The sequence below is a fragment of the Candidatus Dormiibacter sp. genome, from assembly GCF_050999135.1.
GTDB classification, from domain to species: domain Bacteria; phylum Chloroflexota; class Dormibacteria; order Dormibacterales; family Dormibacteraceae; genus Dormiibacter; species Dormiibacter spiritus.
This window is the reverse complement of sequence record NZ_JBPCPN010000025.1, coordinates 1-56,243: the sequence shown is the minus strand read 5'-3', so window position 1 is coordinate 56,243 and position 56,243 is coordinate 1. Positions and strand designations below refer to the sequence as shown.

56 protein-coding genes (1 of these 56 running past the window's edge) are annotated in these 56,243 nt (G+C 65.4%); 40 read left to right on the top strand and 16 right to left on the bottom strand.

What is annotated here, in order from left to right:
- The 7 genes in view from ACR2MZ_RS06245 to ACR2MZ_RS06215 are tightly spaced (at most 24 nt apart) and all read left to right on the top strand, a layout consistent with a single transcriptional unit that may run on beyond the window.
- A protein-coding gene (locus ACR2MZ_RS06245) for an SDR family NAD(P)-dependent oxidoreductase (protein WP_434004207.1) crosses the window boundary here: on the top strand, positions 1–173 show its final stretch. The gene continues 616 nt to the left of window position 1, outside the view; only the last 173 of its 789 coding nucleotides appear in the window; its start codon lies off the left edge, out of view; the stop codon is at positions 171–173.
- Positions 170–1,168 carry an alcohol dehydrogenase catalytic domain-containing protein gene (locus ACR2MZ_RS06240; RefSeq protein ID WP_434004206.1) on the top strand — a complete coding sequence of 333 codons (999 nt, stop codon included), beginning with the start codon at positions 170–172 and terminating at the stop codon, positions 1,166–1,168. The genes ACR2MZ_RS06245 and ACR2MZ_RS06240 overlap by 4 nt, the downstream gene beginning before the upstream one ends.
- Positions 1,169–1,185: 17 nt before the next feature.
- Complete coding sequence (locus ACR2MZ_RS06235; RefSeq protein WP_434004205.1) at positions 1,186–2,415, top strand: acyl-CoA dehydrogenase family protein; 1,230 nt, start codon at positions 1,186–1,188, stop codon at positions 2,413–2,415.
- On the top strand, positions 2,412–3,377 hold the full coding sequence (locus ACR2MZ_RS06230; RefSeq protein ID WP_434004204.1) for an amidohydrolase family protein: 966 nt from the start codon (positions 2,412–2,414) through the stop codon (positions 3,375–3,377). Before ACR2MZ_RS06235 ends, ACR2MZ_RS06230 begins: the two co-directional genes overlap by 4 nt.
- Positions 3,370–4,164, top strand: coding sequence for an SDR family NAD(P)-dependent oxidoreductase (locus tag ACR2MZ_RS06225; protein ID WP_434004203.1), 795 nt, complete (start codon positions 3,370–3,372; stop codon positions 4,162–4,164). The genes ACR2MZ_RS06230 and ACR2MZ_RS06225 overlap by 8 nt, the downstream gene beginning before the upstream one ends.
- A 24-nt stretch (positions 4,165–4,188) precedes the next feature.
- Positions 4,189–4,953, top strand: a complete 765-nt coding sequence (locus tag ACR2MZ_RS06220; protein ID WP_434004202.1) for a cyclase family protein — start codon at positions 4,189–4,191, stop codon at positions 4,951–4,953.
- 1 nt (position 4,954) lies between these two features.
- Entirely contained in the window at positions 4,955–5,626 is a 672-nt protein-coding gene (locus tag ACR2MZ_RS06215; protein ID WP_434004201.1) for a cyclase family protein, read from the top strand.
- A 24-nt stretch (positions 5,627–5,650) separates the two neighbouring features.
- Here ACR2MZ_RS06215 and ACR2MZ_RS06210 read toward each other — a convergent pair whose 3' ends face one another.
- Both ACR2MZ_RS06210 and ACR2MZ_RS06205 read right to left on the bottom strand, forming a co-directional pair.
- Entirely contained in the window at positions 5,651–7,309 is a 1,659-nt protein-coding gene (locus ACR2MZ_RS06210) for a thiamine pyrophosphate-binding protein (protein ID WP_434004200.1), read from the bottom strand.
- 59 nt (positions 7,310–7,368) lie between these two features.
- Positions 7,369–8,628 (bottom strand): ABC transporter substrate-binding protein, encoded by a 1,260-nt coding sequence (locus ACR2MZ_RS06205; RefSeq protein ID WP_434004199.1) that lies wholly within the window; start codon positions 8,626–8,628, stop codon positions 7,369–7,371.
- Between the two features lie 226 nt (positions 8,629–8,854).
- Here ACR2MZ_RS06205 and ACR2MZ_RS06200 point away from each other — a divergent pair, with 226 nt between their 5' ends.
- Entirely contained in the window at positions 8,855–9,253 is a 399-nt protein-coding gene (locus ACR2MZ_RS06200) for a cupin domain-containing protein (protein ID WP_434004198.1), read from the top strand.
- 88 nt (positions 9,254–9,341) lie between these two features.
- Here the strand turns inward: ACR2MZ_RS06200 and atzD are convergent, their stop codons facing one another.
- Both atzD and ACR2MZ_RS06190 read right to left on the bottom strand, forming a co-directional pair.
- On the bottom strand, positions 9,342–10,442 hold the full coding sequence (gene atzD, locus ACR2MZ_RS06195) for a cyanuric acid amidohydrolase (protein ID WP_434004197.1): 1,101 nt from the start codon (positions 10,440–10,442) through the stop codon (positions 9,342–9,344).
- Between the two features lie 43 nt (positions 10,443–10,485).
- Positions 10,486–12,789 (bottom strand): xanthine dehydrogenase family protein molybdopterin-binding subunit, encoded by a 2,304-nt coding sequence (locus ACR2MZ_RS06190; RefSeq protein ID WP_434004196.1) that lies wholly within the window; start codon positions 12,787–12,789, stop codon positions 10,486–10,488.
- A gap of 757 nt (positions 12,790–13,546) precedes the next feature.
- Between ACR2MZ_RS06190 and ACR2MZ_RS06185 the strand changes: the two genes are divergently transcribed.
- The 6 genes from ACR2MZ_RS06185 (at position 13,547) to ACR2MZ_RS06160 (ending at position 17,907) form a co-directional block, all read left to right on the top strand.
- Positions 13,547–13,801, top strand: coding sequence for a hypothetical protein (locus ACR2MZ_RS06185; protein WP_434004195.1), 255 nt, complete (start codon positions 13,547–13,549; stop codon positions 13,799–13,801).
- Positions 13,802–13,831: 30 nt separating this feature from the next.
- Complete coding sequence (locus ACR2MZ_RS06180; protein ID WP_434004194.1) at positions 13,832–14,110, top strand: OsmC family protein; 279 nt, start codon at positions 13,832–13,834, stop codon at positions 14,108–14,110.
- 208 nt (positions 14,111–14,318) lie between these two features.
- The gene (locus ACR2MZ_RS06175; RefSeq protein ID WP_434004193.1) at positions 14,319–15,488 is read left to right on the top strand and encodes an FAD binding domain-containing protein; all 1,170 of its coding nucleotides are present in this window, start codon (positions 14,319–14,321) and stop codon (positions 15,486–15,488) included.
- Between the two features lie 257 nt (positions 15,489–15,745).
- Positions 15,746–16,192, top strand: a complete 447-nt coding sequence (locus ACR2MZ_RS06170) for a cyclic nucleotide-binding domain-containing protein (protein WP_434004192.1) — start codon at positions 15,746–15,748, stop codon at positions 16,190–16,192.
- Positions 16,193–16,287: 95 nt separating this feature from the next.
- Positions 16,288–17,532: an ABC transporter substrate-binding protein gene (locus ACR2MZ_RS06165; protein WP_434004191.1), complete on the top strand. Its 1,245-nt coding sequence runs from the start codon at positions 16,288–16,290 to the stop codon at positions 17,530–17,532.
- 60 nt (positions 17,533–17,592) lie between these two features.
- Positions 17,593–17,907 carry a cupin domain-containing protein gene (locus ACR2MZ_RS06160; RefSeq protein ID WP_434004190.1) on the top strand — a complete coding sequence of 105 codons (315 nt, stop codon included), beginning with the start codon at positions 17,593–17,595 and terminating at the stop codon, positions 17,905–17,907.
- Positions 17,908–18,127: 220 nt separating this feature from the next.
- Here ACR2MZ_RS06160 and ACR2MZ_RS06155 read toward each other — a convergent pair whose 3' ends face one another.
- Genes ACR2MZ_RS06155 through ACR2MZ_RS06135 form a run of 5 tightly spaced genes read right to left on the bottom strand, consistent with a single transcriptional unit; the run spans position 18,128 to position 22,629 of the window.
- Positions 18,128–18,832 (bottom strand): ABC transporter ATP-binding protein, encoded by a 705-nt coding sequence (locus tag ACR2MZ_RS06155; RefSeq protein ID WP_434004238.1) that lies wholly within the window; start codon positions 18,830–18,832, stop codon positions 18,128–18,130.
- Entirely contained in the window at positions 18,819–19,550 is a 732-nt protein-coding gene (locus ACR2MZ_RS06150; protein WP_434004189.1) for an ABC transporter ATP-binding protein, read from the bottom strand. Before ACR2MZ_RS06150 ends, ACR2MZ_RS06155 begins: the two co-directional genes overlap by 14 nt.
- The gene (locus ACR2MZ_RS06145) at positions 19,547–20,539 is read right to left on the bottom strand and encodes a branched-chain amino acid ABC transporter permease (RefSeq protein WP_434004188.1); all 993 of its coding nucleotides are present in this window, start codon (positions 20,537–20,539) and stop codon (positions 19,547–19,549) included. Before ACR2MZ_RS06145 ends, ACR2MZ_RS06150 begins: the two co-directional genes overlap by 4 nt.
- On the bottom strand, positions 20,526–21,386 hold the full coding sequence (locus ACR2MZ_RS06140; protein WP_434004187.1) for a branched-chain amino acid ABC transporter permease: 861 nt from the start codon (positions 21,384–21,386) through the stop codon (positions 20,526–20,528). Before ACR2MZ_RS06140 ends, ACR2MZ_RS06145 begins: the two co-directional genes overlap by 14 nt.
- Before the next feature lie 4 nt (positions 21,387–21,390).
- A complete protein-coding gene (locus ACR2MZ_RS06135; protein ID WP_434004186.1) occupies positions 21,391–22,629 on the bottom strand; it encodes an ABC transporter substrate-binding protein in 1,239 nt (412 codons plus the stop codon).
- 78 nt (positions 22,630–22,707) lie between these two features.
- Between ACR2MZ_RS06135 and ACR2MZ_RS06130 the strand changes: the two genes are divergently transcribed.
- The 3 genes from ACR2MZ_RS06130 to ACR2MZ_RS06120 are packed head-to-tail and all read left to right on the top strand — an operon-like array spanning position 22,708 to position 25,480.
- Positions 22,708–23,451 (top strand): 5-oxoprolinase subunit PxpA, encoded by a 744-nt coding sequence (locus ACR2MZ_RS06130; RefSeq protein WP_434004185.1) that lies wholly within the window; start codon positions 22,708–22,710, stop codon positions 23,449–23,451.
- Positions 23,448–25,169, top strand: coding sequence for an FAD-dependent oxidoreductase (locus tag ACR2MZ_RS06125; RefSeq protein WP_434004184.1), 1,722 nt, complete (start codon positions 23,448–23,450; stop codon positions 25,167–25,169). The genes ACR2MZ_RS06130 and ACR2MZ_RS06125 overlap by 4 nt, the downstream gene beginning before the upstream one ends.
- Positions 25,166–25,480: a 2Fe-2S iron-sulfur cluster-binding protein gene (locus tag ACR2MZ_RS06120; protein ID WP_434004183.1), complete on the top strand. Its 315-nt coding sequence runs from the start codon at positions 25,166–25,168 to the stop codon at positions 25,478–25,480. The genes ACR2MZ_RS06125 and ACR2MZ_RS06120 overlap by 4 nt, the downstream gene beginning before the upstream one ends.
- 107 nt (positions 25,481–25,587) lie before the next feature.
- On the opposite strand, the gene ACR2MZ_RS06115 is transcribed toward ACR2MZ_RS06120, so the two are convergent.
- Positions 25,588–25,839: a cupin domain-containing protein gene (locus tag ACR2MZ_RS06115; RefSeq protein WP_434004182.1), complete on the bottom strand. Its 252-nt coding sequence runs from the start codon at positions 25,837–25,839 to the stop codon at positions 25,588–25,590.
- A 268-nt stretch (positions 25,840–26,107) separates the two neighbouring features.
- Here ACR2MZ_RS06115 and ACR2MZ_RS06110 point away from each other — a divergent pair, with 268 nt between their 5' ends.
- Complete coding sequence (locus tag ACR2MZ_RS06110) at positions 26,108–26,767, top strand: DUF2848 family protein (RefSeq protein WP_434004181.1); 660 nt, start codon at positions 26,108–26,110, stop codon at positions 26,765–26,767.
- Between the two features lie 675 nt (positions 26,768–27,442).
- Here ACR2MZ_RS06110 and ACR2MZ_RS06105 read toward each other — a convergent pair.
- Positions 27,443–28,144: a GntR family transcriptional regulator gene (locus ACR2MZ_RS06105; RefSeq protein WP_434004180.1), complete on the bottom strand. Its 702-nt coding sequence runs from the start codon at positions 28,142–28,144 to the stop codon at positions 27,443–27,445.
- Between the two features lie 73 nt (positions 28,145–28,217).
- On the opposite strand from ACR2MZ_RS06105, the gene ACR2MZ_RS06100 reads away from it, so the two are divergent.
- Genes ACR2MZ_RS06100 through ACR2MZ_RS06075 form a run of 6 tightly spaced genes read left to right on the top strand, consistent with a single transcriptional unit; the run spans position 28,218 to position 33,827 of the window.
- Complete coding sequence (locus ACR2MZ_RS06100; RefSeq protein ID WP_434004179.1) at positions 28,218–29,549, top strand: ABC transporter substrate-binding protein; 1,332 nt, start codon at positions 28,218–28,220, stop codon at positions 29,547–29,549.
- Positions 29,550–29,571: 22 nt separating this feature from the next.
- Entirely contained in the window at positions 29,572–30,456 is an 885-nt protein-coding gene (locus ACR2MZ_RS06095) for a branched-chain amino acid ABC transporter permease (RefSeq protein ID WP_434004178.1), read from the top strand.
- Positions 30,453–31,409 carry a branched-chain amino acid ABC transporter permease gene (locus ACR2MZ_RS06090; RefSeq protein ID WP_434004177.1) on the top strand — a complete coding sequence of 319 codons (957 nt, stop codon included), beginning with the start codon at positions 30,453–30,455 and terminating at the stop codon, positions 31,407–31,409. Before ACR2MZ_RS06095 ends, ACR2MZ_RS06090 begins: the two co-directional genes overlap by 4 nt.
- 3 nt (positions 31,410–31,412) lie before the next feature.
- Positions 31,413–32,180, top strand: coding sequence for an ABC transporter ATP-binding protein (locus ACR2MZ_RS06085; protein ID WP_434004176.1), 768 nt, complete (start codon positions 31,413–31,415; stop codon positions 32,178–32,180).
- Positions 32,173–32,925: an ABC transporter ATP-binding protein gene (locus ACR2MZ_RS06080; protein ID WP_434004175.1), complete on the top strand. Its 753-nt coding sequence runs from the start codon at positions 32,173–32,175 to the stop codon at positions 32,923–32,925. Before ACR2MZ_RS06085 ends, ACR2MZ_RS06080 begins: the two co-directional genes overlap by 8 nt.
- Positions 32,922–33,827 (top strand): fumarylacetoacetate hydrolase family protein, encoded by a 906-nt coding sequence (locus tag ACR2MZ_RS06075; RefSeq protein WP_434004174.1) that lies wholly within the window; start codon positions 32,922–32,924, stop codon positions 33,825–33,827. The genes ACR2MZ_RS06080 and ACR2MZ_RS06075 overlap by 4 nt, the downstream gene beginning before the upstream one ends.
- Before the next feature lie 177 nt (positions 33,828–34,004).
- Here the strand turns inward: ACR2MZ_RS06075 and ACR2MZ_RS06070 are convergent, their stop codons facing one another.
- Positions 34,005–34,406 (bottom strand): integrase core domain-containing protein, encoded by a 402-nt coding sequence (locus ACR2MZ_RS06070; protein ID WP_434004237.1) that lies wholly within the window; start codon positions 34,404–34,406, stop codon positions 34,005–34,007.
- Between the two features lie 60 nt (positions 34,407–34,466).
- Here ACR2MZ_RS06070 and ACR2MZ_RS06065 point away from each other — a divergent pair, with 60 nt between their 5' ends.
- Genes ACR2MZ_RS06065 through ACR2MZ_RS06055 form a run of 3 tightly spaced genes read left to right on the top strand, consistent with a single transcriptional unit; the run spans position 34,467 to position 36,767 of the window.
- Complete coding sequence (locus ACR2MZ_RS06065; protein ID WP_434004173.1) at positions 34,467–35,375, top strand: alpha/beta hydrolase; 909 nt, start codon at positions 34,467–34,469, stop codon at positions 35,373–35,375.
- 33 nt (positions 35,376–35,408) lie between these two features.
- Positions 35,409–36,302: an NmrA family NAD(P)-binding protein gene (locus tag ACR2MZ_RS06060; protein ID WP_434004172.1), complete on the top strand. Its 894-nt coding sequence runs from the start codon at positions 35,409–35,411 to the stop codon at positions 36,300–36,302.
- Between the two features lie 24 nt (positions 36,303–36,326).
- Complete coding sequence (locus ACR2MZ_RS06055; RefSeq protein ID WP_434004171.1) at positions 36,327–36,767, top strand: hypothetical protein; 441 nt, start codon at positions 36,327–36,329, stop codon at positions 36,765–36,767.
- A gap of 12 nt (positions 36,768–36,779) precedes the next feature.
- Here ACR2MZ_RS06055 and ACR2MZ_RS06050 read toward each other — a convergent pair whose 3' ends face one another.
- The gene (locus ACR2MZ_RS06050; protein WP_434004170.1) at positions 36,780–37,865 is read right to left on the bottom strand and encodes an amidohydrolase family protein; all 1,086 of its coding nucleotides are present in this window, start codon (positions 37,863–37,865) and stop codon (positions 36,780–36,782) included.
- Between the two features lie 50 nt (positions 37,866–37,915).
- Here ACR2MZ_RS06050 and ACR2MZ_RS06045 point away from each other — a divergent pair, with 50 nt between their 5' ends.
- Positions 37,916–39,589: an FAD-dependent monooxygenase gene (locus ACR2MZ_RS06045; RefSeq protein WP_434004169.1), complete on the top strand. Its 1,674-nt coding sequence runs from the start codon at positions 37,916–37,918 to the stop codon at positions 39,587–39,589.
- Positions 39,590–39,652: 63 nt separating this feature from the next.
- Here the strand turns inward: ACR2MZ_RS06045 and ACR2MZ_RS06040 are convergent, their stop codons facing one another.
- Positions 39,653–40,282 (bottom strand): VOC family protein, encoded by a 630-nt coding sequence (locus ACR2MZ_RS06040; RefSeq protein ID WP_434004168.1) that lies wholly within the window; start codon positions 40,280–40,282, stop codon positions 39,653–39,655.
- Between the two features lie 345 nt (positions 40,283–40,627).
- Here ACR2MZ_RS06040 and ACR2MZ_RS06035 point away from each other — a divergent pair, with 345 nt between their 5' ends.
- The 4 genes from ACR2MZ_RS06035 (at position 40,628) to ACR2MZ_RS06020 (ending at position 45,861) form a co-directional block, all read left to right on the top strand.
- Positions 40,628–42,046, top strand: coding sequence for an L-fucose/L-arabinose isomerase family protein (locus tag ACR2MZ_RS06035; RefSeq protein ID WP_434004167.1), 1,419 nt, complete (start codon positions 40,628–40,630; stop codon positions 42,044–42,046).
- A gap of 115 nt (positions 42,047–42,161) precedes the next feature.
- On the top strand, positions 42,162–43,712 hold the full coding sequence (locus tag ACR2MZ_RS06030) for a sugar ABC transporter ATP-binding protein (RefSeq protein WP_434004166.1): 1,551 nt from the start codon (positions 42,162–42,164) through the stop codon (positions 43,710–43,712).
- Entirely contained in the window at positions 43,709–44,878 is a 1,170-nt protein-coding gene (locus ACR2MZ_RS06025) for an ABC transporter permease (protein WP_434004165.1), read from the top strand. Before ACR2MZ_RS06030 ends, ACR2MZ_RS06025 begins: the two co-directional genes overlap by 4 nt.
- A complete protein-coding gene (locus ACR2MZ_RS06020) occupies positions 44,875–45,861 on the top strand; it encodes a substrate-binding domain-containing protein (protein WP_434004164.1) in 987 nt (328 codons plus the stop codon). Before ACR2MZ_RS06025 ends, ACR2MZ_RS06020 begins: the two co-directional genes overlap by 4 nt.
- A 146-nt stretch (positions 45,862–46,007) precedes the next feature.
- Here the strand turns inward: ACR2MZ_RS06020 and ACR2MZ_RS06015 are convergent, their stop codons facing one another.
- Positions 46,008–47,015 carry a LacI family DNA-binding transcriptional regulator gene (locus tag ACR2MZ_RS06015; RefSeq protein WP_434004163.1) on the bottom strand — a complete coding sequence of 336 codons (1,008 nt, stop codon included), beginning with the start codon at positions 47,013–47,015 and terminating at the stop codon, positions 46,008–46,010.
- Between the two features lie 110 nt (positions 47,016–47,125).
- Here ACR2MZ_RS06015 and ACR2MZ_RS06010 point away from each other — a divergent pair, with 110 nt between their 5' ends.
- The 8 genes from ACR2MZ_RS06010 to ACR2MZ_RS05975 all read left to right on the top strand — a co-directional run bounded on the left by ACR2MZ_RS06010 (position 47,126) and on the right by ACR2MZ_RS05975 (position 56,013).
- Positions 47,126–48,658, top strand: a complete 1,533-nt coding sequence (locus ACR2MZ_RS06010) for an FGGY-family carbohydrate kinase (protein ID WP_434004162.1) — start codon at positions 47,126–47,128, stop codon at positions 48,656–48,658.
- 56 nt (positions 48,659–48,714) lie between these two features.
- Entirely contained in the window at positions 48,715–49,713 is a 999-nt protein-coding gene (locus tag ACR2MZ_RS06005; RefSeq protein WP_434004161.1) for an aldo/keto reductase, read from the top strand.
- The gene (locus ACR2MZ_RS06000) at positions 49,710–50,576 is read left to right on the top strand and encodes an amidohydrolase family protein (RefSeq protein ID WP_434004160.1); all 867 of its coding nucleotides are present in this window, start codon (positions 49,710–49,712) and stop codon (positions 50,574–50,576) included. The genes ACR2MZ_RS06005 and ACR2MZ_RS06000 overlap by 4 nt, the downstream gene beginning before the upstream one ends.
- 225 nt (positions 50,577–50,801) lie before the next feature.
- Complete coding sequence (locus ACR2MZ_RS05995; RefSeq protein ID WP_434004159.1) at positions 50,802–51,251, top strand: RbsD/FucU family protein; 450 nt, start codon at positions 50,802–50,804, stop codon at positions 51,249–51,251.
- Positions 51,248–52,837, top strand: a complete 1,590-nt coding sequence (locus ACR2MZ_RS05990) for a sugar ABC transporter ATP-binding protein (RefSeq protein WP_434004158.1) — start codon at positions 51,248–51,250, stop codon at positions 52,835–52,837. The genes ACR2MZ_RS05995 and ACR2MZ_RS05990 overlap by 4 nt, the downstream gene beginning before the upstream one ends.
- Positions 52,834–53,838 (top strand): ABC transporter permease, encoded by a 1,005-nt coding sequence (locus tag ACR2MZ_RS05985; protein WP_434004157.1) that lies wholly within the window; start codon positions 52,834–52,836, stop codon positions 53,836–53,838. Before ACR2MZ_RS05990 ends, ACR2MZ_RS05985 begins: the two co-directional genes overlap by 4 nt.
- A gap of 110 nt (positions 53,839–53,948) precedes the next feature.
- Positions 53,949–54,914 carry an ABC transporter substrate-binding protein gene (locus ACR2MZ_RS05980; RefSeq protein ID WP_434004236.1) on the top strand — a complete coding sequence of 322 codons (966 nt, stop codon included), beginning with the start codon at positions 53,949–53,951 and terminating at the stop codon, positions 54,912–54,914.
- Between the two features lie 436 nt (positions 54,915–55,350).
- Positions 55,351–56,013, top strand: a complete 663-nt coding sequence (locus ACR2MZ_RS05975) for a LysE family translocator (RefSeq protein WP_434004156.1) — start codon at positions 55,351–55,353, stop codon at positions 56,011–56,013.
- Between the two features lie 114 nt (positions 56,014–56,127).
- On the opposite strand, the gene ACR2MZ_RS05970 is transcribed toward ACR2MZ_RS05975, so the two are convergent.
- Positions 56,128–56,243 (bottom strand): hypothetical protein (locus tag ACR2MZ_RS05970; RefSeq protein ID WP_434003604.1); only part of this gene is annotated, 116 nt, incomplete at its 5' end.

Genomic DNA, 56,243 nt, shown 5'->3' with positions numbered 1-56,243 from the left:
TCGAACGCCTACTCACTACGGAAAGGATCCAGGAGCTCACTGAGCTCGCCCCGCTGAAGCGGTTTGGTCAGCCTCAGGACACAGCTCTCGCCACTCTCTTTCTGGCCTCGGAGGCGTCGTCGTGGATCACCGGGATCACGATCGACGTGGCGGGGGGGCGGGTCATGCTTTGAGGGCCGCGGTACTTCGTGCCTTCAGGCAGCCCCTGGAACTGGCCGAGGTGCCGGCCCCCGAGCTCCGCAATGGCGATGTGCTGGTCGAGGTGCGCGCGGTCGGGCTCTGCGGCACCGATCTCAAGATCACGGGCGGCCTATTTGCGGACACCCCCCTTCCGCTCATCCCCGGCCACGAGGTGGCCGGCGTGGTCGTCGCGGGAACCGAACAGGTTGCGGAAGGCACCCGGGTGGCCTGCTACATCTACGACCCATGTGGGAAGTGCGCACGCTGCCTGGGCGGCCAGCCCACCCTGTGCCCGAGCTCCCGGCGCATCGGCTTTGATCACGCCGGCGGGCTAGCCCGCTTCCTGCGTATGCGCGCGTGCAACGTGCTGCCGATGGCGGAGGGCGTCCCTTTCGAGCACGCGGCCGTGGCCATGGACGCCGTCATGTCGCCCTGGCGGGCTCTGGTGGTGCGGGCGCAACTGCAGGCAGGCGAGCGCCTGGTGATCGCCGGCGCTGGCGGGCTGGGGCTCAACGGGCTGCAGATCGCTCGGGGGCTAGGGGCGGCGGTGGCGGTCATCGACCCCCATCACGACCACCGTGGCGCCGCCATCGAGCTGGGCGCTGAGCTGGCGGTGACCGGAGAGGAGACCGCAAGGGTGATCGACTGGTCGAGGGGCGGCGCCGATGTCGCCTTCGAGGCGTCGGGGACGCGCAGCGGGTTCGACGCCCTGCTGGCCAGTGTAAGGCCCGGAGCGCGCCTGATCACCAATGGGTACCGGCCGGGCGTGGAGTACGGTGTCGACTCCTCGGTGCTTGCGCTGCAGGAGCTCACGATAATGGGCTCGCGGGCTGGGAGCCGGGAGGATGCCCGGCACGCGCTCTTGGCGGTTGAGGAGGGAATGGTCAAGCCACTGATCTCCCAAATCCTGCCGCTGGCGGAAGTGAATTGGGCACTCGACCAAGTACGCGCGGGCGAGGCCCTCGGACGCGTAGTCGTCAACCCCTAAGAGAGGAGAAGAGCGGGATGGCCGTCACCAATGACACCCGGCTCGGCACCCCGAGCCCCCACTTCGGACTCACACCAGAGATCGCGGAACTGCGCGCTCATGCGAGGAGCTTTGCGATCGACAAGCTCAGGCCGAGGGCCGCCGATTTCGAGTGGAAGGGCGGAATTCGGGACCGCGTCGACTGGGACCTCGTCGAGGAGGTCTCCAGCTTCGGCTGGCGGACGTACGGCCTCTCTCGTGAGGACGGAGGAGCTGGCGGGAGCGTGCTGGGGATCTGCGTCCTGATCGAGGAACTCGCCTTTGGCGACATGGGGTTTGCGGTGATCATCGACCAGACCCTGAAGGTCCAGCGCATCATCGCCCGCAGCGCTCAGGGACAGGTGCGCAGCCACTTCCTGAAGCGCTTTCTGGCGGAACCGCGGAACGTTCTGGCCATTTGCTTCACGGAGCCCGACACCTCCTCCGACTACGTCGTCCCACGCTCCGACTTCCGTTTCCAGTCCAGCGCTGTCCTGCGTGAGGACGGCAACTGGATCCTGAACGGCTATAAGCAGTACATCTCGAACGGCGCCGACGCCGGCTTCTACCTGGTCTGGGCGTGCACCGACCCAGACCAGCCGGCCAACCTCGGCACCAGCGGTTTCCTGCTTGAACCCGGCATGCCGGGTTTTGAGGTCGAGAAGGTGCATGAAAAGATCGCGCAGAGGACGATCAATAACGCGGCCATGCGCTTTACGGACGTGGTCATCGAGCCGTGGCGGCTGGTCGGTCCACCGCACATGGGTTACGGCAGCGTGAAGGAAGTTCTCAAGGAGAGCGCCATCGAGGCGGGCGCGACCACCCTCGGCACCGCACGCGCCGCTTACGAGATGGCGTTCGCCCATGCCCAGCAGCGGGTGCAGGGTGGCAAGCCGCTCATCGAGCATGCCAACATCGCCTGCCGGCTAGCCGAGATGTACTCGGAGTTGGAGGCTGCGCGCAGCCTGATCTGGCGAGCCGCCTGGGCAGTGGAGCACGATCCGGACTACGACTACGCGATGGGCAGCGCGGCCAAGACGGTGGCCGCTGAAGTCGCCGTGCGCACCTGCCTCTCGGCGATGGAGATCCACGGCGGCCTGTCGATCATGTACCAGGATTGCCAGGTCGAGAAGTGCCTTCGCGATTGCGTGTCCTTCCTACACTCGGACGGTGCCCAGGACTCGCACCGCCTCCGCATCACTAGCATCCTGAGAGAGGCCCAGCCATGAAGATCGATGTACACAACCACGCCATCCCTGATGCCGCCCTGGAGCTGCTGCGGTCGGATCCCGCCTACCGCACCCAGATCGACGGCGACAGGATCAGCGGTGGCAACCACGTCAACTTCACGCTCATGGCGTCCTTCCGGGATCCCGACGCAAAGCTGGCCGAGCTTGAGTCGAAGCGCCTCGAGGCGGCCGTCGTCTCGGTTGCCCCACCGCTCTTCTTCTACGAGGTTGGCCCCGAAGCGGGGGAGGCAATCGCCAAGGCCACGAATCAGGGACTCCGGGAGTTCGCGGTGGCGCACCCCGACCGCTATCGCTGGATGGCGCACGTCCCCATGGCAGACCCCGCTCGCGCCGCTGCCGTGCTTGAGGAGGCGATCGGCGCCGGGGCGGTCGGGGTCGAAATCGGCACCTCGGTCGCAGGCCGGCGGCTGGACGAGCCCGAGTTCGAGCCCTTCTGGGCGGCGGCCGAGCGGCTGCAGACTCCGGTCATGCTGCACCCCGCCTACAACGAGCCCCACCGTGGGCTCGACCAGTTCTACCTGCAGAACGTCATCGGAAACCAGCTCGAGACAACCACCGCAATCGAACGCCTGATCGCCTCTGGGCTCCTCGGCAGGCACCCCCGCCTCAAGGTCGTCCTGGTCCACGCCGGCGGCTACTACCCCTTCCAAGCGGGCCGGCTGCGCCACGCGACCACGGTCCGGCCGGAGCTGGAGTCGGCGCCAGCCGACCCCTGGAGCTTCCGCGGCCAGATCGTCGTGGACACCATCACCCACGACCGGGACGCCCTCGCCTACCTCGTCTCCCGGATGGGCGCGGAGAACGTCGTGTTGGGGACCGACCTGCCGTTCGACATGGCGCCCCCGCAGCCGGTCAACGAGCTCGATCAAGCGCTCGACGCCGCTACTGCCCGCACCATCGCCGAAGACAATCCTGCCCGCCTCTACCGTTTCGTTGACTGACGCAGGCCGGGCGCTGGCAGGCCGGGTGGCAGTCGTCACTGGCGGGAACCGCGGCATCGGCCGGGGAATCGCCCTGGCCATGGCCAAGGCGGGCGCCGCGGTCGCCATCTCGGCGCGAAATATGGAAAGCCTGGAGGGGGTGGCGCGTGAGGTCCGTGCGCTCGGCGCTGAATGCATCGCCACCGCCTGCGACGTCGCTGACGAGGCGTCCGTGGCCGCCATGGGGACCACTGTGATGAAGCGCTTCGGGCGGGTGGACGTGATGGTCGCCAACGCAGGGGTGGCGGGACCCACCCGGCCGATGCAGGACCTAAGCCTGGCGGAGTGGCGGGAGTGCATCGCCATCGACCTTGACGGGGTGTTCCTTACCTTCCGCTGCTTCATTCCAACCATGATCGAGGCGGGCACTGGCAGCCTGATCGCAATCTCCTCCATCACCGGCAAGCGCCCGCTGGCGGGGCGGGCCCCCTACGCCGCCGCCAAGATGGCCGTCATCGGCCTCTGTCGCACGCTCGCAGCCGACCTTGGCCCGCAGGGCGTTCGTGTCAACGCGGTCTGCCCAGGTGCGGTCGCGGGCCCCCGCATCGAGGACGTCGTGCGCAACCAGGCGCGGATAAGGGGTATCTCCGAGGGCGAGGCCCTGCGGCAGTTCACCGATCCGACGCCGCTGCGCCGGCTGGTGGAGCCCGACGAGGTCGGACGCACCTGCGTCTTCCTCGCCTCCGACGCCGCATCCGGCATCACCGGCGAGGACATAAACGTCTCGGCCGGACTGGTGATGTACTGAATCAGTGAAGGAGCCAAACCTGAAGTGACGCCCAACGAGCCCAAGGCCTACACAGACCTGGTCGAGATCACCTTCTTCGGCAAACGACTAAAGGTGCTCGATCTGAGCCGCGAGATTTCGCCGGACATACCCGTCTATCCGGGCCATATGAAGGTGGCGATCTGGACGCACATGAGCCACGAGGAGTCCCACCTCCGGATGGGTGACAGCACCTTCCGAGGGTATGCGGTAAAGGGCATTTCGCTCTGCGACCACGACTCGACCCATATGGACGCTATATACCACTTCAACCCCGACCGGCCCGACCTAACGATCGAGAAATTCGCCATCGAGAACTCGTTCACCGAGGCGGTCTGGATCGACGTCTCGGACGCCGCCCCAAAGACCAGCATCACACGCGAGCGCGTTCGCCGCGCAATGGACGCGGCCGGCCTCGACGAGCTGCCCAAGGGCGGCAGCCTCCTCTACTACACCGGCGCGGCGACCAAGTGGAGCGACCACCTGGCCTACGTCAGTGAGTACGCCGGCCTTGACGCTGAGGCCTCGCGCTTCATCCTCGACCAGGGGGTCGTGAACATCCTCACGGACGCAGTCTCGACCGACAACCCCACCGACCTCGGCTACCCCAACCACACCGCCTGCGCGGAGTACCTCATCAATCACACCGAGGTGGTCAACAACATCGATCGCATCCCTATGCACCAGGGCTTCAGCCTGATGGTCATCCCCCTTCGGCTGGTCGGCTGCACGGGTTCGCCGGTCCGCGTGTTCGCGGCTTGGGAACCCTGACATGGATGGGTGCATCATTGATCTAACCGTGCCGGTCGGCGCCGCGACCAAGAGCCCACCCTCCACCGACATGCGCGTAGAGCTCGAACGCCACCGAAGGGGCCCCGGCTTCTGGCAGGTCACCTCGGTCCGGCAGAGTCTTCACACCGGCAGCCACGTCGACTCGGGCCTCCACTGCTACGAGGATGGCGGCACCACCGACGGAATCACCCTCGACCAGGTCTGTGGCGAGGCGGTCATTTTTGACCTGGGCGAACTCGCGCCCTCGACCGAGATCACGCGAGAAATGCTGCGCAACTTCGACCCCGGGGTTCGCCCGGGCCAGATTGCTGTGGTGCGCACGGCTTGGACTGACCGGGCATGGGGCGACTTTCCCCGCTTTTTTGTGGAGTCGCCCTACCTCGCCGTCGAGGCCGCCGAGTTCCTAGCCTCGCTCCAACCGAAGGCCGTCTGCTTCGACTTCTTCGAGGAGTACTCAGCTCGCCTACCGGAGTTCGGCTCGGAGGACTTCAGGGTGCACAAAGCGTTCCTCGGCAAGGAGATCGTGATCATCGAACAGGCCACCGGTCTCGGCCAGCTGGTCGGCAAGCGGTTCGACTTCTTCGCACCTTTCTACAAGCTGGTCGACGTCGAGGGGGCTCCCGCGCGCATCTTCGCCGTCGTGCACGACTGATCTAGACGGCTGGCACCCCCCGACTCACCACCAGCGATCGATTGTCGCCGTGCAGATCTCGGCGGGATCCACGTGGACGTCGATGACCGCCGGCCCGCTGGCCTCCAGCGCGCGCGCAAGGGCGGGGGCTATTTCCGAGGGGCGGCTCACAGTCTCGCCCTGGGCCCCAAAGAGCTCGGCCACTGCCGCGAAGTCCGGGTTGCCGAATTCCGATCCGATCAGCCGGTTGCCGAACTTAGTCTGCTGGCGGATCTTGATGTTGCCGTAGCCGAAGTTGTTCACCACGACGGCGACGACGCCGATCTTCTCCCGGACGCAGGTCTCGAGGTCCTGCATCGTCATCGCAAAGCCGCCGTCACCGGCCACGGCCACCACCTGCCGCTCCGGGAACGCCAGCTTGATGCCCATCGCGGCCGGCAGGCCGCAGCCCATGGGCCCGGCGGCGGCCGGGTATATGTACGAGCCGTCGGCAGTGGCAGGCAGGTACCGAGCCAGCCAGTAGTTGAAGTTGCCCGAGTCGGTGCAGATCACCGCGTCGGGGTCGAGGGCCCGGCGGAGGTCCCGCACCAGCCGGGGCGTGACAATCGGCATCGCGTCCCAATCGACGCCGGAGATCGATTCCTCCCAGGCCCGCCGGTGGCCGTGAATCTCCGCGACGCGCTGCGGGTTCCATCCCGGCTCGCGCTCCCGGCGGACAGCAGTCAGGATCTCCTCCAGCGCCATCCGTGCGTCGGCCGCCATGCCGACGCTGACCGGCAGCACGCGACCGACAGTCGCGGGGTCGATGTCGATCTGGATCAACCGCTGCTCTGGGCCGAACCGCATCCGATAGTCCTCGGTGGCGAACTCGGAGAAGCGCAGGCCCAGCGCCAGCACGACGTCGGCCTCGTGCAGGACCGCCGCGCTGGCCCCGGTGCCGCCGCGCCCGATGGTGCCCGTGCATAGGTGATGGTCCTCGCGCACCGCCTTTTTCCCCCACGAGTTGGTCACCGCCGCGCCCAACCGCTCGGCCAGGTCAAGGACGAGGCCAGCCGCCCCTGACTTCGTCACGCCGCCACCGGCGATTATGGCCGGCCGCTCGGCCGCGAGCAAGATGGCGACCGCGGCCTCGACCGCTTCGGGGGCGGGCAGGGCGCGACCGACTACGCACCGGCTGGGGACCGACAGCCGGCCGGCGTACTCCGCCGAAGGAAAGTCCAGCGGGATCGAGACATGCACCGGGCCGGGACGGGCCGATACAGCCACCCTGAAGGCCTCCTGCAGGGTCTCGGGAACGCGCTCGGCCGCCCGCACCTCGACGGACATCTTGGTGATGGGCCGGAACAGCGACTCCAGGTCAATCTCCTGGAAGGCCCCCAGCCCGCGCGCGCCGGACGCCACGTGGGAGCTGATCAGCACCACCGGCGAGCCCTCGGCGAAGGCCGCCTGCACGCCGATGACGCTGTTTGAGGCCCCGGGCGAGCGTGACACGAGCATCGCCGCCGGGCGCCCGGTGTACTCGGCGTAGCCAAGCGCCATGTGAATGCCCACCTGCTCATGCCGCACCAGCACGAAGCGGGGCGCGGCCTTTCGGTAAATGCCGTCTAGGTAGTCCATCACGCCGCTGCCTGGAAGGCCCGCCACGAACGGGACCTGTTCGTCCAATAGCACCTCGACCACGGCGTCGGCAATCGTCCGCGTCAAGCGCCCAAGATCTCAGCGTGCCGGCCGCAGGGCGGCTAGGGACCGGCGATGCGTGCCTTCTAGGTCGGGCGGCTGGCGCTGTACTTCTTGAACGAGTCCCTCCACTTCGCCTCGCTGAGCGTGCCCCAAGGCTGGACGTTGGTGTAGGTCTTGATGGGCACGTTGCGGAGGTCGGAACCGACCTGCTTGACCTCGCACATGTAAGTGTTCTGGATCGGCGAGAAGCCTGTCGGGCTGAGCCGGACCGGGCCCCTGGCGGCCACGATCGGGGTCGTCTTCATGGCCTTGATGAGGGCCTTCTTGTCTTTGGTGACGCCGTTGACCTTCTGGAGGGCGGCTACCAGGAGGCGAGCCTTGGCGTAGCCGGCGTCCGAGTAGTAGCCGGGGTACACGCCGTATTGAGCCTTGTACTCCTCCGTGAACTTCTTGTTCTCGGGGGTGTCGATGCCATCGCAGTACTGGGCCCCGGTCTGGACACCTAGGATGGCCGCGGGATCCTCCGATGGGAGCGATGAGTAGTCGGTCAGCTGCGTGATCCCCAGCAGGGGAATCTTGCCCTTCAGCCCGAACTGCTTGTACGCAGAGGTGAAGCGGACGGCGGTTGCCCCGGAAAGCTCGGCGTAAACGCCGTCGATGCCGCTGGTGGGGATCTGCGAGACGTAGGGGCTGAAGTCGGAGGTCGTGTTGGGCGCCCACAGAAACTTGTCGATCGTGCCGCCACCGGCTCGGAAGGCGTCGGCGAAGCCGCCGACGACCAGCCAGCCGAAAGAGAAGTCCTGGCCGATGGTGACGATGTGCTTCCAGTGCAGGTTCTCGAGGGCGTACTTGGCCGCCATGATGGCGGGCTGGTTGCAGGACCAGCCGGAGGAGAAGCCGTTTCCGAACTTGGCGTAGTAGTCGAGCTGAATCGCCGAACACATCGAGAGATCATCCGTCGGCACGCCCTTGGGCCCGGAGTAGGCGGCCACGGCGGCGATCTCGTTGGCCGCCAACGGCCCCTGCAGGACGTCGATCTTCTGGTTGTCGATCAACTGGCGAGCTTGCGACAGGGCCACGTTGGGATCGGCCTGGGTATCCAGGTAGGTGGTCGCGATCTTGCGACCGTTGATTGTGTCCCCGAAGTCGTGCAGGCCGAGGTTGAAACCGTTCTGCTCGTTCCTCCCATTGGAGGCGAACCCGCCCGTGAGAGGCACCAGGTAGCCCACCTTGATGGGCGACGTATCCGTCCCCCCTCCTCCACCGCTGCTGCCGCCACACGCGGCCAAGAGCAGGGCCACCAATACGTACACGGCTCCGCGACTGCTCCATCGACGGGTCATGGGCTACTCCTAATCTGCTGGTGAAAGCGTCCTACCAAGCTAGCACCCATCGCCGGCTTAGGCAAATGTGGCTGTGGACGCGACCTGCAGGCCGAATCGTGGGGTCCCGGCCATGGACGGCCCGGCGGCTGAATAATGTAAGTGCGCACCGGCGCAATGTCCGGCCACCGATTCGCTTGCAGCTTGCGAGCAGGAGTGTCCCTTGGTAGACGGCAAATCCCACTTCATGACTACCATCGAGGATGTCGCGCCCCGGCCCGTCCGGGCGGAGCAGGGCTGGGTGGGAATGGACATTCGCTTCCCGCTGCCGCCGGAGGTTGCTCGCGAGGCGCGGGTGGCCCTCTTCCGTGCCCTCTTCAAACCCGGTTCCCAGCACCGTGCCCACATCCACCCGAACGCGGACGAGTTCTTTTATGTTATCCGCGGTCGCGCCGAGATCGGCTCCGGCGACGAGAGCCACGAGGTCGGCGCCGGTACGGTGGAGTTGGTGCGCCGGGGCGCCGTCCACTGGCTTCGCAACCTCGATTCTCGGGAGGAAGTAGAGGTGTTCGGCGGGTACCTGGGGGTGGCGAATCTGGAGGAGGCGGGCTACGAATACGTGGGGGAGAACCACTCTGACCACTAGACCTAGCGATGAAGCACCCCGTCCGTAATCGGTTTGGCCGACGGGAACGCTCTCACGGCCCCCGCGGCCGTAGTTCGCCGGGTAGTCGCTACGCCGGCGGTTCCTCCAACCGCACGATGGCGGCCACCGGGCCGCCGCCCGCCGGCCCCTGGTGCATCGCGGCCACCGACACGAAGACTGCCGGGTCACCAACTGCCGCCGCGATGACGGCGCCAACGGCCGCTTTTGCGTGCCGGTGGTGGTGCACGTCGGAGTCGTCAAGCATAACCTGCCGCCGGCCGCGCAGCCGCGCCGTCGGGTCCGCCTCACACTTGGCGAAGACGTTGACGACCCGACCCTCCAGGTCGGCTGCGCGGGGCCGGTCGGGCAGGTCCAGACCCGCCTCCCGGACGGCGGAATAGACACTGTCCTGGTCGAGCGCGTCACGCATGACCGAGTGGCCGATCCGCTGGCGCCCGCCGGGGCCGCCGTTGCCCAGGACCACCACCTGTGCCCGGTCCAACTCGACCCCGCTCGAGCAGGAGGCGACCGAGGAGAAGACGTCCAGTGCGCGGCCGATCATTTGGTCGTCGATCGCCGAGCGCTGGACCTCGCCCAGCCCTAGCGCAACCCCCAGGGCGGTCGTCCCGTTGGAGAGATCCATGGAGCCGTGGGGGTCTGGCAGCGCTGTCTCGCCGCCCCGGGCGCGCGCCTGCCGAATACCCTCCATCGTCAGCAGGGGGGTCTTGGTCTGCACCCAGTGCACGTCGCGACGGTCGGCGATGCCGGCGTCGGCCATCGCGCTGCGGACGGCCACTGCCACCTTCTCGACCATGGCGGTGCGCCCGATGTCCTCGGGCAGGATCTCTTCCGACATCGCGATCCCCACAGCGAGCCCGGCAGGCTCGTCGTCGACCCGGCTGAAAACGCAGGCGTGCGGGCACAAGACTCCGTCGGTGCCACCCGACCACACCATCGGGATAGCTGCCACCGCGGCCTCATCTCGGCTCCCGTGCCGGCGCAGCACGTCGCGGAACGCTCGGTCGGCCAGAATCCGGGTGAAGTCGTTGACACCGCCGTTGCCCTCGGTCTTGCCGATCACGGCGGCGACCCTGTCTGGCTGGATGGCTCCGCCCGTGACCAGCTCTTCGAACTTGGAGGCGTCGGCGGGACCCTGCTCGAAAACGACCTTGTGAGCCTCGAAGCTCATGGCGTGGTGGACTCTCGCATACGCCGATTATGTCGGAGCCACGTCAAACGCCTGTGCCCGGCAACGGCTGGCGCGACATCCCTGGAGAGCTTGCATGACCGATGAGCCGAGCACCGACATCCACGCCCCCGGCACCTGTCGCCATGCCCTGAGTCGGCACCTGGCTGCGGTTAACCGCGGCCCAAAGCCGCTCGGGGGTGATCGGCACCTCCGCGATCTCGACCGGGCGACCGATGGCGTAGAGGGCGTCCTCGACGGCATTGGCGATGGCGGCGGGTACAGCAATGGTGCCCGCTTCGCCCACGCCCCGGAACGACTCCGGGTTCTGCGAGGAGGTTGACTCGAAGTGGATAATCTCTGGCTCGCACGTCAGCTCGGGGGCGCTGACGAGCGTGTAGTCGAGGAAGGACGGCGTCAGGAAGGACCCCTCCTCCGAGTAGAGCGCCTCTTCGAAGAGTGCGTAGCCCAGGCCGTGAGCGTAGCCACCGTGCAACTGGCCAGCGACGATGGTCGGGTTGATGGAGCGGCCGCTGTCGTGGGCAATCACGTACCTCAGCATCTGGACGCCGCCGGTTTCGGGATCGATGCGGACCACGGCGGCGTGGCAGCTGGACGACCACGCCGCCGCTCCCCGCGAGTCCCATGTCTCGGCCGCCTCGAGACCGTCGCCAACCACCGCTGCGAGCGGCAACGCCCGGCTGGGCACGCCCCGCACCGCGATCTGCTTGGGGGTGATGACCAGGTCCTCGGCGTCGGCCTCGAGCAGTTCCGACGCTCGTTGGACCAGCGCGCGACGCGCCGAAGCCGCCGACAGCGCCACGGAGTTGCCCACCTCCAACGCGGTACGGCTGGCCGCCGTCACCGACGAGAACGGGACGGCGCGGCTGTCCCCAGTCCAGACCGAGATCCGGTCTAACGGCCACTGCAGCCGCTCAGCCACCACCTGGGCGATGAAAGTCTGGTGTCCCTGACCCTGGGGGGTGCCCCCCGCCAGCACTCGGGCGGTGCCGTCCGGCAGCACTATTACCCGTGAAGGCTCCGGCTGTCCGATGCCGGTCGCCTCGACGCAGAACGCGACCCCGAGTCCGACTGGCTCGCCCCGCCGTTGGCGTTCGCGGATGGCGCCGACGCCGATCCGCTCGGCCACCGCCGCCAGCTGGGCGGGGTAGTCCCCGCCGTCGTAGGTCACACCCCTGAAACCTGTCGCGTACGGCATCTCGGACGGCGGGATCAGGTTCCGCCGGCGGACCTCGACCGGCTCGATGCCCAGCCGCCGGGCCAGCCGATCCATGGCGCGCTCGATGGCGAAGTTGCCCACCGGACGCCCTCCGCCCCGAATGTGGGTTGCCGGCGGGCTGTTCGAGTAGCGCCCGGTGACCTCGACCTCGAGGGCCGGCAACCGGTAGCCCGACATCGCGTGATGGGCCATGTGGAGGTCCTGGTTAGCACCGAAGGTCCCGTAGGCGCCCACCGGCCAGTCGATGGCCACCCGAACCGCCAGCAGGCGGCCCTCAGAGTCCGCCGCGAGCTCGACGTCGAGGTCGGCGTCGTGGGACTGGCCAGTGGTGAGGCCGTCCTCGATTCTGCTGGCGGTCCAGCGGGCCGGCCGCCGCAGGAGCCGGCTCACGGCGGCCGCGACCACATATTCGGGATAGGGATGGTTCTTGGCGCCGAAGCTGCCACCGACGTCGTCGGTCAGGGCAACCACCTGCGCCGGTTCCAAGCCCAGACAGCTGGCCACCACGTCGCGGAGGCCGTGAACCCAGCCGACGCTGGCTCGGATGACAAGGCGCGCCTCGTCCTCACGCCAGTCGGCGAGCACCGCGCGTGGCTCCATCGCCGCGCCACAGATGCGGCCCATCCGTAAGCGGTGACGCTGGCGAATCTCGGCTTGCTCCAGGGCCGCAGCCGCGTCCTCATAGGAGTGGCGGTCACGCCGGTAGACGGACAGATCAGGCTGTCCTGGCTCGAGGTCGACCTGGAGTAGATCCAGCGCGTCGTGGGCTTGGTATTCGCTCTCCGCGGCCACCACCGCGATCGCTTCGCCCTCGAAACGGGTGGAGCCGACTGCGAGGACAGGCCGGCCGATAGCGCCTTCAGGCCGACCCGGGGATCGGGGCATCCGCTCGTCGGCAAGGCCCAGCTGGCCCGCCGCCCAAGCGCCGACCACCCCCGGTGCGGACAAGGCCGGCCCCACGTCCACCCGGAGGCCCTTGCCGGCCGCAAGCCCTGCGCGCCGAATGGCAAGGTGGACGGTGCGGGCGGGCGCCGGATCGGAGGCGTACCGACCCTGCCCACGCACCAGGCTTGGATCCTCTCGCCGGCGGAGCGGCTGACCGATCGCCATTTGCCAATAGCATCGCCGAATGCCGAGACCGGTGCCAGTCGAACGCGGTGGAGATTGGCGGGTCTAATCGGTTGACGGCGGAGGCTCCCCCCGCATCGACGGAGCTGTCTGATGTGGACCGCGACCAGGCTCCAAACACTCCCCAGAGTCGCGGCGAGCTCGTGACCGAACCAGAGTTGGCCGCCGTGATCGAGGCGATGGCGATCATCAACAGACTCCCCTTCGTGGTATTCGACGATGGGCAACAGTGGCTTAGGGAAATCGTGTGCAAACGGAAACCCGAACAGGACCTGCCGGGTGGCGACCCCGGAACGTGGGTGTAACAAATTCCAAAAATCGCGAAACGGCGTCGTAGACGGTGCACGCTCAGCCGGCCACCGCACGGCCCGGTGCCCCAACAGGGAAGGCAAGGGATCATCCCGATGGCCATCGTCGCCGTGGGGCGGATAGACCGCACACCGAGGTGGGGGAGGGAGCGGTGGTCCGCAGGCAAACACGAGATGGGCAGCATGCAGACGTTCGACATCGTGCCGGTAACCGATGACGGCCACGCGTTCCATGCCCCGTGGATCATGCTCTTCGCCTGCTGTTGAACGGTCAGCGCATAATCAGTGAGCACCCCCCGGCGCCAATCAACGAAGGAGAAAAGCATGCGGCGCGACTTCGATTTCTCGGCCGATCGGCTGCCTGAGACGCTGGTCTGGGGGCCGGCCACCGAGCTCAATGGGGTGGGTCGGCGCCCGACCACATCCTCCTGATGGCGGAATCCCGGCCGGTTGGCGGCCAGCCAATCTCCCCCGATGCGCCCGACGTCACCCAGCTACCTGAGTTCAGCGACAACGTCCGCGGCAAGCTGATCACGATGTCGGCTACTATCCGCTGCTTGGAAAAGCAGCTGAAGGTGGCGACGGAGCGCAAGTTCGAGTTCTACAGTGACGAGCCTCAGTACCTGGGTGGCGAGGACAACCACCCTCAGCCGCTCACCTATATCTCAGCCGGGGTGGGATTTTGACTCCTCACCCAGGTGGTGCGGTACGCATCCATGACGAAGAAGCGGGTCAAGTCGGCCGAGTGCCGGTGCGAATTCGACGCCTGGGTCGACGGGTCGGTCCTGAAGGGCACGGTCCACTCCGGCGTGAATGAGTTCAGAACCCACCTAATCATCGAGTCGCCCGAGTCGGACGAGGATATTGCCCGGCTGATCAGGCTGGCCAAGCGGGGGTGCTTCGCCGAGCAGCTGGTGCAGAATCCGGTGCGGCTGAAGAGCACTTACGAAGTCAATGGCCGGAAATTTGAAATAGACCTCGATCAGGAAGGGTGAAGGCGCACGGTCCCGCCGGTTGACTACTCCGGCTGCTCGGGCCTGGGCAAACCGTGGCCGGTTGCTGGCCTCGACCAAGACCGTGCCCGAGTGTCGCGACCCCACTTAGCGGCTGCTGGTCCCGGTGGTGCCGCGCTGATGTCCCGACGGCATCGACCCGGTGGGACAGCGCATTGTGGCCACTCGTAGTTTGTGAGCCGTGCGACCGATGAGCGTGGTGGTTGTCGGGGGATCGCTGGCGGGCCTAACCGCGGGGCTGCTGCTGCGCGACCTCGGCCTCGACGTCAGGGTCTACGAACGGTCCGCGGCACAGCTGGAGAGCCGGGGGGCTGGCATCGTCGTCCACCCGATGGCGGTCCGCTATCTGGAGGAACGCGGCGGCCTCTCTCTGTCCCAGATCAGCACCCACGCTCACCGGTTGCTGTACATCGACAGGGATGGCGGGATCGCTTACGAGGAGCCGTGTGTCTGGAGCTTCACGGCCTGGAGCACTCTCTACCGGAGCCTTCGGGGACTGCTCGAGGAGGAACGCTACGCGCTGGGCGACGCCATGACCAGCTTCGCCCAGGACGAAGGCGGCGTGCATGTGAGCTTTCAGAGCGGCCGCGACGTCCACTGCGAGCTGCTCGTCTGCGCGGACGGCATCGCGTCGACCGGCCGGGGCCTGGTGCTGCCCCAAGTACACGATGAGTACGCAGGCTACGTCGCCTGGCGCGGCACGGTGTCGGAGGCTGAGCTCCCGGCAACGACCCAGGCGGTGGTGAGCGAGGCAATCGTCTACCACGTGATGCCGGACAGCCATATCCTCACCTACCCGATCCCCGCTTTAGACGGCTCGGTGGAGCCGGGCCGCCGGTTGATCAACTTCGTCTGGTACCGGAACGCCCGCGCCGGCGCGGAGCTGGAGCAGCTGAAGACCAATGGCCGCGCTGTACGCGACCAACCCCCAGGCGCGCCAGTTCCGGAGGAGCATCCGTTGACTCGGCTACGCCAAGCCGCGCGGTCGCTACCAGGGCCGCTGGCGGAGACCGTGCTAGGCACCGAGGAGCCATTCGTCCAGCCCATCCACGACGTCGTGGTGCCCCGCATGGCTTTCGGGCGCGTCTGTTTGATTGGCGATGCCGCCTTCGTGGCCCGTCCGCACGCGGCAGCGGGAACCGCCAAGGCGGCGGCGGACGCGTGGACGCTAGCGGAGGCGCTCGAGGCGGGTGGCGGTGACGTCGCACCGTCGCTGCGGCGTTGGGAGAAGGGCCAGTTGGAGCTCGGCAGGGGACTCGTGGCGAGGGTCCGCAAGGCCGGCGACCGCTCCCAGTTCGGGGGCGGCTGGCGCCCCGGCGACCCCTCTCAGCGCTTCGGCCTCTACGGCCCCGACCGATGAGCGGCGTGGCGGCTGCAGCCAGCGGATCATGACGCTGGAGCTAGCAGTTTCAGGAGCAGAAAGTTGAGGCGCTCTTCTTCTCTGCGCAGCCCGCCAGTCCCTTGCTCACAAGCTCTTGAAGCCCCACCGCAGCCGCCCGTGCATGGGTACGATGCCGCTTGCTTCACAGCGTTCATACTGTCATGCAAATGCGCTGTTGTGAGCCGCTGGACGCGGTTCACCGGCAGCGCGCAACCACCGGGTAGACGAGAAGAGGAATGCCAGTCCACGCAACAGATCCCAAGGTGCTCCAGCTGAAGGAGCTGCCCATCTTCGCCAGCCTCCGTGTGAAGCAGCTCAGCATGATGGCCGCCAACCTTGACTTTGCGGTCATTGAGGAGCGCCAGGTGATGATGACCGCCGGTCGGCACAACGACGCCTTCTGGATCATCCTCAAAGGGCGCGTTGAGCTAACGATCGGGGGCCGGGTTGGCGAGCAGCTTGGTCCGGGTGACCTGTTCGGCCTCCCCAGCATGTTTGCCGGCCGCGACTCGACCGCGGACGCGGTGGCGTTGACCGAGGTGGAGGCGCTGGTCGCCAGCCACCAGCAGTTCAACATTCTAGTCGGGGACCCGGAGATCGCAATTCGTTTCAAGGCGGCGGTCTTCGACCGGCTGCGTGATGAGGTCTATCAGCTGACGCGAACCTCGGCTGCAGGGCACTGAACCCTGGCTGCAGCAGCCAGGAAGCGTGCTTGACCCTCGGCCGAGACCCGGGTCAGATAGATTGTGATTGGAGCGCTAGCTAACAGGGGGTCGTCATGCTCATTCATCGCCTTCGCCATATCGCGTGCGCCCTCTCCTGCCTGCTGCTGGCGGCGGCCTGTGGCTCCTCCGGCAGCTCCTCTGCCCAGAGCTCCGGGCCGATCAAGGTCGGCTTCATCCTGCCCCAGACCGGCAATTTCGCCGCCAACGGCCAAGACGAGCGGGACGGCTGGAACTTGGCCATGAAGGAGGTCGGCGACACGGTCGGTGGCCGGAAGATCCAGACCATCTTCACCGACGACGCCGCCGATCCCAACCAGGGCCTAAGCGCTGCCCGCCAGCTGGTGGAGACACAGAAGGTCGATCTCCTGATTGGCCCGTTGGCCGCCAACGTGGGGCTTGCCGTGCGCAGCTACGTCGCCACCTCCGGCATTCCAACCCTCTACATCAGCGCCTGCTCGTCCGAGTTGGCGACCTCGGAAAAGACGACCAACCTGATCCTGACCGGTTGGACCTGCGACCAGCCGACCCTGAACTTTGGCAAGTACGTCTACGACAAGCTCGGCTACCGGCACATTACGACGGTGGCCATGGACTACGCCTTCGGTTGGCAGGGCACCGGGGGCTTCACCAGCTCGTTTGAGGCCGCCGGCGGGAAGATCGACAAGCAGATTTGGGCCCCGATTAACGCCCCCGACTACAGCCCCTATGTAGCGGAGATTCCCAACACCACCGACGCGGTATTTAACCTCTCCGCGGGCACCGCTTCCGTCCGGTTCACGTCAGCCTACAAGCAGTTTGGTCTGAAGGGCAAGATCCCATTGATCGCCGGCGGCACGATGACCGACTGGTCGGTACTGCGCTCCGAGTCGCCCGACACCGTGTTGGGGGTGGTCACCGTACTGCAATACGCAGACGGCATTAACAGCCCTGCCAACAACAAGTTCGTAGAGGAATACAAGGCGGCAACCGGCAACTATCCGTCCTACTATGCAGAGTCCGCCTATGCCTCCTACAAGCTGATCTATGCGGTGATGAAGAAGCGCAACGGGGCGACGAGCGACCGACAGGCGGTCATCAAGGACCTAAAGACAACCCAGTTCCAGGCACCCCGCGGCCCTGTCTCCATCAGCTCAGACACCAATTCGCCGATCCAGAACATATACATCCGCAAGGTGGCCCTGGTGGACGGGGCACTTCGCAATGTGGTCGTCGACACCATCAAGGCTAGCCAACCCTGGGGACCTCTTCCCAAGGAGCAGTGGAAGAAGCAGGCCCCCAAGTACTCACGTTCAGGCTGATCGAGGGAACGACCGCCAGGGCCTTCCGCTGAGCCGATCCGCGAACCTTTAGGGAGCAACATGCCGCAGATCCATTTCGCCGCCGACAACGCCACACCGGTCGAGCCGGCCTACTCCGACGCGGTCGGCCCCGTGTACCGGACGGGAACGGTCGAAGTGGCCCAGATCCACTTCAAGGCCGGCGAGGGTGCCCGGCCGCACCACCATCCCGAGGAGCAGGCGGTGGTGCTGCTCCAAGGCCGGATGCGTGTGCGCTTGGGCACCGAGACGTTCGAAGCCGGACCTGGCGACGCTTGGCACGTCCCATCGGAAGTTGAGCACGAGGTCAGGTGTCTTCAGGACGCGGTGGGCGTGAGCTTCAAGAGGCTGGGCTGACGAACCCACGTCAGGTCTTTGAGAGCCTTCGTAACCAGATTAGATGGGCTCACAAATGCGGTTTGGTGGCCACGGCGTGAATCAGCCTACTTGGTTCAACTGATTCATTCCAGTTACTCGCCTCACCGTCAATTTTTCGCCGTTACGATGCACTAAGGCCAACGCTCGCGACATGGGGCGAGATCAGGTCATGGTGGCGAAACGAGCGACCGGGGCCCTCTCAGAGACCCAGATAAGCGCGTCTGACCTCTTCGGATTCGGCCATCTCCGCGCTCGGGCCGGAGAGGACGATGCGCCCGGTCTGAAGCACATACGCACGGGCCGCCAGCGCCAGCGCCTGCTTGAGACGCTGCTCGACCAGCAGCAGGGTCAGCCCGCGCTGATTGATCTCGCGCAGAGAGTTGAAGATCCTGTCCACCAGCAGGGGGGCGATTCCCAGCGACGGCTCGTCGAGCAGCAGAAGGCGTGGCTTCGACATCAGGGCCCGGCCGATGGCGAGCATCTGCTGCTCACCCCCTGAGAGGGTTCCGGCAGCCTGATCCCGACGCTCTCTCAGGACCGGGAACATCTGAAACACGTTGTCGATCTGCAACTGGCGCCATGCTCGGTCCCGCTGCCGGTAGGCGCCCAGCATGAGGTTGCGCCAGACCGCCTGGCGAGGAAACAGCCGCCTGCCCTCCGGCACCAGCCCAATACCGAGTTGGACCAGCCGGTGCGCCGGCAGACCCATGACATCCCGGCCTGCGAAGAGCACACTTCCCGCCGAGGCCGGCTTCAGACCCGCTATGGCGGCCAGAAGGGTCGTCTTGCCAGCTCCGTTCGCACCGACCAGCGAGACGATCTCACCCTCCTGCACCTCTAACGACACTCCGCTCAGAGCCGGCGCCCCGTCGTAGGCGACGGAGAGGTTTCTAACCTCCAGCAGCGGCATGCTGATCTCCCAGGTAGGCCTCGATGACCGCGCTATCGCGGGCCACCTCGGCGGGAGTCCCCTCGGCGATCTTCACGCCGTGGTCGAGCACGACTACGCGCTTGGAGAGCGGCATCACGACCTCCATCACATGCTCCACCAGCAAGACCGCGAGGCCGCTCTGGTTCAGCTTGCGCACCAGCTCCACAGCCTCGGACGTCTCCACCGGCGTGAGTCCCGACATCACCTCGTCCAGCAGCAGCAGCCGCGGCTGAGTCGCCAACGCCCGGGCGAGCTCGAGGCGCTTTTTGGAAGCCACCGTAAGGTTGACGGCCGCCTGCCCGGCCAGTTCCCCCAGACCTACCGTCTCCAGCACCTGCTCGGCCATCGCCCGCGCCCGCGCCGGCCGGGTCTCACGCAGGTAAGAGCCGACCATCACGTTCTCCAGCACCGTCATCGACTTGAAAATTCGCATGATCTGGAACGTCCTGCCGATCCCCGCCCGCGCCGCCCGGTCCGCCGACCAGCCGCCGACCTGGGCGCCCTGGAAGGCGAGGCTCCCGCTGGAAGGCGACAGGGAGCCCGCTATCAGCGCGAAAAGGGTCGTCTTGCCGGCCCCGTTGGGTCCGATCAGGCCCACGACGTCACCCTCCCCGACCACAAGGTCGACGTCGTTCACGGCGACCAGGCCGCCAAATCGTCGCGTCAGTCCACCTAGCTCGAGCAGGCTCATCGCCGCACTGGTCGTCGGCGCATCGGTAGGCGCCCCCCGAGTCGCCTGCCGATGCCGACCAGGCCCGCCGGTTCCACGACGGCGATCAGCATGACCAGCAGCCCGTAGATGACCAGGTCGAGCGCGTTCCCCGCCCCGGAGAGGCGCACGCGGGTCTCCTCCTGGATTACCTGGAGCACCCAGGCCCCGACCAGCGGACCCCAGAGGCTGCCGGCGCCGCCCAGCACGCCGACCAGGACGATGGCGATCGACAGGTTCAGCGAAAGCACTACGTTGGGGTCGATGAACAGCGAGTACATCCCGTAATAGCTGCCGGCCAACGAAGTGATCGCAGCCGAAAGCGCGAGCGCGTAGAGCTTGTAACGGCGGACGGGAACGCCCATCGCTCGCGCCACATCCTCATCGTCGCGGATCGCTTTGACGTAGGCCCCCGCCTTGCCCTGCATGAACAGCCAGATCGCCAGGCTGGAGACGCCCAGGAGCGCGAGAGCGATCAGGTGATAGGGCAGCAGATCTCGGGTGGAGAACTGGAGGTTCGCCAACGAAGCCTCACGAATCGGTAGCTCGATGCCGGTTGCGGCGCCAAGCGCCTTGTTGTTCACCACGATGATGAAGATGACCTGCTGCATTGCGATCGTGGCGATGGAGAAGTAATGGCTCCGCAGACGGAAGACCGGGAACCCGATCATGATTCCCAGCGCGACAGCGACCAGACAGCCCGCCGCCATCCCGACCCAGGGCGAGAGGCCGTAACGCACGAGCAGATAGCCAGTGGTGTAGGCGCCTGTCCCGTAAAAAATCGAGTGCCCGAACGAGACCTGGCCGGCTATGCCGCCGAGCAGATTCCAGGCGGCCGCCGCTGAGGCGCTGACAAGGGCGAGCACCGCCACGTTCTGCCAGAAGGCGTCCTTCACCACAAACGGGTACACGAAGAGCAGCAGCCCCACTGCGGCCGCGGGGGCAAAACGCCGGAGGTCAGCGCGCGCCAAACAGACCCTGGGGGCGAACCATGACGATCACCAGGTAGAGCGCGAAGATGGCGGCGAAACCATAGGCGGGCTGAAAGAGACCTACCACGTCTTGGATTACCCCCATCGCCAGGCCCGCGATCAAAGCTCCCTGCAATGAGCCGAAGCCGCCCATGGAAACCACCACGAAGGCGATGAGGCCGAATCCTGCCCCGATCTCGGGAGTGACCGGGAAGAAGTTCATCAACAGGGCTCCCGCCACCCCCACGCTGGCGCCGGCGACAGCCCAGGTGAGCAGGTGGATGCGACTGGGATCGATCCCCATCAGGCGAGCCGCGTCGGCGTCCTGGGCGACTGCGTTGATGGCGGAGCCGAGCTCGGTTCGGGAGAGAAGCAGATAGACGAGCAGAGTGCAGACAATCGCGCCCAGCGCAGCCGTCAGCTGCGCTCCCCCCGCCACCACGCCGCCGATGACCAGACGAACCGGGCCCACCAGCGGATCGGGAATGCCGCGCGTATTGGCGGTGAAGGCGAACTGGGCCACTCCGCGCATGAACACCAGAAGGCCGAAGGTCACGATTATCTGTGAGAGCATCGGTCCTTTCAGGACGCGCCTGATCAGGACGGTGTAGACGAGGATGCCGAAGCCGGCCATGGCCAGAGCCGCCAGCGGTATCGATACCAGCGGATCCAGCCCGCCGTAGAGCCAAACGAAGAAGGTGATATACATGGCGGCCATCAGAAAGTCGCCGTGGGCGAAGTTGACGATGTCCATGACGCCGAAGATCAGTGTCAAGCCCACCGCCACCAGGGCATAGATGGCGCCCAACAGCAGGCCGCTGACCGAGGCCTGCGAGAGTTCGGTCAAGCCCTCATCGGCTGGAAAGGGGCGGCGCCGGCCAGACAAGCTTGGTGGTCGCCGCATCGGCGGGCCAGACCAGCTCGTAGCGGCCGTTGACCATCTGCTCGATCACGCCGGCCGACTGCTCGTTCTGGCCGTTCGCATCGAACTTGATGCCCTTCCAGGGCATGATCGTCTTGGTCTGCTTGTAGTTCCTCAACGCCGTGCGTACCTTTTCGGGATCGGTTGAGCCGGCCTGCTGGATCGCCTCGCCGGCCGTGATCATGGATGTGAATTCCCTGGCCGAGTTCTCTGTCATGGGCTGGTTGTAGTTCTTCTGAAAGAGATCCGCGGCCGCCTTGGCGGCCGGGTTCTTGTCGCCGTACTGGGCGGCCCAGGAGGCGCGCGTGATCGAGTAGTTGGCCAGCGGCCCGAGTGCCTTGATGAACGTGGGGTCGATCCAACCCGCGCCGAAGGCGAGGATGGCCGGCGGTGTGTAGCCGAGCTGCGCGGCGGTCTTGACGAACAGGATGGCGTCGTTGGTGAAGGCAAGGGTGAAGACGGCGTCGGGGTTGTCACTGCGGATCTTCTGAACCTGCGACGTGAGATCCGTGGAGTTGCCCTGGAATGAGATGTCGTCAGCGATCGTGGTGCCGTTCTGGCCTGCGACCTCGGTGATGATCTTGGCGCCGTCGTTGCCGAACTGATCGTTGGTGTGGAGGATCACGGCCTTCTTCACCGGGTGCTGCGATCGGATGGATTTGAGCCAGTCGAAATAGGTCTGGGCGAAAGTCTTGTCGCTCGGCCCAACCCGGAAGAACCACTTGAGGCCGCGTTCGGTCAGGGCCGTGGAGGAGGAGGAGCCGCAGACGGTGGGGATGCCGAGGCGCTCGGACCGCTCGCTGGCCGTGAGAGTGGTAGCGGATTGATAGGTGCCGACGATCGCCGCGACCTTCTCGGTGCGCCCCAGACGGTCGACCTCACTCGCCGCGATCTGCGGGTTGCTCTGTGTGTCGCTGGGAACCAGGCTGATCTTGCCGACCGTCAACTTGGGGATGCCAACCTCGGGATACTTGCCGTTGAGCACGTCCCTTGCCAGCTCGACGCCGTGCAGCACGTCCTGGCCCTGGCTGGCGCTCGGACCCGTCAACGGCTCGAGCACACCGATTTTGATGTCACCCAGGTTGGCGCCGGACGCCTGTAAGCTGCCGCCGTTCCCGCCACCACCACAGGCCATGGTCAGCACGACCGCTGCCAAGAGCGGCAGCAATTGCCTTGTCCCTCTGCCGGGAAATCCGCCTCGGCGTCGGCGCGTGCCGGGCAGCGGGCCCACTATGCTGAACTGCGGGTGCCCGCAGGCATGGCCGGCTTGGCCTCGGCGGCCGCGGTGGGCAACTGCCAAGCTGGAATCATGATCAACCTCAACTCTGATCTTGGCGAGGGCGTCGGGGACGACGCTGGGATCCTACCCTACATCGACAGCGCCAACGTGGCGTGCGCGGTGCATGCCGGCTCAGCCCTGGTCAGCCTCGGCACCGTTCGGCGCTGCCGAGAGCTAGGCGTCGAGGTGGGCGCTCACCCCGGCTATGACGACCGCCAGAACTTTGGCCGCGCCGAGGTTCCGATGTCCGTGGCCGAGATCGACACGCTGGTGCGCTTCCAGGTCCTGGGGCTCGCCGCTGTGGCGGAGCTCGGCTACATCAAGCCCCACGGGGCGCTCTACCACCGTGCCCAGGCGGATCCCGAGGTGGCTGACGCGATCGCCCGGCTTGCCGGCGAGCTGAGCATCGCGGTGATGGGCCAGCCGGGGTTCCAGCTTGTGGCTGCCGCCGGCCGGGCAGGCGTGCCTGCGATCCGGGAGGGCTTCGCCGACCGCGCATACCTTCCGGACGGCAAACTGGCGCCGCGCACCCAGGCTGGTTCGGTTCTCGATCCGGCAGGCGCGGCCGAGCAGGCCATCCGGTTCGCCCGGACTGGCGAGTTCGACTCCGTCTGCATCCACGGCGACTCCCCCGGCGCCGGGGAGGTGGCCCGCTCGGTCCGGGAGGCGCTTCGCTCCGCTGGGGTGCGGACCGGGCCCAACCGCCGGTGAGCGTCGCCGAGCTGCGCGCCGCCATCGTCGTGGTCGGCGGCGGCGCGGCCGGGATGTACGCCGCGATCGAAGCTTCTCGGCATGGTGCCGACGTGCTCCTGCTCGACAAGAGCCTGGTTGGCCGGGGAGGCGCGACGGTGATGGCGCAGATGACCGTCGCGGCGGCGATCGGCCATGCGGACGCCGACGACTGGCGGCTGCATCACGAGGACACGATGAGGAGCGGGAAGGGGCTGAACGACGAGTCGCTGGCCCGTCTTCTCTGCTCCGAGGGCCCGGATCGGATCCTGGAGACACGCCGGATGGGGGTTCGCTGGGCGGCCGACGGCGATCGGCTCCGCCAGGTGGACGCCCCTGGCCATTCGCGGCGCCGCTGCTGCTACGTCGGGTCGCTGGGGACCGGCATCGGGGTCTCGAACGGTCTCCGGAAAGAGCTTCGTCGGCGCCAGGTCAGGACTCGGTCGGGCCTGTTCGTCATCGACTTGCTGCTGGCCGGCGACGGACACTGCGCGGGGGTGGTCGCGCTCGATGTGCAGGCGGGAGAACTTGTCGTCGTCTGGGCCGGCGCGGTCGTCCTGGCCTGTGGTGGGCTGACCGAGCTCTTCGCGCGCAACTCGGCCTCGGTGAACATGACGGGCGACGCCCATGCGTTGGCGCTGCGGGCAGGCGCGTCTCTGCTCGATGCTGAGATGGTCCAGTACTTTCCTATCGGCAATCTCGCCCCCCGGCTGGTCGGGCTGGACCCGATCATGTGGGATCCCTTCCGTTACCAGCTAGGCGGCCGGTTGCTGAACGGATCGGGCGACGAGTTCGTGCAGCGCTACTCGGAGATGGCCGACGAAGGCCGCTACTCCACGCCGCGAGACGTGCTGACGTACGCGATCCTGACTGAGGTTGCGGCGGGACGCGGCACGCCGAATGGCGGTGTCTGGTTGGACTTCCGGGGGGTGCCCTTCGAGAAGATCAGGTCACTGTTCCCGCACGCGGTGGCGAAGCTTCTCGAGCAGGGGGTCGACCTTCGCGAACGGGCGGTGGAGGTGGCACCCATGGCGCACTACACGCTCGGTGGCGTTCTCGTCGACGATTCCATGGCGACATCGGTGCCAGGGCTGTATGCGGCAGGCGAGGCCGTGGGTGGCGCTCATGGCGCCAACCGGCTGTCCGGCAATGCCATTACCGAAGCCTTCGTCTTCGGCCATCGAGCAGGCCGGTCCGCCGCCGCGTACGCTGCTGACGCGGGCTCACCCGGTCCCGATCCAGCTGCCCGCGAGGGCAGAGACCGTGCGGTGGCGCGAGTCGAGGCCGAGCTCGGACGCAACCCTTCGAGCAGGCTTGGTATGCCGGTCCTGCGTCGGGAATTGCAGGCTGTCATGTGGGAGAACGTTGGTCCTTTCCGCACGGCCGCGGGTCTGGCCACGGCATCGACGGCGCTCGACTGCCTGGAATACGAGCAGCTGCCCGCCACCCGCGTGGGCGCCGCCCGGCGCTACAACATGGAGTGGTACGAGGCGCTGGAGATGCGCAACCTGCTCCTCGCCGCACGTTCCATCGTCCTAGCCGCCAGCGAGCGAAGGGAGAGCCGCGGCGCCCACCAGCGAGAGGACATGGCTAGGACGCTGGCGGAGTTCGAGATGAATAGTGTCGTTGCGCTTCGCGATGGTTCGTTGACCCACGGTTGGCGCCCGGTAGTGCGCGACGCGGTAGGGGTGCCGGCGTGAGGCTGACCGTCCAGCGGTTTGATCCCCTGAGTGAGGATGCGCCGCACGACGACTCCTGGGAGGTGCCGGAGTATGAGGGCATGACAGTGCTCGACGCACTGAACTGGGTGCGCGAGCAGAGGGACCCGACTCTGGCCTGCCGCTTCTCCTGCAGGGTGGCCAACGCCTGCAAGGAGTGCAGCGCGATGGCGAATGGAAAGGCGGCCTACGTCTGCACAGTCCCAGCGGTGGGCGAGGTGAGAGTGAAACCGCTGCCCCACAAGCGTCTGATCAGGGACCTCGTGGTGGAGACGAGCCTCGGCGGCGATTAGAACTCGTGGGAACCTGCGCTGAATTCGTCGGACACCGCCCAACGTCAAGGTCGACCTGTGTCTCGATCTACGCGACCCGGCTAGGGAACAAGTCGAATTGTTCCTAGTTAGGTCCCGGGGAGGGCGTCGATCAGGAAGAGCTGCGTTGTCCCGGAGGTCGCGTTTGATCCGCGGTGGCCGGGCTGCGCCGAGAGCAGAAATGCATGGCCGGCGCCAGCGATCAGCGGCTCCCGGCCGTCCTCGAAGTCATACCGGATGGAACCACTGACGACGAACCCGCTGTGCGGTGTGGAGCACCAGCCCGAACGAGTCGCCCCAGCTCGATACTCGACGATCGCCCAGCGAATCCCTTCGATCACCAGCTCCCGCTCTGTGACTCCGGCCTCGTGAGAAGCCGTTTCCTGATTAACCAGCGGAATTGATAGTGGCTCGGAAGACATTCGGACGATTCCTCCTGGATCACGCGTCACCGCAGCTTTGAGTTTTACCGCCACCTTACGGAACCGATCGCCCTCGCCCTGGTCTAAGGGCACCATCGGCCATCGCGGCTCAGGTAGTCGGGGATCCGCTACTTGGCGCTGGTTTTAGGGTCAGGTTCCGTAAGTCGTGCAGCCCTAACCTGATCGTGTGAGGGTCACACTCAACTGCAGCGGCCGGGCCTTAGAGCTTGATTCGCCGCGGGTGTTTGCTGCTGCATACACCGGACGAGGCGCCGCGGCCGTCCAGCGCCACGTCGACGAGCTGGCCGCCGCCGGCGTGCCGCCACCCGCCCGGGTTCCGTTCGCATTCCCGGTCCTGCCCCGACTGCTTGAAATAGATCCTGGCACCATCAATGTCTACGGCGCCGAGACGAGCGGCGAGGCGGAGCCGGTGATCGTGCTGCTCGACGGCGAGCCTCGCTATGTGGGGGTGGGAAGTGACCACACCGACCGAGTGCTCGAGCGTACGTCCATTGAGCTGTCCAAGCAGGTGTGCCCGAAGGTCCTGGCGCTCGATGTTTGGAAACTGGGGGATGTGATCGAGCGATGGGACTCTCTCCGGCTCACCGCAAGCTCGGATGGCCGGCCGTATCAGAACTCGAGCCTTGTGACCATGCTGCCGCCGACAGACCTTGTCGACGTGGTGCCTCGGGCGAAACTCGGGCCGGTGGCGCTGCTGTTCTGCGGAACCGTGCCACTCCTCGGTGACCTCGACTTCGGCCGCAAGTTCCACGTCGCACTGGTCGACGAGGCCGCGAATCGATCGCTGCAGGTCGACTACGAGGTGGAGATACTCCAGGGATCCTAAACGCATATCGCAGGTGAAGTCAGAACGGCTTCGGCATGTTGACTGCGGAAAGGGCTCCGGACGTTGTCGAGCAAGGCGCCCGGGGCCAGGGGGGTAGATCAAACCACGGGCCATCGTCGCAAAGGCGCCGACGAGTTCAACCTGCCCCCCAACAAGGCTCCCCATGAACTCCAGTTGCCCTGTCCTCACACAGGCAGAGAAGTAGCCGTCGGTCGCACACTCGTAGTGGCGGCAGAGGTGGGGCACCTGCTTGACCAGGCGGCTAGCGTCCTCGACTGCCAATTCCCCGAGTCAATAGAGGAGTTGAGTGCCTCGCGGTCGGTTGAGCAGCCGAACCACGGCACTTCCATTGTCCCACCGGCGGGTCCGCATACGCCGACCGAACGATCGTCGTCGTTTGAGCTGTGGCAGGTGTGTCGTGGGCTTGTTGATGCGGGCTCGGCCGACTGGTATCACAGATCGACCGCAGAGTGGCCAACGAGACCTCCGGCCCTGTAGCCGCATCGGTTGACGGGGAGAGCGAGCGCGACCGTGGTCCATGCTCAAGCAGCGCCAAGTCCTTTGCGATCGCCAGACCATGACCGGCCGCACCTCCCGTGCTTGGATGGACGAACCGGAGCCGCGCCTACCCGTGTCATAAGTCCGGCCGGTCGCGCCTGGGCCGGCCTTAGCTTGCTAAGGCAGAGAGCCTCCGTGCTTACGCGAAATCGCCTTTTTCAGCGTCTCAACGACGCGGTTGAGGTGCTCGCGCATAGCTACTTCGGCCGCGTCCGGATCACGGGTCGCGAGGGCCTCGACGATCCGCTCGTGCTCGCCCAGGGAGCGGGGGGGTCGGCCCGGCTCGAGGATCGTGCGGTACTGGAAGCGGATGCTCTGAGACTTGAGGTTGGCGAGCAGCCGGCTCGCCACGCCCTGGTCGCCGATCGCCCAAATCCGCTGATGGAAACGCCCGTTCATCTCTGAGTAGCCGAGCGGATCGCCTTCCTCCACCCGCCGGGCCATCTCACTTAGGATGTCCCTCAGTTCACACAGGTCGCGGTCGGTGGCCCTCTCGGCAGCATGCCTGACAACCAACCGCTCTAGAGCAGCCCGCACCTGCTCAATCTCCAGTGCCTCTTGGTCCGTGACCAGCCTGACCCGTGCTCCCCGGTTTGGATCTCGCACGACCAGCCCCTCCTGATCCAGCCGCACCAGTGCCGCCCGGACCGTGGTGCGGCCGGCGCTGAGTAGGCGGGTGAGGTCCGCCTCGACCAGCCGCTGGTTGGGGTGGAACGCGCCACCAACGATCGCCTCGCGCAGGCGCCGGTAAGCCGCCACGCCGCTGTCGAGACTCGGTTCGGCCGCCTGTACCGAAGTGGATTGGCGGGCTGCAGACATCGTTCACGACATTAGCTGACACAGCGGCCCAAAGTGTGTATAAGATTGTCGACATTCCGCTGGGAGGTTGAACGTGAGACAGATTGCAGATTCTCGGCCGATCGGCTTCCGGCTTGGCGCGGTGGTGGCGGCTGGGCTCGCCCTGCTGAGCGCGGCCTGCGGTAGCGGCAACTCAACCGGCAGCAGCAGCAACTCCGGAGGCGGTCCCCTCGTGGTTGGCATCCTCGCGCCCTTCACTGGACAGGATGCGGCGCTTGGCCCTGCCTACTTCGCAGCCTGCTTACCCGCGGTGCGCGCGATCAACGCCGCCGGCGGCGTCCAGGGCCACCAGCTCCAGTGCAAGCAGTTCGACACCCGTGGCGACCCGGCCGACGCTGTTCCCGCCACCCATCAAATGATCGCCAGCAATTCGAACTTGATGATGGTGATCGGCTGCACCTCGGACGAGGCTGCAAGCGTAGTGCCGATACTCGAGCAGGCCAAAATTCCGTCCTTTTGCCAGACCGGGCAGTCGGAGTTCAACAAGAGCACCTTCAAGTACTTTCATCGGTTGGTTCCGCCGGACGAGTACGACGCGTATGCGATGGTCGGAATCGCCCTCTACCACAGCAAGTTCAAGCGAATCGCGCTCGTCTTCGGCAACGACATCGGCTCCCAGGCCTTCGTCGAGCCGGCCAAGAAGGCGATCGAGAGGAATGGCGGCGTCGTGGCCATCAACCAAGCCCTGGCGCTAGGTCAACCGTCCTACCGGACTGAGGTCCAGAAGCTGATCGACGCGAAGCCCGACGTGATTCTGACGGAGGCCCTTGGTTCCACCGATGCAACCTATCTTGCGGAGCTGAAGCAGCTGCACGGAATGATGATTCCGGTGATCGGCTCCTCCGCCACCATCGACCCGGTTTGGTTCAAGGCGGTCTCAGCCGCGATCGGAGTACCGGACGTCCTGCAGTACTACCTGGCCAACGACACCCCGACCGACTTTCAGGGTCCTGGCTATGAGGCGTTCAGGACCAACTTGCTCGCCTCGGCGAGTGACTTCGCCGATGCGCCCAAGTACACCAAGCGCGCCTCAACGATCCACCTTTACGACGGCGTGGTAATGACCGCTCTGGCGATGGAGACCGCCAAGAGCAGCGACCGAGCTACGTTCAACCCCGCGATCATCAAGGTCGGCAACGGAGTCTCGGGTGCGACCGAGGTCAACACGTACAAGGCGGGTCTCGATGCGATCAAAGCCGGCAAGACGGTTCACTTCATAGGCGCCGGTGGCGCCACCAAGTTCGACCAGTATCAGAATTCCCAGACCGGCTACGTTATCGCCAAGTACGACGAAAAGGGTGACGAGCAGGTAATCGCGAAGCTATCCCAGGCCCAGATCGACCACCTGATCACGTCGGCACAGTAGCGCTTTTAGAGAACCTTCAAGGGTGAGCCTTTTCACAGCCGCCTTTGGTTTCGGTCTGGTGACGGCCGCCGTGTTGGCGATCGGCGCAGTTGGCTTCACGATGCAGTTCGGAATCACCAACCTCATCAATCTCGCCTACGGCGACGTGATGATCACGAGCGCGTTTGTTTCCTACGCTCTGAATCAACACGGCGTGAGCATCTGGATCGCGCTCCTCGCTGGTGCGGCCTGGGGTGCTCTCCTGTCCTTCTTGCTGAATCGATTCCTCTACGGGCCGTTTCAGCGAAAGGGAACCTCACACATCGGCCTTGTCATTATCTCCTTGGCTGCCGGCATCATGACCTCCAACCTCCTCCTCGCCCTGGTGGGCGCTGATAACGTGTCCTACGTTCAATCGGCGGGCGCGACCTTCCGCCTAGCCGGCATGATCCTGACCACAGAGCAGGTGGTGATCATCGTCATCGCACTCGTTCTGATGGTCGTTATTCACGGCCTACTGACGTACACCCGACTCGGCAAGGCGATGCGGGCGACGGCAGCCAATCCGACCCTCGCCCGCAACTGCGGTATTCCGACCAATCGAGTGATCGATGTCGTTTGGATCATGACCGGTCTCATGTGCGGGCTGGCCGGGACGATCGCGGCGATGAACTCAGAGTCTTTCGCGGTTGCGAACGGATCCGGCTTTCTGATCACGATTCTCGCCGCGGCGGTGCTGGGCGGCGCCGGCCAGCCGTACGGAGCAATGATTGGGGCCATTGTCATCGGCCTCGTAACCGAGATGAGCGCCGCCGTGCTCTCACCCGAGTACAAGGCGGTGATCGCATTTGTGATCCTGGTCACGGTCATGGTGCTCCGGCCCCAGGGCCTGCTGGCCAAGTTCGGCGCGGCGGCTTCAGCAGGATGACTTACTACATCACCACCATCCTGGTCTACGCGGGCGTGGACATCATCGCCTGTATAGCCCTAAGCCTTCAGTTCGGCGTCTCTGGGCTGGCGAATTTCGGATTCATCATCTTCCAGGCTGCGGGCGCCTACGCTGCGTCGGTTCTCTCGATGCCGCCGGACACAGCCAACGGCGGCTTTCAGAAGTACATCCTGGGACTTGACCTTCCGTTTCCTATTCCCTGGATCGGCGGCGCTGTCGCCGGAGGCTTGCTCGCCCTCCCGGTTGGGATCGTCGTGCTCCGCAAGCTGCGCGGCGACTATCAGGCGATCGCCTTGCTGGTCATCTCGGTCATCGCAAATACGCTCATCACTAACCAGCGCCCAATCCTGAACGGCGCCGCCGGACTCTCGCTGGTGCCGGCCCCTCTCAACGGGGTTCTCGACACCGGCAACGAAAGCTACCAATGGATCTACGTGGGGATCTCTGCCGTCTGCGTTTTCCTGATCCTGGTCGTCTCCCAGCGAATCGTGAACTCACCGTACGGGCGGAGCCTGCGCGCGATGCGTGACAACGAGCAGGCGGCGGCCGCACTGGGCAAGAACCTGGTGGTTCTGAAGCTGACCATGTTCGTCGTCGGCGGAGTCGTGGCGGGGCTGAGCGGGGCGATTTTGGTCGGGTTCATCGGACTGTGGGCCCCCGCCGGCTGGTATTACCCCGAGACAATCATCATCTTTGCGGCAGTCATCGTCGGCGGACGCGGAAACAACTGGGGCGCCGCCCTGGGTGCGCTGCTTGTCCCGCTCGGCTTCGAGGAGGTCACCCGCTTCATGCCCAACTTCGGCAGGCCGGGATTGGTGCCCGCGATCCAATGGGTGGCGATCGGGCTTATGATCATCGGGTTCCTCTGGTTCCGGCCGAAGGGCATCCTGCCCGAGCGGCGGCGCAAGTTTCCCGAGCCGACTGCCGTCTAAGACGTGCCTTCAGCGACCCCGCTCCTGGAGGCCAGGAATGTCCATCGGCACTTCGAGGGTATGCGCGCGGTGGATGGCGTTTCCATCCAGGTCCAGCCAGGCCGCATGACCGGCCTGATCGGACCCAACGGCGCAGGCAAGTCGACCTTCATGGCGGTCCTGGCCGGGACTGTTCCGGCAACCGCAGGAACTGTGCACTACAACAACGAGGACATCACCCGGTTGCCGGCTTACCAGCGGGCACGCCGGGGCCTCGTGCGGACATTTCAACTCCCCAGCGAGTTCGCCGAGCTGACAGTGCTCGAGAACCTGCTGGCGGCGGCGCCCGGCAATCGCGGCGACTCCCTCCTGGGAGCCCTACTGGGCAAGCGCCACTGGTGGCACGACGAGGAGGCGTTGGTCGTCCGCGCACGAGGGCTGCTCGATCGGTTCCGGATGCGGGCCAAGGAGTCGGAGTACGCCGGAAATCTGAGCGGAGGCCAGAAGCGTTTGGTCGAAGTCATGCGAGCACTGATGCTGCAGCCCAAGCTGCTACTGCTGGACGAGCCGATGGCCGGCGTGCATCCAAACACGGTGGGTGAGATTGCCTCCTATCTTGAGACGCTTCGCGACGAAGGGCTGACGATCCTGATCGTCGAGCACCAGCTGGCCATCGTCGAGCGCCTGTGCGACCCGGTGGTGGTGATGGCGCAGGGTCGGGTGATCGGCGAGGGCAGGCTTGGCGACCTCCGCAAACAGCGAGCGATCGTAGAGGCGTACCTGGTTGGCTAGCCGCCCCGAGCCGCTCTTCGTGGCGACCCGAGTGACAGCGGGCTACGGCGCTGTCCCGATCATCCAAGACGTCTCGATCGACGTTGCGCCGGGCGAGGTCGTATCGGTGATCGGGCCCAACGGAGCCGGCAAATCCACACTGCTCAAAGCACTGATCGGAGTCCTTCGAGTCGACCCCGGCGAGGTGAAGCTTGGCCGAGAGGTGGTGACTAACCGGGCGCCTGAACAGCTGGCCCGCCTCGGCGTTGGCTACGTGCCCCAGGTGAACGATATCTTCGGTCCGCTAACCGTAGTGGAGAACATGGAGATGGGCGGCTACCTGCTGAAGGCGGCCGAGATCGAGGGGCGGATGCGGGAGGTGATGGACGTCTTCCCCGCGCTCAAGGCAATGCTCAAGCGGCGGGCGGAAAAGCTCAGCGGCGGGGAGCGGAAGATGCTGGCGGTCGCCCGCGTCCTGATGCTCGACCCGCGGGTCCTGATCTTGGACGAGCCAACGGCCAACCTCTCGCCGATGCTGGCCGACAGCCTCCTTCGCGACCATGCGCGCCGCCTCGCGGATCTTGGCAGAGCTGTTCTGCTGGTTGAGCAGAGGGCGCGGCTGGCGCTTGAGATATCCAACTGGGCCATTGTCTTGGTCAACGGGCGGAAGGCCCTTGAGGGGTCACCAGCGGACCTGTTGGGACGCTCGGATTTTGAAGAGCTGTATTTGGGAGCCGGCGTCGCCGGCAAGGAGCAGACAACATGAGACTGGCAGTTTTTGACGGTGGGAGCGGACGTCGACTGGGTGCGCTGCGCGCGGGTGGGCAAGATTTGGTGGACCTCACCGAGGCCGCCTCCAATGGTGCCCAGGCACCGGCTGACTTGCTGAGCCTGATCGCCGCCGGTGGCGATGGGGTGGACGCGATTCGCGGTGTGGTCGCGAGGGCAAAAGGGGCCGCGATCAAGCCGCTGGACTCGGTCGAGTTGCTGGCTCCCTACGACAAGTCGTGTGGAAACATCCTGTGCATCGGCCGCAACTACCAAAAGCATGCCGAGGAAGGGGCGGGCGTCCGCGGCGAGGAGGTCAAGCCGCCAACCATCTTCTCGAAAGCGATCACGTCGATCGCAGGCCCTAACGCCGATCTCCGCATCGCATTTGCGGTGTCAAAGGACATCGACTGGGAGGTGGAGCTGGGGGTGATGATCGGGAAAGCCGGAGTCGACGTCAAACGCTCCGAGGCGTTGTCCCACGTCTTCGCCTACACGGTCGTCAACGACATCAGTGCTCGCGACATTCAGAACGGCTGGGGTGGTCAGTTCTTCAAGGGGAAAAGCCTCGACAACTCGGGCCCGATCGGCCCCTTTTTGGTCACCGCCGACGAGATTCCCGACCCTCAGTCGCTTCGGCTGCGGTGCCTCGTCAACGGGGTGGTGAAGCAGGATGCCAACACGCGGGACATGATCTATCCGGTCGACGCTACGATTGAGTGGCTTTCGCGCGGGATGACCCTGCTGCCCGGCGCCCTCATCGCGACAGGCACGCCGGAGGGAGTCGGTTTTGCCCGCAAGCCACCCGAGTTCCTGCGGGACGGGGACCTACTCGAGTCGGAGGTGGAGGGGATCGGGAGGCTGCGGAACCGGATCGTCTCCGCCAGTGGCGGCGCCTGATTCACCGCCTGGACCCGTTGAGGCGGTCGTCGAAGAAACCGAGCAAACCGCCGCCGGGAACTGAGGCTGGTTCCGCTCCTTTCAGTTGCCGGTGTCCGAGCCCGCACTGATCAGTTCAGCGTTCAGGATTTCGCCGTTCGAAGGAGAACCCGAAGGGCGGCGAGACTCCATCCCCATTCAAGCCGCCCGAGCGTAGAGGTGGCGCAGGCCGCCCAAGACGGGCCGAGACACGACGCGGCCACGGGCTCGGGCGCTGCCGGAAAGCGGACTTTGCAGCCTCAGGCTGCGATGCGGTCGGTCGCGATTGTAGTAATCGGCGAACTCGGCCAGCACTGCGCGCAGGTGGCGATCGTCGAACACCAACAGGTTGCGGCATTCGGTCCGACTGTGACGTGACTTTGACCGTGAGCTGGCGAGCCTGGGCAGCGCCGGCGTGCCGCCACGGGCGCCGAACGCCAACGCCGTGGCCGAGCGGATCGTGCGAACCACATCGACGAGGCAGTGCCGTCCGGCTGTTGCCCCGGCTTGCCTGACATCTCCCGCTGTCGGCCCGCCGCTGGGCCTCGACTGGCCGGTCATCGTCAATCTACGGGTGCACCCTACAATCGCAACCAAGCCGTTCAAGGGAGGAGGGAGACGATGTCAGGAGTGATGACGCGTGACCCTGTGCGGGTCGATGTCGGCAGTGGAGTGGTGGTCGCGGGTTCGTCGGCCAAGCCGAGTGAGCCGAGCAACCAACCCTTGATCGTGACCCTTCACGGCGGGCTCTACTCTGCGAAGTACTTCGACGTGCCGACGTGGCCCGGCGGCTCGTTCATCGAACTTGCTGTCGAGCAGGGCTACCCGATCGTGAGTTTCGACCGGCCTGGCTACGGGTCCAGTTCTAGCCTCGCGCCGGCCGACAACACCTACGAGCGCCAGGCAGAGATCCTCGGCGTGGCAATCGAGCAAGTTGCCGCGTGGATATCCGCGTCCGGCGTCGTGCTGGTCGGTCACTCGATCGGCGGCATGATTGCACTGACCATCGCCGCCCGCGAGTCTGGGTTCAAGCTGTTTGGGGTCTCGGCCACTGGCCTCGGATCGTTGATCCCCACCGGCGGCGCCTCCGAAGGGTTGGCCGCCGCCACGTCGGCGACCGGCCTGGACACCGTCGCCCTTCCGCCCGAGCAATGCGACGGGGTAATGTTCGGCCCCTCGTGGACTTTCGACCCCGGTGTGCTGCCGGCCGCCCACGCCTCCTACGCACCGGCGCCGGTGGTCGAGCTCGTGGCCGCCTCACGTTGGGCGGCGGAGAAGCTGCCTCAGCTCGCGCCCAAGGTCACCGTACCGGTCCACAACTCGTTGGCAGAGTTCGACGCCCTGTGGGTGAGCTCGCCGGAGACGATTGCGCGCTTCGCGACCCTCTTCACCGCCGCTCCCTTCGTCGACGCGAGCATCGCGCGAGGGACGGGTCACAGCATCGACCATCACAGGCTTGGGCACGCTCTGCAGCTCCGCCAACTCGCCTTCGCGGACGAGTGCCAGCTGCTGGCGGAGCAGCCGCGCTGACCGAATCCACGCACTGATAAAGGAGCAACTGCGATGGTATTGGTCCTAGGCGCGACAGGAAATGTCGGTCCTCACGTCGTAGCCGCCCTTGCCAGCCGGGGCGCGGCCGTCCGTGTCCTCGCCCGAAACGTCGAAAAGGCACGCCAGGCGTTGCCGTCCGGCGTCGAGATCCTCCCTGGCGACGCATGGAAGCCCGCCGACGTCACAGCCGCGGCAGACGGTGCCACAGGGTTATTCCTGCTGAGCCCGCACGGCGACGACATGGCGGACCTGCAGCTGCGGGTCATCCGCACGCTGCGCCGCACGGGCGTACGCATCGTCAAGCTCTCGGGCACCAGTTCAGCCATCGAGCCCGACGGCCCCCAGGTCTGCCGAGAGCACTGGGAGATCGAGCAGGTCCTAGCCGCCAGTGGCCAGCCCTTCGTCATTCTCAGATCGAACGCGTTCATGCAGACCCTGATCGATCACGTCATGCTCCCGGCCCTACGCGCGACCGGTGCGGTGCCCAACCCGATAGGAAGCGCCGGGATCAGCCTGATCGACGCCCGGGACGTCGGCGAGGTGGCCGCCGAGGCTCTGCTGGACGATCGCTGGGCCGGGCAGACTCTCGTCCTCACCGGTCCGCGAGCTGTCCGCTACGAGGAGATCGCCAGGCTGATCGGGGCGGAGACCGGACTCCAAATCCCTGTCAGCGAGACGACTCCTGAGGGTGTCGGGCAGAGTCTGCTGACGCGCGGAACCGAGCCCTGGGAGGCGGAGCATTTCACGGAGATGTACCAGCTGTTCCGCGACGCGGAGTCGGAGTCTGTCACTGACGATGTCCAGCGGATCACCGGAACACCGCCCAGGACAGTCGAGGCCTACCTACACGAGCGCCGGGAGGCGTTCGCCGACATCCTGGGCCAGCCTCAGGGGCACCAGGTGTAGCAGGTGAGTGCGCAGGGCTGCTTGATGTGCCAGTTGGAAGACGCCGCTCAGGACGTGGTCATCTTCAGGGATGAGCGCTGGGCTTGCGAGATCGCGCCCGGTTACGAGGTGCCCGGCTGGGTCATTCTCCGGGCCCGAAGGCACGCCCTTGGGTGGACGGGCCTGGACGAAGCCGAGCTGAGCTCGTTCGGGCATAGGGCTCGCGCCGTGGCCGGGGCATTGAAGCGGGTGACTCAGTCTCCAGCCACGTACCTCATGATTTTCGGCGAGGCGTATCCCCACTTCCACGCTTTGCTGGTGGCTCGAGGCGAAGACGTGCCGCCGGAGCGCCGGACCGGCGACATCCTGAAGCTCCGGACCGAGCGGGCCGACCCGGCTCGCGCCCGTCAGCTGCTGCCCGAGCTGCGAGCGGCATATGCCGCTCTGGCCCAGACGCAGGATCTCAGTACAAGGCCAACCCGCTGACCTGGCAAGAGATTAGCGTCCCACCCGTTCCTGGCCGCCGCACCAGACCCGCTGCAGGTTGCGCGTCGCGGAGATGTCCTGCAAAGGATCCCCATCGATGAGGACCAGGTCGGCCCGGCGTCCCGGTTCGATCGAGCCCCGGTCGTGGAGTCCGAAGTGCAGGGCGGGGAGCGACGTGGCCGCGCGCAGCGCGTCCACCGTCGAGAGCCCGGCGTTGACCAGAAGCTCGAGCTCGTGGTGGAGGCTCTCGCCGTGGGGAGGCGAGACAGGAGCGCCCGGCGTGGAGTTGGCGTCCGTGCCGGCGAGGATCGGCACTCCCGCCCGGTACAGGGCCTCCACGCTGGCTCGCGACGCGCCATAGTCCGCACCGGGCGGCGGCACCCCCGAAGAGGTAGCCGTCAGGTGCTCGACGACCGCCTCCATCATCGTCAGCGTCGGGACCGAGACCCGGCCGTCGGCCAGCATCCGGCCCACAGTCTCCTCGTCGAGAGCGCGGTCACGCGGTGCGTGTGTCACCATGTCGGCGCCGGCCTCGAGCGCCATCCTGAACGTGGCGAAGGAAGACGCGTGGACGATAGTGAGCTTCCCCTGCTCACGGGCGGCGGTCACGATTGCGCTCAGCGTCGCTTGGTCGGGGCCCGGAATGTCGGCGATGATCTTGATGTAGTCGGCGCCTTCGGCCACGCGGTTGGCGACGAAGCCGGCAGCGTCCGCCGGCCCGGCCACCAGGCCGCTTTCCGGGAATGTGGGGATCCGGCTGTGAAGGCTGCCAGGCGAGGTCGCGGGAGTGCCGCAGCTGCGGATGTCGGTCAGCCCGGCCCGTCCCCGTAGAGAGGCGACCAGCGCCGGCGGCCAGGTGGCCATGTCCAGCGCCGTAGTCACCCCGAAGGCCGAGAGCTTCTCCAGCGTCTCGACGCCGCTCAAGTGCACGTGGGCGTCGATCAGGCCAGGCAGCAAGGTTGCGCCACCTCCGTCGATCATCCGGGCGCCACTCGCATCACTGCCGATTAGCCCTCCCTCGATGACCACCGTGTCCGGCTCCAAGAGCCGGCTGCCGTCGAACACGCGGACGTTGGTCAGGGCGGTCTTCACGAGCATGGCTTGGCAGCGTCATTTTGGAGCATGCAGCAAGGACAATGTAGAGACGCATGCGCAGTGACCCGGCCCCGAGTGTGGCCTCCCTTCCGAGGTCGGTGCAGGTGGTCGTGTCTGGCGGTGGGCCGGTCGGACTCGCCGCCGCGGTCGAGCTCGGCCGTCGCGGAGTCGAGTGCCTGGTGGTCGAGCCTCGGATCGAGGTCTCGCGCGCGCGGCCGCGCTGCAAGACAGTCAACGTACGGACGATGGAGCACCTCCGGCGTTGGGGGATCGCGGATCGCTTCCGGGCCGAGGCGCCGCTGCCCATCACCTGGTCTCAGGACATCGTCTTCTGCACGTCGCTGGTCGGGCACGAGCTGTCTCGGTTCACCGGCGTCCTCGGCCTGCTGCCAGAGGGGGACCGCTTCCCCGAGCCGGGCCAGCAGGCCCCGCAATACGTGTTGGAGGAGCTGCTTCGCGACGTCGTTCGTGAGCTGCCTACCTGCACCCTGGCGACAGGGCTGCGGGTGGTGGGGGTCGAGCAAGACTCCGACGCGGTCAGTGTCAACCTCGCCGACCCGGCCGGGAATCAAGCCGTCGTGGCCGCGGACTACGCGCTGGGGTGCGACGGCGGCCGGAGCACCGTCCGAGAGCAGATCAGCGCTTCCTACGTCGGCGAGTTCGCGCTCCGCCCCAACCTCGGCATGGTCTTCCACGCGCCGGAACTGTGGGGGCATGTGCCTCACGGCCCGGCGGTGCACTATTGGATCGTCAACGAACTCACCCCGGGGGCAATGGGACCGCTGGACCTCGAAGGGACCTGGTGGATCATCGCCTTCGGCGTCGACGCGGACTTGGGGAGGCGCAACGCCAGGGCGCTGATCGACGGCGCCGTGGGCAGGCCGATCGAGGCCACGATCCTGTCCGACGACCCCTGGACGGCTCGCATGCAGCTTGTCGACAACCTGCGCTCGGGTCGCGTCTTTCTCGCCGGCGACGCGGCCCATCTGAACCCGCCCTTCGGCGGCCACGGGCTCAACACGGGGATCGGCGACGCCGTCGACCTGGGCTGGAAGCTGGCAGCGGTGCTGGACGGATGGGGTGGTCCGGGCCTCCTCGACAGCTACGAGCTGGAGCGGCGCCAGGTCCAGCAGCAGGTGATCCGGGCGGCCACAGAGAACAACAAGACGCTCTCGACCGAGCTTTACGCGCCGCACCTCGAGGACGACGATGAGACCGGCGTCCAAGCCCGCCGGATGGCCCACGCTCGCATCCAGGGAACGAAGGACGCCGAATTCCACGCGCTGGACCTCGTGCTCGATATCGGCTATGAAGGCTCACCTCTGATCGTGGCTGACGAGGCGGCCGGCTCGCCCGGCGCTGCGCCCCGCGCCCGGCCGGGCGTGCGTCTTCCGCACGTCTGGCTCGAGCCCGGCCGCTCTATTTACGACGAACTGGGAAGCGCGATGTCGCTCCTCGTGCTCGACGATCCCGCCGCGTCATGGACAGCCCTCAAAGGCGCCGCACAAGCTCGCCGTGTCCCTCTCGCCGTCGTCGATTTGCGCGGCCGCAGCTTGCGCCCGCGTTACGGCGCAGACTTCGTCCTCGTCCGCCCGGACCAGCACGTCGCCTGGTGCGGGGATGTGCGACAGGTCGACCCGGAAGGTCTCATCGATCGCGTCCGCGGTGCGGCTTCGACGGTGACCGAGGCCGAGGTCGCCGGCCATCGGCATGTGAAACGGAGATGACATAGGTGCGTGTAGCAAGTCGAGCTTCTACCGGCCGGTTGATGGGTGATCCCGAGCGCTGCGTCAGACGGGTGGTTTGTCGGTCTCCGAGGACTGCGGGACGGCCCCGGTCGGCAGCCGCAGATCCAGGGGGGTTCCCGGATCGAACTCTCCGGCGTAGCTCCGCCGGTGAAGCTCAGCGGCATCCGCACCGGCCCGCCAGGCCGCGTGCAGCTGCTCCGGGTCGGCATTGACCCCGATCGGGTTGGTATTGAACTCCGGCGCGGTCCTCATCCACTCGCTGGAAGCCCCCCAGTCCCCGAAGTTGTCGGCCTGGAGCTCCACGCTGTTTCCGTCCGGGTCCAGGTAATAGAGAGAAGTTGTGAGGCCGTGGTCGAGCGTGGCGTGTGGGGTGATGCCCTGCTTCTTCAGGCGCTCGTAGGTCTCGAGGAGCCCATCGATGCCGCCGTACTCGAAGGCGACGTGGTGCATCCCCGTATGTGGCACCTTGTCGGGGTCGTCCTTCAGACCAGGGACGGTGAGCATCGCCATGCGGTGATTAGCCTCGTCGTTGGTGAGCCACGCGCCGGCTGAGTCGTGGTGGTTGGCTCGCATCCCGACGGCGTTGGCGTACCACTCCACCATCTCGTCCAATCGCGTGGTCTTCAAGGTCACGTGGTGCAGAACAGGCTTGCTCATTCTGGTGTCGGACATTGGACCTCCTCTCGCGCACAGTCGGGCCGTCGACGCCAGCACCGGCCTTAAGGCGCGGGGCGAAGCGCTCTCCCAGACTGCTGTTGGCAGCGTCATTCTAGATGGCGTCTGCCAGAGCTGCCCTCGACTCAGCGTCGACCGACGCTCTACCGGCTTGCCCTAGCCACAGGCACCGATAGGCGGCTGGTAGTGGCCGCGCCAAGCCCAGCCGGCGGCGAGCGCGTGACCGCCCGCTCGGTGGACCGTTGACAGGTCTCCCTGGCCTCTATATACTCCAACGGCACATGCTGAGAAATCGTTTACACCAAATCCGGCATAAGCCCGCGCCGGCGGGGTAGGGGAACGGTGGCGCGAATCGGGCTTCTTACCATGTCGGACGGTCGCGACTTCGTGGAGCGCGACGTCCACGACTTCGCCACAGCGGCGGAGACCGCGATCGCGGGGCGACTGGAGGCGGAGGGTCACGAGGTAATACGGGGCGACGGGCCGCTGTGGACGAGCGAAGTCGCCACCACTGAAGGTCGGCGCTTGGCTGACGCGCGTCCCGACCTGACCATCTTCCACTACCCGGTCTGGGCCTTTCCCCACTTTTCGATGCTGGCCGCCGAGGCAAGCCGCGGTCCTTTGCTTCTACTCGCCAACGTCGACCCGCAGTTTCCAGGCATGGTGGGGATGCTGGCGGCCGGTGGGGCGCTGGACCAGATCGGTCGGGCGCACGCGCGCGCGTGGGGAGACATTCGCGAGTCGACTGTGCTGGACCGAGTCCTCGTCCAGGTTCGTGCTGCCGCCGCCGTTGGTGCGCTTCGCGGCGCCACATTTGGCCGCATCGGCGGGAGGCCGATGGGCATGTACACCGCGGTCGCCAACCCCGACCAATGGATGCGCACTTTCGGCGTGGACGTCGAGGAGATCGACCAGTGGGAGATCGTGCGCCGGGCGGACACTGTCGAAGCATCGCGGGTGAGGGAGGGACGCGTGTGGCTGGAGCGCAACGCCGCCGGCGTCCACTATGACGGCCGCCAGCTCACGCCGGAGCTCCTGGAACGCCAGGTGCGCTCGTACTACGCGATGCGCGAGCTGATCGACGAATGGCACCTCGACTTCTCCGGCATCAAGGCCCAGCCCGAGCTCACTAACCACTTCGCCACGATGGACGTCACTGAAGCCTTCCTCAACGATCCCTACGACTGGGACGGCCCGAAGCAGTCGCACGTTTGCGCAACCGAAGCGGACATGGACGGCGCTCTAACGATGCAGCTGCTGAAGAACCTCTCCCACACACCCGTTCTATTCGCGGATGTGCGCCATTACCATGCCGATCGCGGCATCTGGGATCTGTGTAACTCCGGCGAGCATGCCACCTGGTACGCCGCCCGTAGCGATGATCCGCTGGAGAATTTGCGCCGGGTACATCTGTACCCCGAAGGCTTCTACTTCCCCGCTGGGGGCGCTTCCATCCACCACTTAGCCGCCCCCGGCGAGTGCACGTTCGCGCGGCTCACGCGTCTCGACGGCCGATACCGAATGCAGGTGCTGCGCGGCGCACTAGAGACATACGACCAGCGGACCAACGAGGTTCTGATGCGCCAGTCGACCTATGAGTGGCCGCACGCTTTCGCGCGGCTTCGCGTTGAAGCCTCAGAGTTCCTCGAGCGCTACGGCTCCAACCACATCCACGCCGTGCCGGGTGAGCACGTCGCGGAGTTACGAGCCGTCTGCGGCCTGGTGGGCATCGACTACCAGGGAATGGGCGAGGCGGTATGAGACAAGTTGCATTCGCTGAGAGCTGTGGCGGGCAAACCTCAATGCTGACTTGGACCCGTCGCGCGCCGGCGCTGCCGGCCGTCTTCGCCAGCCCGGCGCTCGCCCTGGGGCGGATATGTTGACGGGTTCCCCGCTCCTGGAGATGCGTGGCATCTCGAAGGAGTTCCCGGGCGTGCGGGCACTTAAGGACGTCTCTCTGACAGTGCGTGCCGGTGAGGTGGCGGCACTGCTCGGTGAGAACGGGGCCGGGAAGTCGACGCTGATGAACATTCTGAGCGGTGTGTTTGGCTCCTATGACGGGCATGTATTGATGAACGGTCGCCAGGTCTCCATCCACTCACCTCGTGATGCCCAGCAGCTCGGCATCGGCATGATCCACCAGGAACTGAACCTCGTGCCCGAACTGTCGGTGGCGGACAACATCTTCTTGGGCCGCGAGCTACGTACGCGTTGGGGCGCTCTCGATAGGACTCGGATGGACCGGCGGACATCCGAACTTCTCTCGGGGTTTGGCCTTCGGCTCAGCCCGCGACGTGCCGTCCGCCAGTGCCGGATTGCCGAGCAGCAGCTCATCGAGGTGGCGAAGGCACTTTCTCTCAACGTGAGGGTGCTGATCATGGATGAGCCGACATCGGCGCTCGCCGCGGCCGAGGTGGACAGGCTGTTCGGCGTGATCCGCAACCTGGCCCGCCAGGGCGTGGCCGTCGTCTACATCTCTCACCGCCTTGAGGAGCTGGACGAAATAGCGGATTCCGTCACAGTGCTGCGGGATGGCCGCCTGATCGGGAGGCGAGCCGGCCGCGAGGTGGGACATGCCGAGCTGATCCGGATGATGGTCGGCCGTCCGCTCGGCGACCTCTACCCCCGCGAGCAGGCGGCGGCGGAGGGAGGCGAGGTTGGCCTCCTGGTCGAGCACCTGCATCTGCGCGGCGATCAGCGCAATGGAAGAGCCGGGCTTCACGACGTCAACTTCAGCGTCCGGTCGGGTGAGATCGTCGGACTGGCCGGCCTGATGGGTGCTGGCCGGACTGAGACGCTCGAGGCGGTGTTCGGGGCGCAGCCGAGGAGGGCTTGGAGCTCCCGGATGCGCTTGAGCGGGCGGCCGTACGCACCGCGGTCGCCACACCATGCGCTGCGCCGCGGCGTAGCGCTGCTGGCCGAGGACCGCAAGGCCCAGAGCCTGGTTCTGCAGAACACCGTCCGGTTCAACATCAGCCTGACAGCACTCGGGCAGTTCCGGCGCTGGGGCGTCCTCAGCCGGCGGCGGGAGACGGCCGCCGTGAACGGGATGGTGCGCGATCTTCGGGTCAAGACGCCTGGGCTGGGTGCGCTTGTGAACCACCTGTCTGGCGGAAATCAGCAGAAGGTAGTGCTGGCCAAGTGCCTTCTCACCAGGCCCCGCGTGCTTCTGATGGACGAGCCCACCCGTGGAATCGACGTTGGAGCCAAAGCCGAGATCTACAGCCTGATGAGCAGGCTGGCCGAGCAAGGCGTGGCCATCCTGATGGTCTCCTCCGAGCTGCCTGAACTGCTGGCCATGTGTGACCGAATCCTGGTTCTGTGCGAGGGCAGGATAACCGGCGAGTTCCATCGTGGCGATGCGAGCCAGGAAGCGATCCTCGAGGCGGCGATGGCGCGCACACCGGTGCTTGCCACCGGCGCATGAGTCGCCGCTCGGTTCCCGGCCAGGCGCGCGGGGCGACCACTGAGCGCGATGGGGACGGCCGACAGCCGGTTGAGCCCACGCTCGCACCCTCCCGGACCTGGCGGGAGCGCGGCGGGCGAGTGCTCTCGCTGCTCGGCTCCCTGCAGGGATACATCGGGCTGGTGCTGGTCGTCGTGGCGGGCATTCTGACCAAGGGGGATGTCTTCTGGAACCAACAGAACCTGACCAATGCGGTCGGAGCCTTCTCCTCCCGAGGCATCCTGGCCGTCGGCGAGACGCTCGTCATCCTAGCGGCGGGCATCGATCTCTCTGTTGGCTCCATCCTGGGCATCGGGTCCATGACGGCGGCGTTACTGCTCACGCGCTGGCACCTGGCGCCCTGGGAGATCGTGCCCCTGTGCATGGCGGTCGGGCTGTTTTTCGGCTTTTGCAACGGGGCCGGCGTGGCCTGGCTGCGGGTCCAATCTTTTGTGATGACATTGGCCAGCCTGACCATCGTCCGCGGCCTGGATCGTCAGTCCAGCGACAACGTCAGCGTGGGAACGCAGGTCGTGGACGCAAACGGCCAACTCGCGCCGTTCTCGGCGGCATTCCAGAGCCTCGGCACGCCCGGCCACAACATCCTGACCGGCCTGCCTCTACCAATCTTCGGCAGGACGGGGGTCTACTATCCGGTGGTCGCCTTCCTGGTTGTCTGCGTCATGTTCCAATTGGTACTGTCGAAGACACGCTTCGGCAGGCATGTGTATGCGGTGGGTGGCAACGAGACGGCAGCTCGCCTCTCGGGCGTCAATGTCACTGCGGTCAAGATCGCGGTCTTCTCGCTCTCGGGTATGTTGGCGGGCTTCGCCGGTCCGATCGATGCGGCCTACAGCGCCTCAGCCGACCCGCTGGCGGGGACGTCATACGAGCTCGACGCCATCGCCGCCGCAGTCATCGGCGGAGCCAGTCTGGCGGGAGGTCGCGGCAGCATTATCGGCACGTTGGTGGGAGCGCTGATCCTGACGCTGCTGGACAACGTCCTTGGCCTCAATGCGGTCAGTGACAACCTCCAGTTGATCGTCAAGGGCCTGATCGTGGTGGTCGCGGTCGTGCTGCAGAGACCCGGCCTACTGATCAGTTTGGGAAATTTCGGCAGGGAGTTCACACGGAGGAGAACGACATGAAACGTTTGAGTCGAGGGTTCTACGGACTGGCCGCCGCGGTCTTCTTGTCCGGGTTGCTTGGCAGCTGCGGAGGCGGAGGCAGTGGAGGCAGTTCCAGCGGGGGACAGCAGTTCGTCGTCGCCTATTCTCAGTCGAACAACGCTGAGCCGTATCGCGCCCAGCTGAACATCCAGCTCCAGCACTTCGTGAAGAAGTACCCAGATCTGAAGCTGCTGCCGATCGCAGACGCGCACCAGGACAGCGCCACGCAGGTCAGCCAAGTGCAGAACCTGATCGCGCAGAAGCCGAGCGTACTGATCGTGTCCCCGAACGAACCGGCGCCTTTGACCGCGGCCGTGCAGCAGGCCTGCAGCGCCAAGATTCCAGTCATCATCCTCGACCGCTCCGTCAACACCGACTGCTACACGTCCTTCATTGGGGGCGACAACGTGTTGATCGGCAAGCGGGCTGGGGAGCTTGCGGTCAAGCTGCTGCCCAATGGGGGCAACGTGGTGGAGCTTCGGGGCATTCTCTCGGACCAACCTCAGATCGACCGCGACCAAGGCTTTCGGGATGCCATCGCTGCCAACGCGAACATCAAGATAGTGGCCAATCGGGAGGGCAAGTGGCTGAAGGAGAACGCCACGCCGATCATGCAACAATGGCTGGCGCAGTATCCCAAGATCGACTTGGTGTACGGCCACAACGACCCTATGGCGCTCGGCGCCTACCTGGCAGCCAAGGCCGCAAACCGCGATAAGGAGATGAAGTTCATCGGGATCGACGGCCTGGCCATCCCTGACGGGGGGATTCGCGCCGTGCAGCTCGGAGAGCTGGCCGGTACCTTCATTTACCCCACCTGCGCACAGCAGGCGGCCGATTCAGCAGAGAAGATCGTGCACCACCAACCGGTGTCGAAGAAGCAGGTGCTGGGCACAACCGAGGTCACTCCGCAGAATGCCGCCCAGTTGTATCAGCAGTACGACTTCAGCAAGCAGCAGTAGAGGCAGGGGGAGGCCGCGCCTCCCCCCTCACACCACCCGGCATATGCCCCGGCGACCCAAGAAGGCCGTCTATCACTGACCCGCGGCAGACGCCAGTCTTCGTTCTGATCATCATCGTCCTTGGACGCGGCGAGTCAACCGCCGAATCACCCTGGTGACGGCTGTCGGGATACGGAGCTCTCGCGTATCTGCAGGCTGGGCGCCAACATCACCTCGGCCGGGAAGCCGAAGCTGTCGCCACGGCATCGTCGGCCCAGCAATTCCGCGGCCGCCCGTCCCAGCTCCCGCACTGGCTGGGCGATGGTGGTCAGTTGGGGCTCAACCAGCGTTGCCCAGGAGAGGTCGTCGAAGCCAACCAAGGCCACGTCGCGGGGCACTCGTAGTCCGAGTTCGCGCAGGGCATGGAGCGCACCTTCGGTCATCAGGTTGTTCATGACGATCATGGCGTCCGGACGGTGATCCTGGCGAAAAAGGTCTAGGGTGGCCCGGTAGCCGCCACCCCGCTTGAAGTCGGTAGTCCGAATCAACTCGGGCTCGCCGGCCAGGGCGGTCTCCTCGAGGGCGCGCAGATATCCGGTTACGCGATTGAGGCCGGTGGTGGACTCGGCCGGACCGCTGATGCACGCCACACGCCGGTGTCCGGCACCGAGCAGGTGCATGGTGCCCTCGTACGCGCCCAGCACATTGTCAACAGTGACCGTATCGACTGCGAGACCGCGAATTCGGCGATCGACCATTACCGTCGGAGTGCCGGTCGAAACCAGCAGATCCATCACCGACTGCGTCTCAGACACTGGCGACAGAATGGCACCGGCGACACGCTCTTCCACCATGAGCGCCAGACAGCGGGCTTCTTTATCCAAGTCCTCGTCCGAATTCAAGAGGATGATCGAATAGCCCTCCTCGTCGGCTTGATCTTGGACGCCCCTGACCAAGCTGGTGAAGAAAGGGTTCTCGATGTCGCTGATGACGAGCCCCCAAACCTTGGTGAAGCCCCGGCGCAGGTTTCGCGCCACCCCGTCCCGCCGGTAACCAAGCTCCTCGATGGCTGACAGGACCCGGCGCTGGCGCTCCCGGTCCACCTTCTCGTTGCCGTTCAGGACCCGGGAGACGGTGGCGACCGAGACCCGCGCGGCCGCCGCCACGTCGTGCACGGTTGCGATCCTGGTGACCGGTCGGCTTGATCGGTGCGGTCCCCTTGACACTCTTTTGAGTGGCAGTGTAATGGAAGGCAGTAATCGATTACAGTGAACGTGCGGATGTCATGCACAATCGGGGGAGGACCCCGCTGCGCACGATGGTGAGGGGCGAACTACTGCTGGGCGTGGATATTGGAACCGCCTCCAGCAAGGGTGTGCTAGCCAGACCCGGTGGCGAGGTGGTGGCAAGCGCTCAGAGAGAGCACTCGCTCTCCCTTCCCCGGCCCGGTTGGGCCGAACACGATGCCGAGGGGATCTGGTGGGCGGATTTCCTCGGCCTGTGCCGTGAACTCCTGCCCCAGGCGGAGGGGGGCGTAGCTGCGGTTTGCGTCAGCGGGATAGGCGCTTGCTTTCTGGCGGCCGACGGCGCCGGTAGGCCGCTGAGGCCTGCAATTCTCTATGGCATCGACACCCGCGCCGAGGACGAGATCAGGGAACTGAATGACAGGTATGGCAAGGAGAAGCTTCTCTCCCGGTGCGGCTCGATCCTCACGACCCAGGCCATCGGCCCAAAGATTCTGTGGCTCAGGCGCAACGAACCGGAGATCTGGGAGCGGACTGAGAAACTCTTCATGGTCAACTCGTTCATCGCCCACCGGCTGACCGGCGAGTATGTACTCGATCACCACTCCGCCAGTCAGTGTGACCCGCTCTACGACGTACACGAGAACGGCTGGATCACCGAATGGGCAGAGCAGATCGCACCTGGGTTATCGCTGCCCCGCCTCTTGTGGCCGGCAGAGGTCGTCGGCATGGTGACTGCGGGAGCTGCCGAGGTCACTGGGCTGTCGGCCGGCACGCCGGTTGTCACAGGAACAATTGACGCGTGGAGTGAGGCGGCGAGCGTTGGTGTCCAACATCCCGGCGACCTGATGTTGATGTATGGGACCACCATGTTCTTGATCGAGGTGCTGGATCGGCCAGTGAGCGATCCCGGCCTCTGGGGCACGACCGGCGTCCTACCTGGAACTCACAACCTGGCAGGTGGGATGGCGACCTCTGGCGCCATCACAGCGTGGCTTAGGAATATTTCGGGGAATTTGCCCTACGAGGACCTGGTGGCAGAGGCGGCCTCGGTTCCGCCTGGCTCAGACGCCCTGGTCATCCTGCCCTACTTCGCTGGGGAACGCACGCCGCTGTTCGATGCGTCGGCACGCGGCCTGATGCTTGGGCTGACCCTCTCTCACGGCCGCGGTCATCTCTACCGCGCTGTCTTGGAGGCCACCGCCTATGGTGTGCGACACATTCTGGAAACGATGGCCGAGGCCGGGGGCAAGAGCGAGAGGCTGGTCGCGGTCGGTGGCGGGACGAAGGGGGGCTTGTGGACACAGGTAGTCTCGGACGTCACGGGCCGCAGGCAGTTGCTGCCGCAGCACACCATCGGCGCCGCTTACGGAGACACGTTGCTGGCCGCGCGAGCCGTAGGCCTGGCTGCGCCGGAGGAAGACTGGAGCACTGTGGTGGCAAACGTTGAGCCGAACCCGGCTAATCGCTCCCTCTACGATGAGCTGTACGGGGTGTATCGAGAGCTCTATCCAGCGACGCTGGAACAGGCGCACACTCTAGCTCGGCTGCAGAAGGCCGCCCCTGATGCCTGAACAACGCGTGCCGGTACGTCGATCGCTTTTCTGGCGCTAATTTGAAGCTTCTCCCCGTGGCTAGCTGGGATGCCCCCAGGAACGGGCGGGCAACCGTGATGAGTGACTTTGGCTTTGGACCGCTGTCGTACGGGGCCGCCAATGTGGGCAACCTCTATCGACCGCTGACCGACGACCAGGCGCAGGCGGTGCTCGAGACCGCCTGGCAGACGGGAATTCGGTACTTCGACACGGCGCCGCATTACGGGCTGGGACTGTCCGAGCTGCGAGTTGGGCACTTCCTGGCGACCAAGCCGCGAGACCAGTTCATCGTGTCCACAAAAGTCGGCCGTTTGTTAAGGCCAAACCCGGAGGGTCTCGGACGGCTGGACGCCGCCAATGACTTCGCGGTCCCCGCCGATCTGAAGCGCGTGTGGGACTTCAGTGCCGACGGCATCCGTCGCAGCCTGGACGAGTCGCTTGCACGTCTCGGGCTGGACTCGGTTGACATTCTCTACTTGCATGACCCCGAGAAATATGACCTTACTCTCGGGATCTCCGCTGGCATCCCAGCTCTTGCCGCGCTACGCGACGAGGGCTTGGTGTCGGCGATCGGCGTCGGCTCCATGTCCGTGGCGGCTCTGCTCGAGTCCGTGCGCTCTGACGCCCTCGACTTGCTCATGGTAGCCGGCCGCTTCACCCTGGTTGAGCAGCCGGCCTTGGCTGAGGTCATCCCGGAGTGCCGCCGGAAAGGTATCGGTGTGGTCAATTCATCCGTGTTCAACTCGGGGCTGCTGGCCTCCAACAATCTCGGCACGCACTCGCGATACGAGTACGGTGAGGTTCCACCCCAGCTGCTTGCTCGGACCAAGGACATCGCGGGCGTCTGCGCGCAGTACGACGTCGAGTTGCCGGCCGCCGCTCTCCAGTACACGCTCCGGGAGCGGGCCGTGCGCACGGTCGTCGTGGGCGCAAGCACGTCAGAACAAATTCAACAAAATGCCGAGCGGATGATGGTGACCATCCCTGACGACATGTGGCGCACCCTCGCCGCGAAGGGGTTGATTGCCGAATGAGCACCCCCTTCAACGCGGGCTCGCGGATCGACTCCCACCTGCACGTCTGGGATCTTGAAGTCAGCGACTACGCCTGGCTGAACCGCGAGCAGGGCAGCCTGTATGCGACATACACGGCAGCCGACGCCAAGGCCGAACTGGATGCCTCAGGCATGGACCGTGCGGTCCTCGTTCAGGCGGAGGATTCGCTCGCCGACACGGAGTTCCTACTGGACACCGCCGACGCGAACGCGTGGGTGGCCGGTGTGGTCGGGTGGGTGGCGCTGGATGACCCGGCGGCCACCGAGCATGCCCTGGATCACTGGCAGCAGCATCGGGCCTTCTGCGGAGTACGCAATCTGTTGCACATGGATCCACGCGCCGACTTCCTCACCTTGCCGGGCGTACGGGAGTCGCTGGCCTTGCTTGCCACGCGCAGGATCCCGTACGACATACCTGATGCTTGGCCGCGCCACCTTCCGGCTGCGGAGGCCCTTGCGGCAGACTTCCCCGATCTCACCATCGTCATCGACCATTTGGGAAAACCGCCGATTGGCAGGCCGGACTACGCTGACTGGCGCGAGGCCATCGCGCGCGTAGCCGCATATCCGAACACAGTCGGCAAGTTCTCCGGCATGCGGGTGCCAGGAACTCCGTTCACGGCCGCGGCCTTGCGCCCAACGTGGGAGACCGCACTCGAACTTTTCGAACCCTCGCGCCTGATGTACGGCGGTGATTGGCCGATGACTGTTCCGGCGGGCGGGTACGGTCCCACCTGGCGGGTCATGGCTGAGCTCATCGGCGAGCTATCGGCTGGAGAACAGTCGCTGCTGATGGGCGGCACTGCCGTCGCGACCTACCGACTTGGGAGAGCAGCGAGCTAAAGTGTCCCGCCGCGTCATCCAACCGCTATCTTATGCCACCGTCTGTCACTCTTGCCGGCTCAGTTCCCGCCCACCATCTACCATCGGCTACACTGCACTCGGAACGCGTGACTCGAAAATTCGCCGCAGTTCACGGCATCCGCGGTGCGATAGGATCGACGGTGCAAAAACAATGCGTTTCAACCGGTTCCAGCGAACCCAGCTTTCTCGAGGAGAGAGTCGGCAGTGCTGACAGGAATACATCCTCTGCTCACGGGTCGGCTGCTCGCGTATCTTGACGCCATGGGGCATTCCGACGCCGTCGTGGTGGCCGATGCGCACTTTCCGGCGGAGCGACTCGCCAGCCGGATCCTGGAGCTCCCCGGTCTAACTTCACCAGACGTCCTCCGGGCGATTCGCACAGTCGTCCCGCTCGACGATGCGCCGGCTCTGGATCTGATGACTTCCGCCACCGGGGCGCAGCTGGCCCTGCAGGACGAGCTCATCGCGGCCGCGGGGACAACCGGAGCCGACGTCCGTTTTGTCGAGAGGCAAATATTTTATGAACTGTCGGCTCAAGCGTTCCTGATCGTGCGCACGGGAGAATCGCGCAAATATGGCAACGCGCTGCTTCGCAAGGGGGTCGTGACTGCGGATCAAACATCCGCTGGAACAGGGAAGACGCCAGGACCATGACACCACTCCTGGAGGTCCAAGGAGTGACCAAGAACTTCCCAGGTGTGAAAGCTCTTTCCAAGGTCCACCTGGACCTTCGTCCGGGCGAAGTCTTGGCCCTTGCTGGTGAGAATGGCGCTGGCAAGTCCACACTGATGAAACTGCTCTCGGGCATCTACACCGCTGATGAAGGGGAGTTTTACCTCAACGGCGAAAGGCTGGAGGTCGCCAGCCCGAAGCATGCGCAAGAGTTAGGCATTGCCGTTATCCATCAGGACTTCAACCTGATTCCCGACCTCACAGTGGCCCAAAACATTTTTGTGGGGCGAGAACCCCGTTGGGCCAACATCTTCTTGAACGAGCGCGCCCTCAACGTGAAGGCTCAAAAGCTCATTGAGCGCCTTGAGCTTCCCCTCGACCCGAAGCAGAATGTAGGCGCTCTCACGGTCGCCAAGCAGCAGATGGTTGAGATCGCCAAAGCCCTATCCTACGAGGCCGAGGTCCTCATCATGGACGAGCCGACCGCGGCGCTCAACGACGCAGAGGTGGCGACTCTGCACGAACTCATCCGACGTTTCATCCGGCCGAATACCGGTGTCATCTACATCTCGCATCGCATGAACGAACTGAAGGTCATCTCCGATCGCGTGACGGTAATCCGCGACGGCCAATACGTCGACACGCTCGACGTGCGGACGACATCGATGAAAGACGTTATTGCCCTCATGGTGGGCCGCTCGATCACGAGCGACGCTACCCCGGTCGGGGTGCGCGATGACCGGGAGGTTCTCCTCTCCGTCTCGGGGCTGACCACCAAGGAACGGCTGAAGGATGTTAGCTTCGACCTCAGAAAGGGTGAGATCCTCGGCTTCGCTGGGCTCATGGGTGCTGGTCGAACCGAAGTCGCGCGTGCGATCGTCGGAGCAGACGCTATCGAGTCCGGAACCATTACGCTGCGCGGCAAGCGAATCTCGATCCGCAACCCCGCGGACGCCGCGAAGCATCGGATTGGCTACCTCTCCGAAGATCGCAAGCGCTTCGGCCTGCTGCTCGAGCAAGACGTTGGGGCCAACATCGTCCTCAGCGCAGTTAGCGAACTCTACGCAGCGTGGGGGTTCCTCAAGAGCAAGAGCATGAGAGCAACTGCGGCGAAGTACGTCAAGACCTTGCGGATCAAGACCCCTTCCATCAACCAGATCACGAAGAACCTGTCCGGCGGCAACCAGCAGAAGGTCGTCATCGCCAAATGGCTGGTCAAGGACTGCGACATTCTGATCTTTGACGAGCCAACCCGCGGGATAGACGTCGGTGCCAAGGAGGAGATCTATGTCCTGCTCAACGAACTGGCGGCCCACGGCAAGTCGATCATCATGATCTCCTCTGAGCTGCCGGAAGTGCTGCGGATGTCCCACCGGGTGGTCGTGATGACCGAGGGGCGCATCGCCGGGATCCTCACGGCTGACGAGGCAACCCAAGAGTCAGTTATGCACTACGCGACACTGAGGCAGGCCGAACGCCCTGGCGACCCAGCGGGGCACGACTCTTTCGAAACAGACGAAGCGTCCCCAGCCGGCGTCAACAGCGATCAGACGGCAGGGGAGAAGTGACCGCCTCGGGTGTAGCGACGGAGAAACCGATAGGTCGGGAGCTGGCATCGACGATCAGAGGAAGGCTCCAGCAGTTTCTAGCCTTCGGTGGCCTCATCGTCATTTTCGTGTTCTTTTCACTTGCGAGTCCGGATTTTCTGACATTCTCAAACGTGACGTCAATGCTGTTTTCGACGGTCGTCATTGGGACCCTGGCGATAGGCACGACGTTCGTGATCATCACCGCCGGCATTGATCTTTCCATTGGTACGGGCATGTCCCTGTCCGCGGTGATGGCCGGCGTGTTCATCGTGCACTGGCATATACCGCTGCCTGTTGGAGTGCTGCTGGCGATCCTCTTCGGTGGGGTCATTGGATTCATCAATGGCTTCAACGTTGCGATTCTCAAGATCCCACCCTTCATCGCCACGTTAGCAATGATGCTCGCTGCTCAGGGACTTGCGCTGGTCATCTCTCACAGCGCCCCGATCTACTTCGACACGGTTCCGGGGTATGCGGCCATCTCAACCGGCAATCTCATCCCAGGGGTGAAGTTCCCCAATGCCGTAATTGTTCTGGCTGCCGTAGCCATCATCGCTGCCGTCATCTTGAACAAGACTGTCTTAGGCAGATACACCTACTCGATAGGCAGCAACGCAGATGCAACTGCGCTCTCGGGTATCAATGTCCGCAAGTGGCAAATCATCATCTACGCCTTTGCCGGCCTGTTTATCGGGCTCGCCAGTGTACTTATTTCTGCTCGCCTTGGTTCCGCCCAGCCCGCCCTGGGCCAGGGCTATGAGCTGCAGGCGATTGCGGCGGTTGTCATCGGCGGCACCTCGCTGTTTGGCGGAAAGGGATCGATCCTCGGCACGGTGATTGGCGCCCTCATCATTTCCCTCTTGAACAACGGCTTGCAGATTATGTCCGTGCCGCAGGAGTGGCAGAACGTCGTCTTGGGCGCGGTCATCCTGGCCGCGGTCTACACGGACAACATACGTAGAAGGAAGGCCGCCATGTGATCTACCACCATTTCGCCCGGCGGGGGTCTAGGACTGGAAATCCGCCGCTGGAGTCAGGCATCACGGTCGCGAACGGTAATTCACGGTGGACAAGGAGGAGTACGATGCACATGCTCAGGGGACGGATCGGAATCATTGCCAGCGTGCTCGTTGGGTTGTCAGTCGCGGCGTGCGGTGGCAGCGGCAGCACGGGTGCGAGTGGGGGCAAGACGCCGTACATCGCCATTGTCTCCAAAGGCTTCTCTCAGCAGTTTTGGCAGGCGGTCAAGAGTGGTGCCGAGAGTGAAGCCAAGAAGGAGGGTGCGAGAATAACTTTTGAGGGACCGCCTACCGAGTCCGATGTGGAAAAGCAGATTACGATGCTCACCAACGCCCTCGCGAAGCGCCCCGACGCCATCGGGTTTGCCGCACTGGATAGCAGGGCGGCCGCGCCTCTCATGCAGCAGGCGAAGTCGGCGAATATCCCGGTGATCGCGTTTGACTCCGGCGTCGACAGCACCGTCCCGGTGACGACTGCAGCAACAGACAATAAGGCTGCGGCCGCCGAGGATGCCAAGCACCTCTCGCAGCTGCTCGGTGGTAAGGGAGTGGTTGGCATGGTCATTCACGATCAGACCAGCCAGACCGGTACTCAACGCCGTGACGGTTTCATCGATTGGATGAAGACGAACGCCCCGGGCATCACCCTGTTGCCTCCGCAGTACAGCAGCAGCGACCTGAACAAGGCAGCTGACATCACCAAGTCGATCATCGCAGCTAACCAGGACCTCGCTGGCATCTACGGCTCGAACGAAGCTTCCGCTGAAGGGGTGGCTAAAGGCATCCAGGAGAGCGGCAAGAAGGGCGTGAAGGCAGTTGGTTTCGACTCAGGAAAGGCTCAGATCGACGCGATCAAGTCCGGCATATTGGCAGGCGCAATTACGCAGAACCCCATCGCAATTGGCCAACAGGTAGTCGTGGCGGCGATGAAGGCGATCAAGGGAGTATCACAGCCCAAGTTCATCAACACGGGCTACTACTGGTACGACTCCACGAATATCAATGATCCGAAGATCCAGGCTGTGTTGTATCAATAGGCACTTGATCGCTGCTTTGCCGGCTCAGTAGTAGGGCGATCCAGGCGACAGAGAGGCGGGTGCGGGCGGGTCACAGTCCCGCCCCGCCTTTATGACCACACCGCGATCTTGGGGAAAGCCGCTTCCGTACCCAGCGACCTGGCAGCCCGCGTGAGCGTACCTACACTCGTTATGAGCGGCGACGCCAGCTATCCTTTCATGTCTGACACAGCACGGCCCCTGAGCCAAGCCATGCCTGATGCACAACTGCGCACACTTGGAAGGGCAGACCCACGACATGGAAGTCCAGGTGCTTGCGCCGGTCTTGGTTGAGTTCCTCTCCGACCAGCCGCTGTTTCACACCCGAGATGCTCCCGTTTCGCACCGCCCTGAGCGTTGCTATCTAAACACGCGATGAGTAATGGGCGCTCCAAGCGCGGCCAGTACGCTGAGGATCGTGGACTTCATCGATGGTCGGTTTCTCGCCTACGTCGCGGTGGCGGGGCTGCTGATCATCACTCCCGGTCCGGACATGGCGCTGGTCTCTCGCAACGCGCTGCGCGGTGGAGTCGACGCCGTCGCCCCCACCGCCTTCGGCGTCGGTGTCGGCATCCTGGGCTGGGCGGCGGCAGCGGCGTTGGGCGTCGCCACTGTGCTGGCCCGCTCGGCCACCATCTTTACGATGCTGCGCCTCGCCGGAGCCGCGTACCTAGTAGTGCTGGGCACGTTGGCCCTGCGGTCGCTGCTCCGCACGCGCGCGCAAGGCCAGGCTGTGCCACAACCAGCCCCCACGAGAGCCGGTCCACACCTGAGCCGCAGGGTGGCATTCTTGCAGGGGCTGACTGGCAACCTCCTCAACCCCAAGGCGGCGGTCATCTTCCTGACGCTGGTGCCGCAGTTCCTGCGCCCGGGAGATGGCGCGGCGCGGACCATGCTCATGGTGGCTTTGTTCGAGGTCATGCTGATCAGCTGGCTGCTGGTCTACGGCCGCGGGCTGGCCGGGCTCGGCGCCAGCCCGCTGGGGCGGCGCCTGCGGCGGTGCTTCGAGACGGTTGCCGGTGTGGTGCTCGTCGGCCTCGGCGTCCGGGTCGCCTGGGAGTCCTTACGAGCCGCGCCCTGACGCCCCATCCAAAGCGCGCGCATGTAGGCACGCCATTTTGGTTCGTGCCCACGCTTCCCTAGATCGCTCCCGCCATTCCAGCTCCCTCGACCGCGGCGGGGTTGAGGGGGAGCATCAGTAGGAGCGTGGAAGACCCAGGACGTGCTCCCCGATATGCGCCAGGATCAGGTTGGTGGAGATCGGGGCGACCTGGAAAAGCCGGGTCTCGCGGAACTTGCGCTCGATCTGGT

Excerpts from the sequence above, each read along its gene's own strand:
- ACR2MZ_RS06235 (WP_434004205.1), top strand. The coding sequence starts at position 1,186 with ATGGCCGTCACCAATGACACCCGGCTCGGCACCCCGAGCCCCCACTTC.
- ACR2MZ_RS06230 (WP_434004204.1), top strand. The coding sequence starts at position 2,412 with ATGAAGATCGATGTACACAACCACGCCATCCCTGATGCCGCCCTGGAG.
- ACR2MZ_RS06215 (WP_434004201.1), top strand. The coding sequence starts at position 4,955 with ATGGATGGGTGCATCATTGATCTAACCGTGCCGGTCGGCGCCGCGACC.
- ACR2MZ_RS06205 (WP_434004199.1), bottom strand. The coding sequence starts at position 8,628 with ATGACCCGTCGATGGAGCAGTCGCGGAGCCGTGTACGTATTGGTGGCC.
- ACR2MZ_RS06200 (WP_434004198.1), top strand. The coding sequence starts at position 8,855 with ATGACTACCATCGAGGATGTCGCGCCCCGGCCCGTCCGGGCGGAGCAG.
- atzD (WP_434004197.1), bottom strand. The coding sequence starts at position 10,442 with ATGAGCTTCGAGGCTCACAAGGTCGTTTTCGAGCAGGGTCCCGCCGAC.
- ACR2MZ_RS06190 (WP_434004196.1), bottom strand. The coding sequence starts at position 12,789 with ATGGCGATCGGTCAGCCGCTCCGCCGGCGAGAGGATCCAAGCCTGGTG.
- ACR2MZ_RS06185 (WP_434004195.1), top strand. The coding sequence starts at position 13,547 with ATGGCGGAATCCCGGCCGGTTGGCGGCCAGCCAATCTCCCCCGATGCG.
- ACR2MZ_RS06180 (WP_434004194.1), top strand. The coding sequence starts at position 13,832 with ATGACGAAGAAGCGGGTCAAGTCGGCCGAGTGCCGGTGCGAATTCGAC.
- ACR2MZ_RS06175 (WP_434004193.1), top strand. The coding sequence starts at position 14,319 with ATGAGCGTGGTGGTTGTCGGGGGATCGCTGGCGGGCCTAACCGCGGGG.
- ACR2MZ_RS06170 (WP_434004192.1), top strand. The coding sequence starts at position 15,746 with ATGCCAGTCCACGCAACAGATCCCAAGGTGCTCCAGCTGAAGGAGCTG.
- ACR2MZ_RS06165 (WP_434004191.1), top strand. The coding sequence starts at position 16,288 with ATGCTCATTCATCGCCTTCGCCATATCGCGTGCGCCCTCTCCTGCCTG.
- ACR2MZ_RS06160 (WP_434004190.1), top strand. The coding sequence starts at position 17,593 with ATGCCGCAGATCCATTTCGCCGCCGACAACGCCACACCGGTCGAGCCG.
- ACR2MZ_RS06150 (WP_434004189.1), bottom strand. The coding sequence starts at position 19,550 with ATGAGCCTGCTCGAGCTAGGTGGACTGACGCGACGATTTGGCGGCCTG.
- ACR2MZ_RS06105 (WP_434004180.1), bottom strand. The coding sequence starts at position 28,144 with ATGTCTGCAGCCCGCCAATCCACTTCGGTACAGGCGGCCGAACCGAGT.
- ACR2MZ_RS06090 (WP_434004177.1), top strand. The coding sequence starts at position 30,453 with ATGACTTACTACATCACCACCATCCTGGTCTACGCGGGCGTGGACATC.
- ACR2MZ_RS06075 (WP_434004174.1), top strand. The coding sequence starts at position 32,922 with ATGAGACTGGCAGTTTTTGACGGTGGGAGCGGACGTCGACTGGGTGCG.
- ACR2MZ_RS06070 (WP_434004237.1), bottom strand. The coding sequence starts at position 34,406 with ATGACCGGCCAGTCGAGGCCCAGCGGCGGGCCGACAGCGGGAGATGTC.
- ACR2MZ_RS06065 (WP_434004173.1), top strand. The coding sequence starts at position 34,467 with ATGTCAGGAGTGATGACGCGTGACCCTGTGCGGGTCGATGTCGGCAGT.
- ACR2MZ_RS06060 (WP_434004172.1), top strand. The coding sequence starts at position 35,409 with ATGGTATTGGTCCTAGGCGCGACAGGAAATGTCGGTCCTCACGTCGTA.
- ACR2MZ_RS06055 (WP_434004171.1), top strand. The coding sequence starts at position 36,327 with ATGTGCCAGTTGGAAGACGCCGCTCAGGACGTGGTCATCTTCAGGGAT.
- ACR2MZ_RS06050 (WP_434004170.1), bottom strand. The coding sequence starts at position 37,865 with ATGCTCGTGAAGACCGCCCTGACCAACGTCCGCGTGTTCGACGGCAGC.
- ACR2MZ_RS06045 (WP_434004169.1), top strand. The coding sequence starts at position 37,916 with ATGCGCAGTGACCCGGCCCCGAGTGTGGCCTCCCTTCCGAGGTCGGTG.
- ACR2MZ_RS06040 (WP_434004168.1), bottom strand. The coding sequence starts at position 40,282 with ATGTCCGACACCAGAATGAGCAAGCCTGTTCTGCACCACGTGACCTTG.
- ACR2MZ_RS06030 (WP_434004166.1), top strand. The coding sequence starts at position 42,162 with ATGTTGACGGGTTCCCCGCTCCTGGAGATGCGTGGCATCTCGAAGGAG.
- ACR2MZ_RS06025 (WP_434004165.1), top strand. The coding sequence starts at position 43,709 with ATGAGTCGCCGCTCGGTTCCCGGCCAGGCGCGCGGGGCGACCACTGAG.
- ACR2MZ_RS06020 (WP_434004164.1), top strand. The coding sequence starts at position 44,875 with ATGAAACGTTTGAGTCGAGGGTTCTACGGACTGGCCGCCGCGGTCTTC.
- ACR2MZ_RS06010 (WP_434004162.1), top strand. The coding sequence starts at position 47,126 with ATGCACAATCGGGGGAGGACCCCGCTGCGCACGATGGTGAGGGGCGAA.
- ACR2MZ_RS06000 (WP_434004160.1), top strand. The coding sequence starts at position 49,710 with ATGAGCACCCCCTTCAACGCGGGCTCGCGGATCGACTCCCACCTGCAC.
- ACR2MZ_RS05990 (WP_434004158.1), top strand. The coding sequence starts at position 51,248 with ATGACACCACTCCTGGAGGTCCAAGGAGTGACCAAGAACTTCCCAGGT.
- ACR2MZ_RS05980 (WP_434004236.1), top strand. The coding sequence starts at position 53,949 with ATGCTCAGGGGACGGATCGGAATCATTGCCAGCGTGCTCGTTGGGTTG.